The organism is Bradyrhizobium sp. B025 (assembly GCF_042257955.1).
Taxonomy (GTDB): domain Bacteria; phylum Pseudomonadota; class Alphaproteobacteria; order Rhizobiales; family Xanthobacteraceae; genus Bradyrhizobium; species Bradyrhizobium diazoefficiens.
The window spans coordinates 7,069,394-7,124,235 of the sequence record NZ_CP170150.1; the positions used below are offsets into that span (position 1 = coordinate 7,069,394).

The 54,842-nt window shown below is 65.3% G+C and carries 57 protein-coding genes (1 of these 57 cut by a window edge); 11 read left to right on the plus strand and 46 right to left on the minus strand.

Going from position 1 to position 54,842, the window contains the following annotated elements:
- Positions 1-146 precede the first annotated feature (146 nt).
- The 4 genes from tolB to tolQ are packed head-to-tail and all read right to left on the minus strand — an operon-like array spanning position 147 to position 3,707.
- Entirely contained in the window at positions 147-1,511 is a 1,365-nt protein-coding gene (gene tolB / locus ACE10W_RS33300) for a Tol-Pal system beta propeller repeat protein TolB (RefSeq protein ID WP_028173006.1), read from the minus strand.
- Between the two features lie 23 nt (positions 1,512-1,534).
- Positions 1,535-2,494 (minus strand): cell envelope integrity protein TolA, encoded by a 960-nt coding sequence (locus ACE10W_RS33305; protein ID WP_011089888.1) that lies wholly within the window; start codon positions 2,492-2,494, stop codon positions 1,535-1,537.
- Positions 2,495-2,497: 3 nt separating this feature from the next.
- Positions 2,498-2,947 (minus strand): protein TolR, encoded by a 450-nt coding sequence (gene tolR / locus ACE10W_RS33310; protein WP_028173005.1) that lies wholly within the window; start codon positions 2,945-2,947, stop codon positions 2,498-2,500.
- Positions 2,948-2,990: 43 nt separating this feature from the next.
- The gene (gene tolQ, locus ACE10W_RS33315; RefSeq protein ID WP_018641591.1) at positions 2,991-3,707 is read right to left on the minus strand and encodes a protein TolQ; all 717 of its coding nucleotides are present in this window, start codon (positions 3,705-3,707) and stop codon (positions 2,991-2,993) included.
- A gap of 654 nt (positions 3,708-4,361) precedes the next feature.
- On the opposite strand from tolQ, the gene ggt reads away from it, so the two are divergent.
- Positions 4,362-6,068, plus strand: coding sequence for a gamma-glutamyltransferase (gene ggt / locus ACE10W_RS33320; protein WP_039186997.1), 1,707 nt, complete (start codon positions 4,362-4,364; stop codon positions 6,066-6,068).
- Positions 6,069-6,138: 70 nt separating this feature from the next.
- On the opposite strand, the gene ACE10W_RS33325 is transcribed toward ggt, so the two are convergent.
- From ACE10W_RS33325 to ACE10W_RS33365, 9 genes are all read right to left on the minus strand, one after another.
- Positions 6,139-6,849, minus strand: a complete 711-nt coding sequence (locus ACE10W_RS33325) for an SDR family NAD(P)-dependent oxidoreductase (RefSeq protein WP_011089892.1) — start codon at positions 6,847-6,849, stop codon at positions 6,139-6,141.
- Positions 6,850-6,874: 25 nt separating this feature from the next.
- Positions 6,875-7,642 carry a serine acetyltransferase gene (locus ACE10W_RS33330; RefSeq protein WP_011089893.1) on the minus strand — a complete coding sequence of 256 codons (768 nt, stop codon included), beginning with the start codon at positions 7,640-7,642 and terminating at the stop codon, positions 6,875-6,877.
- A gap of 198 nt (positions 7,643-7,840) precedes the next feature.
- Entirely contained in the window at positions 7,841-8,095 is a 255-nt protein-coding gene (locus ACE10W_RS33335) for a hypothetical protein (protein WP_231166635.1), read from the minus strand.
- A 70-nt stretch (positions 8,096-8,165) separates the two neighbouring features.
- Complete coding sequence (locus ACE10W_RS33340; RefSeq protein WP_011089894.1) at positions 8,166-8,351, minus strand: hypothetical protein; 186 nt, start codon at positions 8,349-8,351, stop codon at positions 8,166-8,168.
- A gap of 236 nt (positions 8,352-8,587) precedes the next feature.
- On the minus strand, positions 8,588-9,073 hold the full coding sequence (locus tag ACE10W_RS33345) for a DUF2852 domain-containing protein (protein ID WP_028173002.1): 486 nt from the start codon (positions 9,071-9,073) through the stop codon (positions 8,588-8,590).
- 121 nt (positions 9,074-9,194) lie between these two features.
- Positions 9,195-9,935 carry a TetR/AcrR family transcriptional regulator gene (locus ACE10W_RS33350; protein ID WP_011089896.1) on the minus strand — a complete coding sequence of 247 codons (741 nt, stop codon included), beginning with the start codon at positions 9,933-9,935 and terminating at the stop codon, positions 9,195-9,197.
- A 165-nt stretch (positions 9,936-10,100) separates the two neighbouring features.
- Positions 10,101-10,463, minus strand: coding sequence for a hypothetical protein (locus ACE10W_RS33355; protein ID WP_011089897.1), 363 nt, complete (start codon positions 10,461-10,463; stop codon positions 10,101-10,103).
- A gap of 65 nt (positions 10,464-10,528) precedes the next feature.
- Complete coding sequence (locus tag ACE10W_RS33360) at positions 10,529-10,933, minus strand: YciI family protein (RefSeq protein WP_011089898.1); 405 nt, start codon at positions 10,931-10,933, stop codon at positions 10,529-10,531.
- Between the two features lie 177 nt (positions 10,934-11,110).
- Positions 11,111-11,476, minus strand: coding sequence for a nuclear transport factor 2 family protein (locus tag ACE10W_RS33365; protein ID WP_028173001.1), 366 nt, complete (start codon positions 11,474-11,476; stop codon positions 11,111-11,113).
- Positions 11,477-11,695: 219 nt separating this feature from the next.
- Here ACE10W_RS33365 and ACE10W_RS33370 point away from each other — a divergent pair, with 219 nt between their 5' ends.
- The 4 genes from ACE10W_RS33370 to ACE10W_RS33385 all read left to right on the plus strand — a co-directional run bounded on the left by ACE10W_RS33370 (position 11,696) and on the right by ACE10W_RS33385 (position 14,467).
- The gene (locus ACE10W_RS33370) at positions 11,696-12,484 is read left to right on the plus strand and encodes an SDR family NAD(P)-dependent oxidoreductase (protein WP_304548251.1); all 789 of its coding nucleotides are present in this window, start codon (positions 11,696-11,698) and stop codon (positions 12,482-12,484) included.
- A gap of 126 nt (positions 12,485-12,610) precedes the next feature.
- Positions 12,611-13,048 carry a hypothetical protein gene (locus ACE10W_RS33375; protein WP_011089901.1) on the plus strand — a complete coding sequence of 146 codons (438 nt, stop codon included), beginning with the start codon at positions 12,611-12,613 and terminating at the stop codon, positions 13,046-13,048.
- Between the two features lie 274 nt (positions 13,049-13,322).
- The gene (locus ACE10W_RS33380) at positions 13,323-13,667 is read left to right on the plus strand and encodes a hypothetical protein (RefSeq protein WP_028172999.1); all 345 of its coding nucleotides are present in this window, start codon (positions 13,323-13,325) and stop codon (positions 13,665-13,667) included.
- A gap of 449 nt (positions 13,668-14,116) precedes the next feature.
- Positions 14,117-14,467: a hypothetical protein gene (locus tag ACE10W_RS33385; RefSeq protein WP_028172998.1), complete on the plus strand. Its 351-nt coding sequence runs from the start codon at positions 14,117-14,119 to the stop codon at positions 14,465-14,467.
- Positions 14,468-14,568: 101 nt separating this feature from the next.
- Here ACE10W_RS33385 and ACE10W_RS33390 read toward each other — a convergent pair whose 3' ends face one another.
- The 4 genes from ACE10W_RS33390 to ACE10W_RS33405 all read right to left on the minus strand — a co-directional run bounded on the left by ACE10W_RS33390 (position 14,569) and on the right by ACE10W_RS33405 (position 17,390).
- On the minus strand, positions 14,569-14,982 hold the full coding sequence (locus ACE10W_RS33390; protein WP_011089903.1) for a VOC family protein: 414 nt from the start codon (positions 14,980-14,982) through the stop codon (positions 14,569-14,571).
- 35 nt (positions 14,983-15,017) lie between these two features.
- The gene (locus ACE10W_RS33395) at positions 15,018-15,557 is read right to left on the minus strand and encodes an SRPBCC family protein (protein ID WP_304548252.1); all 540 of its coding nucleotides are present in this window, start codon (positions 15,555-15,557) and stop codon (positions 15,018-15,020) included.
- Positions 15,558-15,723: 166 nt separating this feature from the next.
- The gene (locus tag ACE10W_RS33400; RefSeq protein ID WP_375762441.1) at positions 15,724-17,025 is read right to left on the minus strand and encodes an RNA polymerase sigma factor; all 1,302 of its coding nucleotides are present in this window, start codon (positions 17,023-17,025) and stop codon (positions 15,724-15,726) included.
- A complete protein-coding gene (locus tag ACE10W_RS33405) occupies positions 17,022-17,390 on the minus strand; it encodes a YciI family protein (protein ID WP_011089906.1) in 369 nt (122 codons plus the stop codon). Before ACE10W_RS33405 ends, ACE10W_RS33400 begins: the two co-directional genes overlap by 4 nt.
- A gap of 144 nt (positions 17,391-17,534) precedes the next feature.
- On the opposite strand from ACE10W_RS33405, the gene ACE10W_RS33410 reads away from it, so the two are divergent.
- On the plus strand, positions 17,535-18,500 hold the full coding sequence (locus tag ACE10W_RS33410; protein ID WP_304548254.1) for a glyoxylate/hydroxypyruvate reductase A: 966 nt from the start codon (positions 17,535-17,537) through the stop codon (positions 18,498-18,500).
- A gap of 284 nt (positions 18,501-18,784) precedes the next feature.
- Positions 18,785-20,752: a methyl-accepting chemotaxis protein gene (locus ACE10W_RS33415; protein ID WP_304548255.1), complete on the plus strand. Its 1,968-nt coding sequence runs from the start codon at positions 18,785-18,787 to the stop codon at positions 20,750-20,752.
- 184 nt (positions 20,753-20,936) lie between these two features.
- On the opposite strand, the gene ACE10W_RS33420 is transcribed toward ACE10W_RS33415, so the two are convergent.
- The gene (locus ACE10W_RS33420) at positions 20,937-21,605 is read right to left on the minus strand and encodes a TetR/AcrR family transcriptional regulator (protein WP_271552351.1); all 669 of its coding nucleotides are present in this window, start codon (positions 21,603-21,605) and stop codon (positions 20,937-20,939) included.
- A gap of 107 nt (positions 21,606-21,712) precedes the next feature.
- On the opposite strand from ACE10W_RS33420, the gene ACE10W_RS33425 reads away from it, so the two are divergent.
- Positions 21,713-22,357, plus strand: coding sequence for a glutathione binding-like protein (locus ACE10W_RS33425; RefSeq protein WP_271552349.1), 645 nt, complete (start codon positions 21,713-21,715; stop codon positions 22,355-22,357).
- 51 nt (positions 22,358-22,408) lie between these two features.
- On the opposite strand, the gene ACE10W_RS33430 is transcribed toward ACE10W_RS33425, so the two are convergent.
- From ACE10W_RS33430 to ACE10W_RS33465, 8 genes are all read right to left on the minus strand, one after another.
- Positions 22,409-23,713, minus strand: coding sequence for a TRAP transporter large permease (locus ACE10W_RS33430; protein WP_011089911.1), 1,305 nt, complete (start codon positions 23,711-23,713; stop codon positions 22,409-22,411).
- Between the two features lie 31 nt (positions 23,714-23,744).
- Positions 23,745-24,338, minus strand: a complete 594-nt coding sequence (locus ACE10W_RS33435) for a TRAP transporter small permease subunit (protein ID WP_028172992.1) — start codon at positions 24,336-24,338, stop codon at positions 23,745-23,747.
- Between the two features lie 8 nt (positions 24,339-24,346).
- Complete coding sequence (locus ACE10W_RS33440) at positions 24,347-25,345, minus strand: TRAP transporter substrate-binding protein (protein WP_271552346.1); 999 nt, start codon at positions 25,343-25,345, stop codon at positions 24,347-24,349.
- Positions 25,346-25,375: 30 nt separating this feature from the next.
- Positions 25,376-27,034: a hydantoinase B/oxoprolinase family protein gene (locus tag ACE10W_RS33445; RefSeq protein ID WP_271552344.1), complete on the minus strand. Its 1,659-nt coding sequence runs from the start codon at positions 27,032-27,034 to the stop codon at positions 25,376-25,378.
- Between the two features lie 2 nt (positions 27,035-27,036).
- Entirely contained in the window at positions 27,037-29,121 is a 2,085-nt protein-coding gene (locus tag ACE10W_RS33450) for a hydantoinase/oxoprolinase family protein (RefSeq protein ID WP_304548256.1), read from the minus strand.
- A 141-nt stretch (positions 29,122-29,262) separates the two neighbouring features.
- Positions 29,263-30,084, minus strand: coding sequence for an NAD-dependent protein deacetylase (locus tag ACE10W_RS33455; protein WP_304548257.1), 822 nt, complete (start codon positions 30,082-30,084; stop codon positions 29,263-29,265).
- Between the two features lie 146 nt (positions 30,085-30,230).
- Positions 30,231-30,635, minus strand: coding sequence for a hypothetical protein (locus ACE10W_RS33460; protein ID WP_011089917.1), 405 nt, complete (start codon positions 30,633-30,635; stop codon positions 30,231-30,233).
- A gap of 45 nt (positions 30,636-30,680) precedes the next feature.
- Positions 30,681-31,460: a sensor histidine kinase gene (locus ACE10W_RS33465; protein ID WP_060910231.1), complete on the minus strand. Its 780-nt coding sequence runs from the start codon at positions 31,458-31,460 to the stop codon at positions 30,681-30,683.
- Positions 31,461-32,205: 745 nt separating this feature from the next.
- Here ACE10W_RS33465 and ACE10W_RS33470 point away from each other — a divergent pair.
- Positions 32,206-32,466, plus strand: a complete 261-nt coding sequence (locus ACE10W_RS33470; protein WP_011089919.1) for a DUF1488 domain-containing protein — start codon at positions 32,206-32,208, stop codon at positions 32,464-32,466.
- A gap of 53 nt (positions 32,467-32,519) precedes the next feature.
- On the opposite strand, the gene ACE10W_RS33475 is transcribed toward ACE10W_RS33470, so the two are convergent.
- Together ACE10W_RS33475 and ACE10W_RS33480 are read right to left on the minus strand one after the other, a co-directional pair.
- Positions 32,520-33,356, minus strand: a complete 837-nt coding sequence (locus ACE10W_RS33475) for an SDR family oxidoreductase (RefSeq protein ID WP_011089920.1) — start codon at positions 33,354-33,356, stop codon at positions 32,520-32,522.
- Positions 33,357-33,429: 73 nt separating this feature from the next.
- Positions 33,430-34,749 (minus strand): solute carrier family 23 protein, encoded by a 1,320-nt coding sequence (locus ACE10W_RS33480; RefSeq protein ID WP_304548258.1) that lies wholly within the window; start codon positions 34,747-34,749, stop codon positions 33,430-33,432.
- A gap of 139 nt (positions 34,750-34,888) precedes the next feature.
- On the opposite strand from ACE10W_RS33480, the gene ACE10W_RS33485 reads away from it, so the two are divergent.
- The gene (locus ACE10W_RS33485) at positions 34,889-36,217 is read left to right on the plus strand and encodes a dicarboxylate/amino acid:cation symporter (protein WP_271552339.1); all 1,329 of its coding nucleotides are present in this window, start codon (positions 34,889-34,891) and stop codon (positions 36,215-36,217) included.
- Between the two features lie 192 nt (positions 36,218-36,409).
- Here ACE10W_RS33485 and ACE10W_RS33490 read toward each other — a convergent pair whose 3' ends face one another.
- The 10 genes from ACE10W_RS33490 to ACE10W_RS33535 all read right to left on the minus strand — a co-directional run bounded on the left by ACE10W_RS33490 (position 36,410) and on the right by ACE10W_RS33535 (position 46,346).
- Positions 36,410-38,023 (minus strand): ABC-F family ATP-binding cassette domain-containing protein, encoded by a 1,614-nt coding sequence (locus ACE10W_RS33490; RefSeq protein WP_304548260.1) that lies wholly within the window; start codon positions 38,021-38,023, stop codon positions 36,410-36,412.
- A gap of 163 nt (positions 38,024-38,186) precedes the next feature.
- Entirely contained in the window at positions 38,187-38,534 is a 348-nt protein-coding gene (locus ACE10W_RS33495; protein ID WP_027545617.1) for a RidA family protein, read from the minus strand.
- A 15-nt stretch (positions 38,535-38,549) separates the two neighbouring features.
- Positions 38,550-39,671, minus strand: a complete 1,122-nt coding sequence (locus ACE10W_RS33500; RefSeq protein ID WP_304548261.1) for an FAD-binding oxidoreductase — start codon at positions 39,669-39,671, stop codon at positions 38,550-38,552.
- Entirely contained in the window at positions 39,668-41,086 is a 1,419-nt protein-coding gene (locus ACE10W_RS33505; RefSeq protein WP_304548262.1) for an NAD(P)/FAD-dependent oxidoreductase, read from the minus strand. The genes ACE10W_RS33500 and ACE10W_RS33505 overlap by 4 nt, the downstream gene beginning before the upstream one ends.
- On the minus strand, positions 41,083-41,379 hold the full coding sequence (locus ACE10W_RS33510) for a (2Fe-2S)-binding protein (protein WP_011089927.1): 297 nt from the start codon (positions 41,377-41,379) through the stop codon (positions 41,083-41,085). Before ACE10W_RS33510 ends, ACE10W_RS33505 begins: the two co-directional genes overlap by 4 nt.
- Positions 41,380-41,406: 27 nt before the next feature.
- A complete protein-coding gene (locus ACE10W_RS33515; protein WP_304548263.1) occupies positions 41,407-42,543 on the minus strand; it encodes an FAD-binding oxidoreductase in 1,137 nt (378 codons plus the stop codon).
- An 8-nt stretch (positions 42,544-42,551) separates the two neighbouring features.
- Complete coding sequence (locus tag ACE10W_RS33520; RefSeq protein ID WP_011089929.1) at positions 42,552-43,358, minus strand: ABC transporter permease; 807 nt, start codon at positions 43,356-43,358, stop codon at positions 42,552-42,554.
- Positions 43,355-44,254 carry an ABC transporter permease gene (locus tag ACE10W_RS33525; RefSeq protein WP_011089930.1) on the minus strand — a complete coding sequence of 300 codons (900 nt, stop codon included), beginning with the start codon at positions 44,252-44,254 and terminating at the stop codon, positions 43,355-43,357. The genes ACE10W_RS33520 and ACE10W_RS33525 overlap by 4 nt, the downstream gene beginning before the upstream one ends.
- Entirely contained in the window at positions 44,251-45,288 is a 1,038-nt protein-coding gene (locus tag ACE10W_RS33530; protein WP_060910221.1) for an ABC transporter ATP-binding protein, read from the minus strand. Before ACE10W_RS33530 ends, ACE10W_RS33525 begins: the two co-directional genes overlap by 4 nt.
- Before the next feature lie 23 nt (positions 45,289-45,311).
- The gene (locus ACE10W_RS33535) at positions 45,312-46,346 is read right to left on the minus strand and encodes an ABC transporter substrate-binding protein (RefSeq protein WP_304548264.1); all 1,035 of its coding nucleotides are present in this window, start codon (positions 46,344-46,346) and stop codon (positions 45,312-45,314) included.
- 276 nt (positions 46,347-46,622) lie between these two features.
- Between ACE10W_RS33535 and ACE10W_RS33540 the strand changes: the two genes are divergently transcribed.
- On the plus strand, positions 46,623-47,522 hold the full coding sequence (locus tag ACE10W_RS33540; RefSeq protein ID WP_011089933.1) for a LysR substrate-binding domain-containing protein: 900 nt from the start codon (positions 46,623-46,625) through the stop codon (positions 47,520-47,522).
- A 193-nt stretch (positions 47,523-47,715) separates the two neighbouring features.
- On the opposite strand, the gene ACE10W_RS33545 is transcribed toward ACE10W_RS33540, so the two are convergent.
- The 8 genes in view from ACE10W_RS33545 to ACE10W_RS33580 are tightly spaced (at most 40 nt apart) and all read right to left on the minus strand, a layout consistent with a single transcriptional unit that may run on beyond the window.
- Complete coding sequence (locus ACE10W_RS33545; RefSeq protein WP_304548265.1) at positions 47,716-49,089, minus strand: amidohydrolase family protein; 1,374 nt, start codon at positions 49,087-49,089, stop codon at positions 47,716-47,718.
- A complete protein-coding gene (locus ACE10W_RS33550) occupies positions 49,086-50,669 on the minus strand; it encodes an ABC transporter substrate-binding protein (protein WP_304548266.1) in 1,584 nt (527 codons plus the stop codon). The genes ACE10W_RS33545 and ACE10W_RS33550 overlap by 4 nt, the downstream gene beginning before the upstream one ends.
- Before the next feature lie 40 nt (positions 50,670-50,709).
- Positions 50,710-51,366, minus strand: coding sequence for an aspartate/glutamate racemase family protein (locus tag ACE10W_RS33555; RefSeq protein ID WP_304548267.1), 657 nt, complete (start codon positions 51,364-51,366; stop codon positions 50,710-50,712).
- Positions 51,367-51,374: 8 nt separating this feature from the next.
- Positions 51,375-52,259, minus strand: a complete 885-nt coding sequence (locus tag ACE10W_RS33560; RefSeq protein ID WP_304548268.1) for a polysaccharide deacetylase — start codon at positions 52,257-52,259, stop codon at positions 51,375-51,377.
- Positions 52,246-53,061 (minus strand): ABC transporter substrate-binding protein, encoded by an 816-nt coding sequence (locus ACE10W_RS33565; RefSeq protein ID WP_304548269.1) that lies wholly within the window; start codon positions 53,059-53,061, stop codon positions 52,246-52,248. Before ACE10W_RS33565 ends, ACE10W_RS33560 begins: the two co-directional genes overlap by 14 nt.
- A gap of 16 nt (positions 53,062-53,077) precedes the next feature.
- Complete coding sequence (locus ACE10W_RS33570) at positions 53,078-53,842, minus strand: amino acid ABC transporter ATP-binding protein (protein WP_304548270.1); 765 nt, start codon at positions 53,840-53,842, stop codon at positions 53,078-53,080.
- Positions 53,839-54,696, minus strand: coding sequence for an amino acid ABC transporter permease (locus ACE10W_RS33575; RefSeq protein ID WP_028172971.1), 858 nt, complete (start codon positions 54,694-54,696; stop codon positions 53,839-53,841). The genes ACE10W_RS33570 and ACE10W_RS33575 overlap by 4 nt, the downstream gene beginning before the upstream one ends.
- Positions 54,693-54,842: the end of an ABC transporter substrate-binding protein gene (locus ACE10W_RS33580; RefSeq protein ID WP_028172970.1), read on the minus strand. The gene runs 678 nt beyond the window's last position; the window shows 150 of its 828 coding nt (coding positions 679-828); the start codon falls outside the window, past its right edge — the gene reads right to left on this strand; its stop codon occupies positions 54,693-54,695. Before ACE10W_RS33580 ends, ACE10W_RS33575 begins: the two co-directional genes overlap by 4 nt.

Here is a 54,842-nt window from a genome sequence, read left to right on the forward strand (position 1 = left end):
CGGCAATAGCGAACCGATTTCCGCTGAAATATCAAGCAACTAGGCAAGCGTTGCCGAGCGCAAGGTGAAGGAAAGCTTGCCGCGCGCGCAGAACCCGAAAAAATCGGCGTGATTTTTCGAAAAGATCGCGCGTCCAAACGCGCGATCTATTGACCAGCCGTCGACGACAACAGCGGCGACCATGCCGGGTCGGAGGCGAAGCCCGGCGTCGGCACCTTCAGCTCGTTGCGGCCGGAAATGTCGACGCTGTACAGCGACGGTCCGCCGCTGCCGCCGGGATCGCGGAAGAACATCAGCACGCGGCCGTTCGGCGAGAAGGTCGGGCCCTCGTTGTGGAAGCCGGAGGTGAGCAACCGCTCGCCGCTGCCGTCCGGCTTCATGACGCCGATCGAGAACTGTCCGCCGCCCTGCCTGGTGAAGGCGATGTAGTCGCCGCGCGGCGACCACACCGGCGTCGAATAGGTGGCGTTGGTGTCGTCCTTGGAGAAGGAGATGCGCTGCGCAGCTCCCCCGCCCGCGGCCATGACGTAGATCTGCGACCGGCCACCGCGATCGGACTCGAAGCAGATGCGGGTGCCGTCCGGCGAGTAAGACGGAGACGTGTCGATCGCCGGCGTGTCGGTGAGACGCGTGGTCGAGCGCGAACGCAGATCCATCACGAACAGGTTGGAGTTGCCGCCCTGTTGCAGGCTCATGATGACGCGCTGGCCGTCCGGCGAGAAGCGCGGCGCAAAGGTCATGCCGGGGAAGTTCCCGACGATCTCGCGCTGGCCGGTCTCGATGTTGAAGAGATAGACCTTCGGATCGCCCTGGCCGAACTCCATGTAGGTGATCTCTTGCGAGTTCGGCGAGAAGCGCGGCGTCAGCACGAGGTCGGAGCCGCGGGTCAGATAGCGCACATTGGCGCCGTCCTGGTCCATCATGGCGAGCCGCTTGACGCGGCGCTCCTTCGGCCCGGTCTCGTCCACGAAAACCACGCGGCTGTCGAAATAGCCCTTCTCGCCGGTCATCCGCTCGTAGATCTGGTCGGAGATGATATGGGCGATGCGGCGCCAGTATTCCGGCGAGGTGAAGTATTGCTGGCCGGCAAGCTGCTGGCCGGAGACCACGTCCCAGAGGCGGAATTCGGCCTTCAGCCTTCCGTCCGGCTGCCGCGTCATGCGGCCGGTGACCAGCGCCTGGGCGTTGATGGTCTTCCAGTTCTGGAATTGCGGCGCGACGTCGATGTTGCTGATGCGCTCGATGAACGCGGCCTGGTCGATCGGCGCGAACAGGCCAGAGCGCTTCAGATTGTTGGTGATGACCTGCGTGACACCGTTGCCGACGTCGCCGTCCGACGGTGAGCCCGGCAGGAAGTTGGTGATCGCGATCGGGACCGGCTGGAATTCGGTGGGATCGATGCGGAGCCGCGGCTGGCCCTGAGCGAACGCATGTCCGCCCCCAAGCATCGCAAGTCCCGACCCGGTCAGGGTCATGAAGCGGCGGCGGGTGATCGATCGAGCGTCATTCATTGCAAAATTCTTTTGTTCGGATGTCACAACATGTCTTTCAGGCCGAAAGTCATCGGGATGAGCTTCCAGCTCTCGTACTGCTGCTTCGGCATGAACGAATAGACCTGACATTGCACGATGGCGCGCTTGGCGCTCTCGGCCACCGCCTGGGCAATCGACCGCGACGGTCCTCTCACCGCAACCACGATGGGCTCGGACGCCAGCGATCCGTCGATCTTCATGGGAATGTCGATGTCGGCTTCGTATTGATCGGCGTCCTGCCCGTTATAGGTGGGCGTGAAGCAGCGCTTGACTGCGCCCTGGAACGCACCTCGCCAGGTCGCAACGTTGTTGGCGGCAGTCCCGGTCGTCGATCCCAGCGACGCCGACGCATTCAGCGCCGTTCCAGCGAGTTCATGCCGGGTCGCAGCGCGCTTGTCGAGGTCGCGCTGGATCTGCGCGGGATCGAAGCTGCGCTCCTTGGGCTTCGGCTGCTGCTGCGGCTGCACCGCCGCGACCTTCTGCTCCACGGGCTTGGGCGGCGGCTTCTTCGTTTCCAGCTTCTTCTGCAGCTCGGCGATCGGATCTTCCTTGGCCGGATCGGGCTTCTTTTCCTGCGGCTTCGGTTCTTCCTTCGGCTTCGCCTCGGCGACGGGCTTGGGCGGCTCGGGCTTCTTCTCGACCGGTTTCTCGACGGGCTTCGGCGGCGGCTCGGGCGTCGCGTTGGTCTTGATCAGCTCTTTCTTCTCGGTGACCTTCCCGACGGCGTCCTCTTCGGGCTTGGGCTCGGCGATCTTCTCGACCTTGGGCTTCGGCTTGTCCTTCTCGCCGGTCTTCTGCCCCGACATCATCTTCGCGAGCTGATCGGAGGAGATGATGTCGATCGGGAGCGACTCTTCCGGCGCGACGTAGGCCCTGCTGCTAAAGGTGACCAGCCCCCATCCAAGCACGAGGACATGGAGGGCAATCGACGCAACGAGTGTCTTGTCGACGTTCACCTTCACGGCTTACCCCTGGTCCGCTTCCGTGACGAGCGCCAGCTTCTTGAACCCCGCACCGGACAACAGGCCCATCACCCTGGCCACCGTGCCGTAATCCGCCTTCTTGTCGGCGCGCAGATAGATGCGTTCCTCGAGACCGCCGCGCGCGTCCGTGATCGCCTTCAGCTTCGGCACCAGCTCGTTGATCGCGATCTCGGCGTCGTTGATGAACACCTTGCCCTTGATGTCGACCGACATCTGGATCGGCTTCTGATCGTTCTGCTCGAGGCTCTTGGCCTGGGTCTGCGGCAGGTCGAGCGGCACGCCGACCGTGAGCAGCGGCGCCGACACCATGAAAATGATGAGCAGCACCAGCATCACGTCGACCATCGGCGTGACGTTGATCTCGGCCATGACCGGCTTGCGCCGGCTGCGGCGGCCGCCGCCTCCGGACGAACTCGCGACGTTCATGCCCATGGTCTGGTGCCCAAATTGCCCTTCACACTATACATGCCGTCCGTCAGCCCCGCTCGTCGATCTGACGCGACAGAATGGCTGAAAATTCATCGGCGAAGCCTTCGAGCCGCTGGGCCTGCCGGTTCACCTCGGAGGTGAACTTATTGTAGAAAATAGTGGCAGGAATGGCGGCGATAAGGCCGACGGCGGTCGCAAACAGCGCCTCGGCGATACCGGGGGCGACCACCGCCAGGGAGGTATTTTTCGACGCCGCGATCGACTGGAAGCTCGACATGATGCCCCAGACCGTGCCGAACAGGCCGACGAAGGGGCCGGCGGAGCCGACGGTGGCGAGCACCAGCAGCCGGCGCTCCAGGCGCTCGACCTCGCGTGCGATCGAGACGTTCATCACCTTGTCGATGCGCATCTGAAGGCCCGCCACCGAGCGGGCGTGGCTCTCGAACGAGCGCTTCCACTCGCGCATCGCCGCCACGAAGCAGGCCGCCATCGAATGCGTCGGCTTGGCCGAGAGGGTGCGATAGAGCTCCTCGATCGACTCGCCGGACCAGAAGGCCTGCTCGAAACGGTCCATCGAGCGGCGGGTACGGGCAAACAGGAAGATCTTGTCGATGGCGATCGCCCAGACCCAGACCGAGCAGGACAAAAGTCCCAGCATCACCGCTTTCACGATCCAGTGAGCCTGCCAGAACAGCGCGATCAGCGACACGTCCGCGGAAGCGGCAACCGGAAGGGCTGACTGAGCCACGTCGGCCGGATTCATAAGCTGTATCCTCTCAAGGCGATCGTTACCCGATGTTCCGTGGCAGCAAATGACCGCCGGTTCCCCAACTGCCGCGCTAGAACCGGCGCGGCCGGCAAGCCCGCTCAAAGCCTTGTCTTTCTGGGGTGCAGGGGGCTCGTCCAAAGCCGGCCGCCTGCATTCCCTGCCAAGATGTCAAAACTATGGGCCTCGACGACGGCTATGGGCGCGATTGTCCACCCTTACCAGAGCCCGGCGATAGTTAATGCGGGGTTACCGGAGCTGAATTTGGCTGCCGGAAAGGCAGGCGGCACAGACGGTTGGCCGTTTTGCTGCGGGACATGGCGGTACATGGCGGCCGACGGACCGGAGCCAGGTGCCACTGGCGAGGCCGGTTCCCCCCCCAAGGCGATCCCAAGGCGGGAGGGAGCGCAATGGGACTCTTGGCGCTACGACACTGCACAGCGGACGCCCCTTCTGGAACCTCCTCCCCTGCCCAGCCCGAAATCGCAGAAGGCATAGCGTGCGCCACAGCTACACCACGTCCACATGCTCCATCTCGCATCTCACGGCGGGCACGAGCTGACAGGCTGAGTTCGCTGACAATAATATGCCGGCATCACCGGCCAGCCCGAGGAGCGTCCCTTGCCAAAACCACAATCCAATGTGCGGTGGATGGCCGCAGCGATCGTATCGGTCAGCCTCGTCACATTCGGCGCCGTGCGTGCGGCGTCGGTCGCGCCGGTCGCCGCGCAAAACGGCATGGTGGTGTCCGCGCAGCATCTGGCGACCCAGGTGGGTGTCGATGTGCTCAGGCGCGGCGGCAATGCCGTCGATGCCGCCGTGGCCGTCGGCTATGCCCTGGCCGTCGTCTATCCGGCCGCCGGCAATCTCGGTGGTGGCGGCTTCATGACGATCCAGCTCGCCGACGGCCGCAAGACCTTCCTCGATTTCCGCGAGACGGCGCCCAAGGGCGCAACTGCGAACATGTATCTCGACAAGGACGGCAACGTCATCAAGGGCCTTTCGACCAAGGGGCATCTGGCTGTCGGCGTGCCAGGATCCGTCTCGGGGATGGAATATGCGCGCGAAAAATACGGCACCATGAAGCGCGCCGACCTGCTCGCCCCCGCGATCCAGCTCGCCGAGCAGGGCTTTGCGCTGGACCAGGGCGATATCGACCTGTTGCGTACCGCCACCGCGGATTTTCGAGACGATCCCGCAACGGCCGCCATCTTCCTCAACAACAGTCAGCCGTTCCAGGTGGGTGAGAGGCTGATGCAGCCGGAGCTCGCCAAGACATTGCGCGAGATCAGCAGCAAGGGCACCGACGGTTTCTACAAGGGATGGGTCGGCAGCGCCATCGTGGCATCGAGCCAGGCCGGCAAGGGCCTGCTGACGCAGGACGACCTCGACGGCTACAAGACGCGCGAGCTCGCACCTGTCGAATGCGACTATCGCGGCTATCACGTGATTTCCGCGCCGCCACCAAGCTCGGGCGGCGTCGTCATCTGCGAGATCCTGAATATCCTGGAGGGCTATCCTCTGAAGGAGCTGGGCTACCATTCCGCGCAGGCCGTGCACGTGCAGATCGAGGCCATGCGGCATGCTTACGTGGACCGCAACAGCTATCTCGGCGATCCGGATTTCGTGAAGAATCCGCTCGATCGCCTCCTCGACAAGAATTACGCAGCCAATATCCGCGCCGTGATCGATCCGAACAAGGCCGGGATATCCAAGGACATCAAGCCGGGCGTCGCGCCGCACGAGGGCAGCAACACCACGCATTATTCAATCGCGGACAAGGACGGCAACGCGGTATCGGTCACGTACACGCTGAACGATTGGTTCGGCGCCAAGGTGACGGCGGCCAAGACCGGCGTGCTCCTGAACGACGAAATGGACGACTTCACCGCCAAGGTCGGGGTGCCGAACCTTTATGGCCTGGTGCAGGGCGAGGCGAATGCCATCGCTCCGGGCAAGCGGCCGCTGTCCTCGATGAGCCCGACCATCGTCACCAAGGACGGCAAGACCGTCATGGTGGTGGGCACGCCCGGCGGCAGCCGCATCATCACGGCCGTGCTGCAGACCATGATCAACGCGATCGATTACGGCATGAACGCACAGGAAGCCGTCGACATGCCGCGCATCCACCAGCAATGGCTGCCGGACCTGACCAATGTCGAGGACTATGCGCTGTCGCCGGACACGCGCAAGATTCTCGAGGTCATGGGCCACAAATTCGGGCCGCCGCAACCGGCGAACCACCTCGCGGTGATCATCGTCGGCGCGCCGTCGCTTAACGGCGAGCAAGTCGGCAACAATCGCTACTACGGGGCGAACGATCCACGCCGCAACAGTGGACTGGCGGACGGGTATTGATCGTCTACGCCGCCCCTACGACGGTCATACCCGGGCACTGACGGGGTAGAAATGGTCGAGGGCCGCCCCCTCACCACTTCTCCTTCGAGGTCCGCACATCGAGTTCGAACGACCAGGCGCGTTCGGGCTGGCGGTAGAGGAACGCGAAGCCATCGACGATGCCTTCAATGTCGATCAGGCTGTCTTCGCGGCTCGCCGCATCGGGAAAGCGCGAAAAGATCTTGTCGCCAGCGATCGCACCGTCGACCACGACATGGCCGACATGGATGCCGTCGCCCGCATATTCCTTCGCCATGGCCTGGGCCAGCGTGCGCAGGCCGGCCTTGGACGCGTTGAAGGCGCCGTAGCCGGCGCGGCCGCGCAGCGAGGCGCTGGCGCCGGTGAAGAGCAGCGTGCCCGCCTTCTTCGGCACCATGCGACGCACCGCCTCGCGGCCGAACAGAAAGCCGCCGAAGCACACGACGCGCCAGGCCTGCTCGAAATAGTCGGCGTCCATCTCGATGATCTTGCCGGGCGTATTGTTGCCGGCGTTGTAGATGGCGAGATCGAGGTCTTCGCCGGCGGCATCAAACAGAGCGACAACGTCGCTCTCGCTGGTCGCGTCCGCGACGATGGGCACGGCCGCTCCGCCCGCCTTGATGATGTCGTCTGCAACCGCCTGCAACGCGGACAACGTGCGGCCCGCGACGATCACCTTGAGCCCATCGGCCGCAAAGCGCTTGCAGAGCCGGGCCCCGAGCCCGCGGTCCGGGCCGACACCGATCACGATTGCGGTCTTCATGGGGTCGCTCCGTACAATGATGGGATCAGGCCGCCGAGGCAGGTTCGGGGCAGTTGGTCAGCCGCGCGGGATTGCCGACGGCCGTGCAGCCAGCAGGAACGTCTGACGTCACGAGCGCGTCGGCGCCGATCTTGGCGAAATCGCCGACCCTGATGTCGCCGAGGATGGTCGCACCGCCGCCGATATAGATGCCGCGGCCGATCCGCGGCGAGCGCGTCGGCAGTTCACTGCCGCGGCCGATGCTGACGTTCTGGAGGATGGTGACCTCGTCGCCGATCACGACGTTGGCGCCGATCACGATGCCGGTGGCGTGGTCGAGATAGACTGACGATCCGATGCTGGCGGCCGGATGAATGCTGACCTGCAGCGCATTCGACGCTTCGTTCTGGAACAGCAGCGCCGCATCGCGATGGTCATGGTGCCAGAGCCAGTTCGAGACGCGCCAGGCTTGCAGCGCGACATAGCCCTTGAAATGCAGCAGCGGCGGCAACAGGTCGGCGATGGCGGGATCGTGGATCGCGATCGCCTGCAAGTCACGGCCGGCCACCTCGATCAGATCTGGCGAGCCGCGAAAGGCATCGAAGGAAAAGGCCGAGAAGCGCGCGCGCTCGGCTGCGCTGCCGCCGAGCCGGCGTCCGATCAGATCGGACAAGGCCGCGGCGAAATCATCATGAGCGAGAATGGTGCCGGCAAGCGCCTTGCCGAAGACGGGATCGGCATCCGCCGCGCGCTGCGCCTCGCCGCGGACCCGTTGCCAGAGGCCGTCGCTCGCCATGATCGCAGCCTCCGCCATCGCCGCCTCCGGTGCGCCCTTCGTTTGTGCAGGCGAATATAGGCGGTCCGGATCAAGGCGCCAGTGATGCCGGGGGGACGTAACGCCGCTCGGGGGCGCGGCCCGACCGCGCCCGCTTGCGCAGGCACAGTGCATACAGCCAGCCGCCGCCTGCGACGAGGGCCGGCAGGACGTAAAGCGCGAAATCGCGGAGCAGGATCATGGGGCAAGGTCCGCTGTCGCAAACTTGACGGCGCGCCGCAGCGCGAACGCGGCAAGCTCGTAGAGGGCGCAGCTGAGAAAGATCTTCCAGGCATCGGTGGTCACGAGGTCCTGATAGGACTTGATCTCCGTCGGCCAGTGGTTGAGGAACGCGATCGCGAGCGGCACTGAGACGCCGAATCGATCGAACAGCGCAGACGCGCGCTCGAGAAGCGCGAGCCGCTGTCTGATCTCCTTACGTTCGGCGTTCATCATGGTCGGCCCTGTTGGCGCGCGGCAAGTGCGCTGTCAGGGCTTGGTCGGGCCGGGCGCGAGTCGGGTTCTACCGGTCCTGCACATGTGCGTGATCAACGCCACATAGCGAATGCCGGCCGGGACACAGGCGGAAATGGCAGTCGGGATCGGCCGCGCAGCCGCCATAGACGACGCCGATGTAACCCAGCACCGCGAAGGCGGTCACGCCGAGGAGCAGGCGGGTCCAGAGGTCCATGATGCTGTCGTCCAACATGAGTAGCGCCGCCCGGTGAGACGGGACGCGCAAGTCTTGGTGTCGGATGAACAGGTCTGGGTTCTGGCGGCTCGTAGCCAAGCAGTGGCTCGGTCTACTCCCTCTCCCCGCAAGCGAGGCGAGGCAAAGCGGCCCCCCAAAAACCAAACCGCCCGCCTGCGGGATGCGCAGGCGGGCGGCTCGGGGCCATCAGGACTTTGGGGGCATGCGCCTGAAGGCTTTGAGAGGTGTCCAGATCAACCCTGCTGCTGGTCGGTCGGCGGCGGGGTCGGACGCGTCTTGTGCTGGGCCATGAACTGGTCGAACTCTTCCTTGTCCTTGGCGTGACGCAGACGGTCGAGGAAGTTCTTGAATTCGACCTGCTCCTCTTCGAGCCGCTGCAGCGTCTCGGTGCGGTATTCGTCGAAGGCGCGGTTGCCGCTCGAGGGCGGGCCGAAGCCAAAGCCGAAGCCGCGGCGCTCCATACGGCCGCGCATGCGGTCCATCTTGTACTGCATCCGCTCCATCTTGTTCTGCCAGCGATCCTGGTGGCTCCAGCAACCCATTTTTCTGCTCCCGAGTGTGAAAAAGAGAAGGGCAAGTCCGATCGGCCACCAGATGATGAAGCCGAGGATGGTCACGGCGATCCAGCCGGGATGCCAAGGCGTGTCGAGCATATGGGGGCGCTCATAGTGTTGGTCCGAGGGGCCGCGCCATCGATTGACATCAGCGGTGTAGGCCATTTCCCATCTCCATGACGGCATCTGCGCCGTTGTGAATGTAAATAACATTTACATAGCTAGACCATCCCGCGATTTTGTCAAGCCGGCCACCCGACAGGCCTGGCGAATTATTTGCGCAATTTTATTTCGGCTTGCCCCAGGGGCCGCCCGGCGGCACGCCAGAACCGGAGGATGCCTCCGGAGGCACCGGCGGCGGCTCGGCGCCTTTGGCGGGCGGACGGCGGTCGGTCGGGAAGCCGAGACCGCGCAGATAGATCAGCACCTCGGCCTCTAACAGCTCGTCCGGCGACATCGGCAGTTTTCGTCGCGCAGCATCGCCGCGCGAGAACAGCGAGGCCACGCCATGCGCCATCGACCAGATGTGCAGCGCCATCATCATCGCCGGCGGCCGCGGCGTGCCGGGCGGTGCAAGTGCCGCAAGGCGCTCCGCGGCGGCGCGAATGATGTTGAAAGCACGCTCGCTCGCGGCCTGGAGCGCCGGGTTGGCATCGACCGGCAGGCCGGACTCGAACATCGCGTTGTAGAACGCCGGCTCCTCGCGGGCGAAGGCAAGATAGGCCCTGCCGACCCGCTCGAACGCCGTGACCGTATCGGGCCGCCCGTCGTCCCAGGCCGCGGTCAAGCGCGCCTCGAACTGCTCGAAGCCGCGCTGGGCGATCGAGGACAACAGTTCGTCACGGTCGCGGAAATGCCGGTAGGGCGCCGCTGCGCTGACGCCGGCCATGCGCGCCGCATCGGCGAAGGTGAAGCCGGCCGCGCCCTTCTCGGCAATCAACCCGAGGGCCGCCTGCAACAGGGCTTCCTTCAGATTGCCGTGGTGATAGCCGCGCTCGGCGCGGCGCGTCTCCTTGCGCCAGCTCATGTGAACGAGCTTTACATGAGCCGGGCGTGAAGGTCACTAGCGCAAGCTGGATTTGGTGAACCCGTATTTCCACCGTCATTCCGGGGCGGCTCGAAAGAGCCGAACCCGGAATCTCGAGATTCCGGGTTCGCGCGCTCGCGCGCGCCCCGGAATGACGGCGGGGCCCTAACCGCCCGGGATCGGCAGCACCGGCATGATCTCGACGCGCTCGCCGGGGAAGATCGCGAAGTGCGGGTGGTTCTCGAACATCTTCGCGGCCGCTTCGTGGGACGCAGCGCGGACCACGGTGAAGGCGCCCATCTCGTTGGCGATGTCGGCGATGCCCTTGTCATCGACCCGCTTGGTCTTGCCGAGCGGACCGCCCATCGCCTGGATCGCGCCTTGATGCTTCTCGGCCCAACCCTTCCAGGCCGCGATGCCCTCCAGTTCCTTCGCCTTGCGCTCGGCGTCTGACATCGCGTTCCATGCAGCCCATTTCGGGCTGGTCTTGCTGCCGAGGAAGACGGCGAGATAGGTGTCGGTGCTCATTGGTTCTCTCCTCTGTTGATGACTTTGTTGATGACGGCCGCGAATTCCAATCGCGCCCGCTCTGGCTAGTTCTTCAGACCGCCGAAGCCGGCGGCCGCGGCCTGCACGTCCGGCGGAAAGTCGGTCATCTCCTGCACCTGCCGGATCTCAATGACTTCATTGACCGCGGCCGGGCACTTCTTCGCCCACCCGATCGCCTCGGCACGCGAGGCGACCTCGATCATCCAGTAGCCGCCCAGCACTTCCTTGGCTTCAGTGAAGGGGCCGTCGGTCACAACAGGCTCGCCAGTCGCAAACGACACGCGCGCGCCCATCGCGGGCGGATGCAGGCCGTCGAGCGTGATCAGGACGCCGGCGTCATTCAGCGCCTCGTTGTAACGCATCATCGCGGCGACGCGCTCGGGATCGAGTTGCACGTCCGGCGGCGCGGTCTCGTAGCCGAGCGGGATCATCAGCATCATGAATCGCATGGGCAGTTCCTTGCTTACCTGGTCCTTCCGGGATGCGCCGCGAGGCGCAGCCCCGGAATCCGGGGGAGATCAGCGGGCCGAACCAGCCCGCGCTTCCCTGTAAGACGAATGCCTTGCTATGGAATCGACACCGTGGCGGAAAATGATTCCGGAGGTCATGCCTCGGAAGTTCCTGCCTCAGCGCGGCTGCGGCAGGAACCGGCCGTCCTGGAAGGCGGCGCCGAAATAGACCTCGACGCGGCGGATCCGGCCGCCGGCGAAGCTGAGGAACTCGGTGTTGCGAAAGCTCCTGCCATCGGTCGCCAGGCAGCGATAGGTGACGAAAGCCTCGTCGCCGACGACGAAGATGCGCTCGATCTCGTGGCGCGCGATCCAGCCGGTGTCCCGCCAGCAGCGTTCGAAATAGGTCGCCTTGTCGAGGTCGTCGTCGAACGGGCTGGTGAAGCGGAAGTCGTCGGCGAGCGCCTCGCTCACCCGTTGCCGGTCATTGGCGAGATAGGCGGCGAAGAGGTCTCGGATCAGGCGGGCGTGGTCGTCAGGCATGGATCGGTCTCCTCGGCAGACGTCGCTTAGAAGACGATGCAGCGGCGGCCGCGCCGACATCGCGCCAGGCGTTCCGCCGGCAGAACGCAAGAATATGTCGAGTGGTTCTCGTCCGGATCGATGGGCATCGCCAGGGCCTTTCTCGTCGGGACCAAAGCGAAGTAAAAGGGACCGGCCCTCGCGTGGGAACAGCCTTTCGAACACAGGACAGATTAGCAAATGCCGCAGGCCCCGCAAAAAGTCGCCCTCGTCACCGGAGCCGCGCGCGGCATCGGGCTTGCGACCGCGAAGAAGTTCCTTGGCGAGGGCTGGCGCGTGGCGCTGCTCGACATCGAGGGGGAGCTGCTCGGCCGCGCCGTCGCCGAGATTGGCCAAGGCGAGGCGACGCTCGCGCTGACCTGCGATGTCTCCGACGCGGCGGCGGTCGGCGCCGCGATGACGACGATCGAGCGGCGGTTCGGCCGGCTCGACGCGCTCGTCAACAATGCCGGGATCGCCGTGTTCGCGCCGCTGATGGAGACGCCGGATGCCGACTGGCGCCGCGTGCTCGAGGTCAACCTCACCGGCCCGTTCCTCTGCACTAAGGCCGCGGTGCCCTTGATGCGCGACAGCGACGGCGGCGCCATCGTCAACATCACCTCGATCTCGGCGGTGCGTGCCTCGACCTTGCGCTCGGCCTACGGCACCAGCAAGGCGGGGCTCGCGCACCTGACCAAGCAGCTCGCGGTCGAGCTCGCCTCGCTCAACATCCGCGTCAACGCGGTCGCGCCGGGGCCGGTCGACACCGCGATGGCCAAGCAGGTGCACACCAAGGAGATCCGCGCCGACTATCACGACGCCATTCCGCTCAACCGCTACGGCCTCGAGGAGGAACTCGCGGAAGCGATCTATTTCCTGTGCTCGGAACGCGCGAGCTACATCACCGGTCAAATTTTGGCCGTTGATGGCGGCTTCGATGCAGCGGGTATCGGCCTGCCCACGTTGCGCGGCCAGCGCCGCAACGGGTAGGCACAGGATTTGTAGGGTGGACAAAGGCGCGACGCGCCGTGCCCATCACCGTCTCCGGATTTGGGTGCCATTGTTGGGCGCGCGACGCTTTGCCCGCCCGACGACGTCGAATGTGCGGAGAGTACGATGCAACGTGCCGTTTTGGTCAAAGCCCTAATGCTCGCGACCGCCCTGCTCGCCTCCGCACCGGTTGCCGCCGAAATCCGCATCATCCAATCACCCGGCGGACGGGTCGGGCCGTTCCTCGACCTATTCGAGAAGGTGCGCGAGAGCGGCGAGCGCGTGGTGATCGACGGTCCCTGCCTGTCCGCCTGCACGCTGGTGCTGAGCATCGTGCCGGGCGAGCGCATCTGTGTCACCAAACGCGCCGTGCTCGGCTTCCATGCCGCGCGTTCGGTCGACCGGCGCGGGCGCTTCTATGCCGAGCCGGAAGCCTCCGACGCGGTGCTCCAAGCCTATCCGGGGCCGGTGCGCGACTGGATCAGCCACCGCGGCGGCCTCACCTCACGGTTGCTGCTGTTGAAGGGGCGCGACCTCGCCGCGATCTATCCGCGCTGCCGGTGAGGACTTGGCGGTCACCAGCCCGCGTGACCAGGTTGCGTCCGCCGCTGTCCGACGATTGAGCAGTTTTGCAGAATTTCGACTTTCCGGACGCCGAATCCGCTCAACCGCTTCGCAATGCCTGCACAATTTACGCGGTTTCCAGCCTTTCCCTGCAGTCTATGATGGTCGCGGCTCAGACTGAGACCGCGGCGGCGTCACGATCTCAGCAGTGGTCACGGACGAGGATGGTGCCGTTTTTTTCAAGATTGCTCATTTTTAAAAGGGGTCGCACGCTATGCAGCCCATCGATTTTCGCTACCGCCTGTCGGACCGGGGACGGATCGTCCTTGGCCAACTGAGCGCCGAGGAAACCGTCGAATTCGAACTGCTGACGCGGCGCGACCGCGAGGGCCTGATGGACCTGCCGTCCGAACTGCGGCTGCTCGAGCTCTACGTGAAGTATATCGGCTCGGGCGCAGAAGCCGCACTCGCGCCGACGGAACCCGCCCGGCACGACATCGCGCCGCTACGACCGAGGAGACCGCCGCCCTCGCGGACGGCGCGGCCGCGCAACTACGTCGTTTCGATGATTGTGATCGCAAGCGTCAGCTTCACGCTCATCGCATTGCTTGTGAGCTAATGGCGCTCGTGAGCTAGCACGCAAGCGCGCCGGCGAAATTACGCCGGTCATGCGGTCGCCGGGTTCTAGAAGAACCTCTGGATCATCTGCGCCAATTCCATGCTCGCGCAGATAAGCATACCCCAAAGTGCAAAATTGATCTGTAGCGCCGCTGCCATCGGTCGCTCCCCTTGTAAGTACGCCCATCCCAGTTTGTAGAATTTATGAAGGAATGATTAGCGATTTTGACAGGCAGTTCACAGCCTATTATTGCGCCAGTTGTTGTGCGATGCGGTCCCGATCATTTCACGAAGCGGCCCCACTGCTCTCGCAAAGTCATGCGAATCGAGACTCCATATTCCTATCCGGCCATGCCGGCCACTTCGTTTCCCTTAGGTTCCATTTAACCGACGCGATGCAAAATCCCTCACGCGGATTTTGTGTGTCGCGTACCGCACTGAGGGTTCGGCATGATGCGACACGGCTTCGTCTTGCTTACTTTTTGCGCAGCGCTCATGGGCTGCGCGGCGGCGCCGGCGCAGGAGCGTCGTCCGATCGCATGGGACGGCCTCGGACAGAACCCGAACCGGCCACCCGTCACAAAGCGGCGCGCAGCGAACCCCGCACCCACGCAGGAAAATCCCAATCAGGAACGGGAAAGAGTGCTCGGCACCTTGCGCCCCTACTCCGAAGCGTGGTGGGCGGTCCATGACGAAATCGAAGCGGAGAATGACAGGCAGCTCGGCACGAAGCTCGTGATCTGCCCTCGCTGCGTCCAGTCGCCGTCCCCCGGTGAGGACGTGACCGGATCGGTCCGTTGAAACAGCAAACGGCCGATCCGGCTATGACGTGACCACCTTGGGCGTGCCCCTTACCCGCAACGATCGAGGGAGGGGCGCCGCGTGCCAGGCGGTCGCGTCCGTCACATTCCCTCCGCCGGGCAGTTCACCATCCAGGGGATGCCGAACTTGTCGACGCACATGCCAAACCCCTTGGCCCAGAACGTCTTGCTGAACGGCATGGTGACGGTGCCACCGTCGGCGAGCGCGTTAAACTTACGCTCGGCGTCCGCGACGTCGGCGATCGTCAGCGAGATCGAGAAGCCCTGCGGCTTCTGGACATGCTCGGGCGGCGCGTCGGAGGCCATCAGCACGCTGCCGCCGGGCAACGACATCCGCGCATGCATGATCGTCTTCTCGCGGCCGGGGGCGGCCGGCATGTCCGGCGGCGCGTCCGAGACGCGCATCATCGCGTCAATCTTGCCGCCGAGAACCTTGGCGTAGAAGTTGAACGCCGCTTCGCAAGTGTCCTGATAGAACAGATATGGATTGAGCATCGCTTCTCTCCTTTTCTTTCCCTGGGCTGTGAGGCTCATTGTTTCTCGGTGAGCTTCTTCAGGCTGACGAGGCCGGCCTCGAAATCCTTGCCGATCATGCTGTCCATGTTGATGAAGACCTGCATCACCTTGGACATGAAGGGCGCCGGACCGTACATCGCCCATGTGACCAGTGTAGCATCGCCTTGCGGCACAAAGGTGAACTCGGCGGTGTTGTGGCCTTCGAAGGGACGCTCGAAATCGAGCTTGATGCGGAGCTTCGACGGCGTGCTCGCCTCGAGGATCTCCATGTGGCCGGCGCCGACATTGTTGTTCCCGTCCCAGGCATAGGTCGCGCCCTTGCCCCGCGCTGTTCCGCCGAACGTCCGCTTCATGGCGGGATCGCGGTTCTCATAGGGCGACCAGCTGGTCCAGAAGTGGAAGTCGGCGACCACCGGATAGATGGCATCGGCCGGCGCCTTCACGGCGAGCGAACGCTCGACGCGAAAGGTGTCAGGCTTGGTGTGGGCGAAGACGAGGACGCCCGCTAGTCCGACCGCGAGCACGATGGCGATGATGGCAATGGCTTTCAGCATAAGTAGCTCCCTGGATACGGGATTAAGACGAAGGGAGGAGGCTGAGGCCGACAATTCGAAATGAGATTTTTTGGATCGTCATTCCGGGGCGGTCCGCAGGACCGAACCCGGAATCTCGAGATTCCGGGTTCGATGCTTCGCATCGCCCCGGAATGACGGCAAGCCGTCATTTCGCCTTCGCACCCTGCCTGGCGCTCCCGTTGCTGCTCTTCGGCTGGCTGTCCCGGATCAGGCGATCGATGTGCATGCGGATATGGGCGGCTTCCGCCGAAGTGTTGGCGAGCGCGATGGCGCGGTCGAAGGCGATGCGGGCTTCGTCATTGCGGCCGAGCTGCATCAGGAAGGCACCGCGCACGCCGTGGAAATGGAAGTAGTTGCCAAGCTTTGGTGCCAGCGGCTCGATCAGGTCGAGCGCGGCTTGCGGCCCGCGCACCTTGGACACCGCGACCGCGCGATTGAGCGTCACCACCGGCGACGGCTGCGCCAGTTCCAGCGCGCCATAGAGCAGGTCGATCTGGGCCCAGTCGGTCTCCTCCGGCGTCGCCGCACGGGCATGCAACGCGGCGATTGCGGCCTTAATCTGGTAGGGCCCGCTGCGGCGATGGCGCATCGCCTTGTCGATCAGCGCCAGCCCTTCCGCGATCATGGCGCCGTTCCACAAGGAGCGATCCTGGTCCTCCAGCAAGATCAGCGAACCGTCGTCAGCAAACCGCGCGGCGCTGCGCGCATGTTGCAACAGCAGCAACGCCGCCAGCCCCATGATCTCCGGCTCGCTCTGGAACAGCCGCAGGAGCAGCCGCGCCAGCCGGATCGCCTCCTCGCAGAGCGGCTTTCTGATCTCGGCGGTGTCGCCGCTCGCCGAATAACCCTCGTTGAAGATCAGGTAGATCATCGCCGCGACGCCCGCGAGCCGCTCGGAGCGTTCGATCGGGCCGGGCGCTTCGAAAGGCGTCCCGGCCTCCGCGACCTTCGCCTTGGCGCGCGTGATGCGCTGCTCCATCGCCGCATCCGAGACCAGGAAAGCGCGCGCGATCTGCTTCACCGTGAGACCGGAGACGATGCGCAAGGCGAGCGCGATCTGCTGCGTCGCCGGCAATTGCGGGTGGCAGCAGATGAACATCAGCCGCAAAATGTCGTCGCGATAATGCGAGCCGTCGAGCCGCTCGGCGAGCGCGCCCTCGGCATCGTCGAGATCGGAGATCGCCTGATCGTCCTCGGGCAGCGGCTGCTGCTTGCGGGCGCGCCGCACCTCGTCGATGGCGACATTGCGGCCGACCATGATCAACCAGGCCGCGGGATCGCGCGGCGGCCCGTTCTGCGGCCAGGTCTTGAGCGCGCGCAGGCAGGCGTTCTGGAAAGCCTCCTCGGCGGTGTCGAGATCGCGGAAATAGCGCAGCAGCGCGCCGACCGCCTGGGGTCGCGCCGAAGTCAGCGCGGTCTCGATCCAGGCGGTATCAGTCTCGCTCACGTCAAATTTCCTCCGGGCCTGAACACGCCGACGGGACGCACCTCATAGGCGCCGCCGGGATTGGCGGCGCCGAGGTCGCGCGCGACGTCGAGCGCATCGTCGAGGTTCTTGCAGTCGACGATGTAGAAGCCGAGCAACTGCTCCTTGGTCTCGGCATAGGGGCCGTCGAGCACCAGCGGCGGGTCCTCTTTACGCAGCGTCGCCGCCGCGGTGGTCGGCAACAGCCGCGCCACCGGACCGAGCCGGCCTTGGCTCGTGAGCTTCTCCTGCACCACGGCGAGCTTCTTCATCACCGCCTCGTCCTGGTCCTTGCTCCAGGAGCCGACGAAGTCCTCGTCATGATAGCAAAGGATCGCATAAAGCATGGGCAGCACCTTCCCTGACCTCTTGTTGTGAAGACGATCCACTATGCCCCGCCCCGACAGGGCTGCGGAAAAAATTTGCAAGAAAAATCCGGCAGATCGTGCCAAGGAGAGCCCTCAAAATCGGAACACGACGAGGCACTTCGAATGACCAAAGGCACACTGGCCGTCCTGATCAACAGCACGCAGCAGAACTGGCTGCCGGAGCGCTGGAAGGCCCGGTTCGATTCGGTCTGCGGCGGCCGCCGCGTGGTGCTGCTGCCGGATACGGCGCTCGATCCGGCCGAGGTGCACTATGCCGCGGTGTGGAAGCCGGTGCCCGGAGACCTCGGCTCGTTCCCCAATCTGCGCGCGATCTTCAATCTCGGTGCCGGCGTCGATGCCCTGATGGCGGACAAGAGCCTGCCCGACGTGCCGCTGGTTCGCGTCGCCGTGCCCGACCTGACCAATCGCATGACCGAATATGTCGTGCTGCACGTGCTGATGCACCACCGCCAGGAGCTGTATTTGCGGCAGTCGCAGCGCGAGAAGCGCTGGGAGCCGAAATATCAGTGGCCGGCGAGCGCCGTCACGGTCGGCGTCATGGGACTGGGCACGCTGGGTGCGGACGCGGCCGACGTGCTGCGGCGGCTCGGCTTCCGCGTCGCCGGCTGGAGCCGCAGCCCGCGCACCATCGAGGGCGCCGAGTGCTTCCATGGCACCGCCGGAATCGATGCGTTCCTGCGCGCGACCGACATCCTGGTCTCGCTGTTGCCGCTGACACCGGACACGCACGGCATCCTCAACCGCGACGTCTTCACAAAGCTCAACCGCAAGAGCCCGCTCGGCGCCCCCGTGCTGATCAATGCCGGCCGCGGCGGCTTGCAGAACGAAGCCGACATCCTGGCCTGTCTCGACGACGGCACGCTGGGCGCCGCCTCGCTCGACGTCTTCGTGCAGGAGCCGCAGCCGAAAGACAGCCGCTTCTGGACCCATCCCAAGGTGCTGCTGACCCCGCACAACGCCGCGGACACCGACGCAGAAGCGATCTCGGCCTATGTCGCCGAGCAGATCGCACGGTTCGAGGCGGGCGGCGCGCTGGAGAACGTGGTGGACCGGACGCGGGGGTATTAGGGCCGCACGCGGCCGCCCCACCCTCGGCGTCGTCCTGGCGAAAGCCAGGAACCCAATACCCCAGGAAGCAGTCGTGGCGCGAAGTGGCAACCACGAATCTTCGTCAAACTACGTCCGGTGGTTATGGGTCCTGGCTTTCGCCAGGACGACATCGGAGTTTTTGGCACGCGCCCACCGTTTCACTCGCCCCCCACAACCACCCCGCTCAGCCGGTATTCCGTTCACCCTCTCTTAGCGAGAAGTTGATAAGCGTTGTTAACCAACGCTCAAAGAACGAGTCGGACATGCGGACGAGCCTCGGCCTCAGGATGCGGATCACGGTTGCGCTGGCGGTGACGGCGGCGGCGACCGCGCTGTTTGCCGTGCTGGGCGCGATGTGGATCATCGCCGGCATCATCGACCGAGCCGACCAGCGCGAACTGCGCAGCCATTACGACGCCCTGCAATCGCGCATCGCCGAGGAATCGCACCGCGCCGCCGCGATGAGCGCCGTGGTGGCCGCGATGCCGGCGACGCAGGAGGCGATGGCGAAGCAGGACCGCGAGGCGCTGGTGCGCCTGTTCGGACCGGTGTTCACTGCGATCAAATCCGACTACGGCGTCGACCAGTTCCAGTTCCACGTGCCGCCGGCGACGTCTTACCTACGCGTGCACCAGCCGGCCAAGTTCGGCGACGACCTCTCCGGCTTCCGCAAGACCGTCGTCGTCGCCAACCAGGACCGCAAGGTCGTGGTCGGGCTCGAAGGCGGCGTGGCCGGGCTCGGCATCCGCGGCGTGGTGCCGATCGCGCAAGGGGCTAAGCATCTCGGCACGGTCGAATTCGGCCTGACCTTCGGCCAGCCTTTCCTCGACGATTTCAAGACCAACCGCCATGTCGACATCGCCTTCCATCTCGCCGACGGTTCGGGCTTCAAGCTGTTCGGGGGCACGCTGAAGGGCAAGAGCTTCTTCGATACGGCCGATTACGGCCGCGCCGCCGAGGGCGGCTTCACGGTGCGACAAGCCAGGCTCGACACCACGCCGGTCGCCGCGCTGCTCGGACCGATCAGGGACTTTTCCGGCAAGCCGCTCGGCGCGGTCGAGCTTGTGATGGACAATGCCGATTACGAGGCTTCCGCCGATCGCGCCTGGCTGCTGGCGATCGGGATCGCCGCGCTCGGGCTCGTGCTCGCGGCGATCGTCGGCTATCTCATCGCCCGCAGCATCTCGCGCCCGATCCTGTCGATCACGAACGTGATGCGCGAGCTCGCGGACGGACGTCTCGATGTCGCCGTGCCCACCAGCAAGGCGAATGACGAGGTGGGCGCGATGGTGAAGGCGGTCGCGGTGTTCCGCGACAATGCGGTGAATTTTGACAAGCTCCAGGCCGAGCAGCTCGAGGCCAAGGCGCAGTCCGAGGCGGAGAAGCGGCGCGCCTTCGCCGCGCTCGCCGACAATTTCGAGGCCAGCATCCGCGAGGTCGTCACCACGGTGTCCGCGGCCGCGGTCGAGATGGAGCACACCGCGCGCTCGATGTCCGCCATCGTCGAACAGTCGCGCGAGCAGACCCGCACGGTGTCGTCGGCCTCGGCGCTGGCCTCCGAGAACGTGCAGACGGTCGCGGCTGCCGCAGAAGAATTGTCCTCGTCGATGACCGAGATCAGCCGGCGGCTCGCGCACGCGACCGAGGTGGTCGGCAAGGCCGCGAGCGACGGACGGCAATCGAATGCGCGCGTGCAGAGCCTGGCGGATGCCGCGCAGAAAATCGGCGACGTGGTCTCCTTCATCAATGGCATTGCGGGCCAGACCAATCTGCTGGCGCTCAATGCGACGATCGAAGCGGCGCGCGCGGGCGAAGCCGGTCGCGGCTTTGCCGTCGTCGCCTCCGAAGTGAAGGCGCTGGCGACCCAGACCGCGAAAGCAACCGAAGAGATCGGCGCGCAGGTCACCGCGGTACAAGGAGAGACCACCGGCGCGGTCGACGGCATCCAGTCGATCTGTGCGACGATCCAGCAGGTCGACGAAATCTCGGCCGCGATTGCCGCCGCCGTCGGGCAACAGGGCACCGCGACGCAGGAGATCGCACAGAACGTCCAGCAGGCCGCCGCCCGCACCGGCGAAGTCTCGCAGAACATCTCCGGCGTCACCGCCGGCATCGCGGCGACCGGAACGGCGGCCGAGGAAGTGCTGGGCTCCGCGATCGAGCTGTCGAAGCAGTCGCAACGGCTGCGCGACGAGGTCGATCGTTTCCTGGCGCATATCCGGGCGGCGTAGCTCACACTACAGATCAGGTGGTCGTCCTGGCGAAAGCCAGGACCCATTACCGCAGGGGCGAGTTGCCGCGCGAAGTTCTAACCCCGAATCTTCGCCAAACGACATTCGGTGGCTATGGGTCCTGGCTTTCGCCAGGACGACACCGGGGAGATAGCTCGCGCCACATACTCACTGTCGTCCCGGCCTAGCTCTTCGCGCCAGCTCCCACCATCACATCGATCGCGCCCTTCACGATTGCTTCCAGATCTTTCCGCGAGACACGCGCGCGCGAGCGGATGGCGATCGAGTGTACCGTCGCTGATGCAAGCTGGGCCAGCACGGCCGGGTCGGCGCTCTCCGGCAGTTCGCCCTTCTCCTTGGCGCGGCGGAAGCAATTCGCAAACGCCTTGTCGAGCTCGGCGAGACCGTCGAGCACCATGGCGCGGATGTCGGGATCACCGACCGCTTCGGACGCCGCCGTCACCACCGTGAAGCAGCCGCGCGGGCCCGTTTCGCCGGACAGATAGATGTTCAGCGCGGAGGCGAAGATGCGCTCCAGCCGCTGGCGCAGCGGCATCTCCTCGCGAAAGATCGCGGCCATGGATGCCCGCGCGTCCTCGCGGTAGCGCTGGTAGCTCTTGATGTAGAGCTCGCGCTTGTCGCCGAAGGCCCCGTAGAGACTCGGCCGGTTCATGCCGGTGGCCTCGCTGAGATCGTCGAGCGAAGTCGCGGCAAAGCCCTGCCTGCGGAACAGGTCGAGCGCCTTGCCGAGCGCGACATCGGGCTCATAGGCCCGCGGACGGCCGCGGCGCTTAGGTTCGCCGCGGCGCTCGGGCTCATTGGCAGCAGTTGGCGGCTTCGATTTTTGTACCATTTCGCAAATTAATCCTTGACCGCCGATATATTATGCAACACAGTACAAAAATCAATCTGGCCAGGTTGAGCGATACCCGAAAGAGGAACTGCCCAAGGAGGCTACAGATGGATCTCTATTTCTCGCCGCTCGCCTGCTCGATGGCGACCCGCGTCGCGCTGTACGAAGCCGGCGCCGAGGCGAATTACCTCGAAGTCGATCCGCCGACCAAGAGGGTGCTGAAGGACGGCACCGATTTCCGCACCGTCAACCCGATCGGCCTCGTGCCGACGCTGCGCACCGACGAGGGCGTGGTGCTGACCGAGAACGCGGCGATCCTGCAATATGTCGCGGACCGCTTCCCGCAATCCTGCCTCGGCGCGAGCGCGGGCATCGAGCGTACGCGGCTGCACCAATGGCTCTGCTTCATCGGCACCGAACTGCACAAGGGCCTCTTCATCCCCGTGCTCGACCGCAAGGCGCCGCAGGAGACGAAGGCCTACGCGCTTGAGAAGAACTTGTCGCGGCTCGACTATCTCGACAACTACCTTGAGGGACGCGACTTCCTGCTCGACCATTTCAGCGTGGCCGACGCCTATCTCGTCACGGTCATCAACTGGACTATGGCGACGCCGCCGATCGAGCTCGCCAAATGGCCGAACGTGAAGGCGTATTACGAACGCCTGCGCCAGCGGCCGTCGGTGGCGAAGGCGATCGCCGAGGAGTTCGAGCTGTACAAGGCCGAGCAGGCGCGGAAGAAGGCGGCGGCGTAAGCTTCGTGAATCAAGGCGCCGTCCCGGCTATGTCGCCGGGGCGGCGCAAATCTATCCGTACAGCACCCGCGGCAGGATCGTGACGATCCCGGGCCACAGCGTCAGCAGCAGCACGAAGCCGACCATGATCATGAGATACGGCATCGTGACGCGCGCGATGTAGCCGAGGCCGTCTTCGGTCAGGCCCTGGATCACGAACAGGTTGAAGCCGACCGGCGGGGTGATCTGCGCCATCTCGACGGCGAGCACCAGGAAGATGCCGAACCAGATCTCGTCGAAACCTGCGCCCTTCACGATCGGCAGCACGATCGGCAGCGTCATCACGATCATCGAGAAGCCGTCGAGGAAGCAGCCGAGGATCAGGTAGAAGATGATCAGCACCACGATCAGCATGAAGGGCGACAGGCCGAGCCCCTTGACGAAGGCGGCGACCGCCTGAGGAATGCCGAGGAAGGCTGCGGCATTGCCGAGGATCGAGGCGCCGAGCACGATCAGCGCGATCATCGAGCAGGTCACGACCGAGCCGATCAGCACGTCGCGCATCACCTGCTGCGACATCGAGCCTTGCGCCCAGGCCACCAGCCCCGCTCCGAGCACCCCGACGGCGGCGGCCTCCGAGGGCGTGGCGAGCCCGCCATACATCGAGCCGAGCACGCAGGCGATCAGGAACAGCGCCGGCGCGAGATCCTTGAGCGCCGCAAAACGCTCGCCCCACGGCACCTGCGAGAGCTTTGCCTCCGTCTCCGGCACCATCGAGGGCTTGAGCGTCGTGTGCAGCATCACCCAGCCCATGAAGGTGGCCGCCAGCAGCAGGCCGGGCAGCACGCCGGCCGTAAAGAGCTTGAGAATGGAGACGTCGCCGAGCACGCCGTAGATGATCATGATGTTGGACGGCGGGATCAGGAAGCCGAGCGTGCCGGCGCCTGCGAGCGAGCCGATCGCGATGTCGCGCGAATAGCCGCGGCGCAAGAGCTCGTTGAGCGACATGCGGCCGATCACCTGCGTGGTCGCCGCGGACGAGCCGGAGATCGCCGCGAAGATGGTGCAGCCGATCACGTTCACATGCAGCAGCCGGCCCGGCAGCAGACCGGCCCAGGGCGCAAGTCCCTGGAACAGCGAGCGCGACAGGCGGGTGCGGAACAACAATTCGCCCATCAGGATGAACAGCGGCAGCGCCAGCAGCTCCTGCGTGGTCAGAATGTTCCAGGCGTATTGCGGCAGCAGCTTGTCGAGCGGAATCGAGCGGAACATCGCCAGCAGCAGCGTGGCGGTGAGCGCGAGCGTGAGACCGATCCAGACACCGCCTGCCAGCAGCGCGAACAGGATCCCAAACAGGGCGACGACTTCGATGGTCATGCGATCTTGAATCCGGGTGCGGGCAAAACGATCATTCGACGGGCGAGGCCTTCATGCGGTGATCCTCGAGCGGCAGGCCGAGGATGGCCTGGATCGCGCGCGCCAGGAACTGGAGCGTAAGCAGCAGCATGCCGAAGGTGACGACGGCTTCCGGAAACCACAGCGGCGTGTCGCTCGAGGTCGAGACCTGGCCGCGCACATAGGCGCCGTAGGCGAACTTCGCCATCGCGGAGGTCAGGAACGCCATGAAGGCGAAGCCGGCGGCGGCCGAGAGAATTTCGATCGCACGTTGAAATGGTGCGGGGACGTTCTTCAGCAGCAGCACCACGCGGATGTGGCCGCCGACGCGCAGGGTCATGGCGGCGCCGAAGGTGAAGGACGCCGCCATCAGATAGGAGGAATATTCCCACGCGATCGAGATGGTCGGCGGGAAGAACGGCAGAAAGTTCGAGAGGAAGCGGGTTGCGACCTCGCACAGCATCAACAGCGTCAGCGTCAGCAGACAACCGCCGCCGATCCAGCCGTCGAGCCGGCCGAGACGGTCGATGCCGTCGAGCAGGATGCGCAGCGGCGCGGGCGCCGCTGCATTGAGGCTTTGCGGTGCTGCGGGCGAAACGCTGACCATGGCTTGGCTCAGCGCTTCATTTCAGCGAGATAGGCCCGCACCGGCTTGTCGGCCGCCGGCACACGCTTGAGGAAGGCGTCGAGCTGCGGCGCGGTCTTGGCCCGGATGTCCGTCATCATCGCCTCCGAGACCGGGATCACCTCCATGCCGCCTTCCTTGAGGCGGTTGAGACTGTCGACGTCGGCCTTGAGCGAGTTCGCCCAGAAACCCGGCTCCATCTTCGCGGCGGTATCCGCGACGAGCTTCTGCTGATCCGCGCTGAGCGCCTTCCACGAGTCGAGATTGACCGTGAGCATCTGCGACGACCAGACGTGGTTGGTCGGGTAGATGTACTTCAGAAACTCCCAGAACTTGCCGTCGACGCCCGACACCGCCGAGGTGGAGACGCCCGAGACCGCCCCCGACGCCAGCGCGGGGATCGTCTCGCCCCAGGGGATCATCACCGGCGCCATGCCGACCACCGCCAGCATGTCGACGGCGTTCTTGTCGGGCACGCGGATCTTGATGTTCTTCAGGCCCTCGAGGTCGGCGACCTTGACCTTGAGATGCAGGTACTGCGTCGGCCACGGCACGATGTAGAGGATCTTCTGGTTATTACGCGCGGCGACCTTCTCGTATTCGGGCCGCACATATTTGTGCAGCACCTTGAGCTCGTCCATCGAGCTGCACAGGAAGGGGATGCTCTCGACGCCCATGAAGGGCTCATCGCCGACCTGCTGGATGTTGAGAACGTCGGCGAGCGGCACGAGGCCATCGCGCACGGCGCGCAAGTGCTCGGGGCCCTTGAAGCCGAGCTGGCCGCCGGCCTTCACGGTAATCGCGACCGAGCCGCCGGTCTGCTTCTTCACCTCCTCGGCGAACGCCATCGCATTCTGGGTGTGGAAATTGCCGTCGGGCCAGACCGTCGACATGTCCCAGCTTGTCGTCGCGGCCCGCGCGCGGGTCGAGATGTGGCCGGCGGCGAGCAGCGTCGCTGCGCCCGCAGTGAAGTTCCGTCGCGTGATCATTGAGCCCCTCCGTTCACGACGCCTGACGCGTCACCGCGTGTACCCATAAACCGCAACCGCGTTGTCCGCAGACACGAGGCCGCTTTCGATGTCGTCGTTGACGGCCGCGCGCGGCCGCTCAGCCGGATCGCCGATGCCGGCGCCGCCGGGCGTCAGCACCACCAGCCGATCGTCCGGCGGCACCTGCTGAAAGCCCTTGCCACGCAGCTTCTTGCCGGATTTCAGGCCGACATAGCCGGCCTCGCCGTTCCGGCCGCCGTCGCGGCCGCGCGGCGGATGATCGATACGGTCGAACGCCGCCAGAATGTCGAACGGCGCGTCGACGCCGCTGCCGACCTCGATGATCTGGCCGAGGCCGCCGCGGGTGCGCCCTGCTCCGCCGGAATCCGGGCGCAGCTCCTTGCGCCAGAAGATCAGCGGCGTCTGTGTTTCCGCGATCTCGACCGGCGTGCCGCGCACGCCGCTGGGATAGGCGGTGGCCGACAGGCCGTCCTTGCCGAAGCGCGCACCAGTGCCGCCATTGCTGGTGACCGCCATCGAGAACCCGTAATTGCCGCCGACGCCCGAACGAGTCTGTCCGCGCACATTGAGATTCCACAGGCACGAGGTGCCTTCCGCTGGCACGCGCTCGGGAATGATCTGGCGCAGGCAGCCGAACACGACGTCGGGCAGCATCTGGCCGATGATGTGGCGCGAGGCGACCGGCGCAGGCTTCGGCGCATTGAGGATCGCGCCAGGGGGAGCCGACACCGTCAGCGGCGAGAGCGAGCCGGCATTGTTCGGAATCTGCGAAGCGACGACGCAGCCGAGGCCGAACACGGTGTAGGCCGTGGTGTAGGACAGAGGCACATTGATGCCGAACTTCGAGGCGGCCGAGGTGCCGTCGAAATCGACGTGAATGCCCGCGTCCGAGATCGTCAGCGTTGCGGCCAGCGTCACCGGCGCGTCATAGCCGTCGACGACCATGGTGTTGCGCCAGCTTCCCTTCGGCAGCTTGGCGATCTCGGCCAGCACGGCCTCGCGCGAGCGGTCGCAGATGTAGTCGCCGAGCTCGTCCAGCGTATCGATGCCGAACTCGGTCATCATCTCGACCAGGCGCTCGCAGCCGACGTCGTTGCAGCCCGCGAGCGAATACGTATCGCCTTCGGTGTCGATCGGCAGCCGCGTGTTGGTGCGGATCATCGCCATCAGCGTCTCGTTGACGACGCCCTGGTCGATCAACTTCAGCATGGGGATGTAGAGCCCCTCCATGAACACGTCGGTGGCGTCAGGGCCGAAGCCGATGCCGCCGATGTCCATGAGATGGCTGGTGCAGGAGAACAGCGCGACCGGCTTGCCGTCCTTGAAGCAGGGCGTGGTGACGACGAAGTCGTTGAGGTGGCCGGTGCCCATCCAGGGATCGTTGGTGATGTAGGCGTCGCCCTCCTTCATCGTCTCGATCGGGAAGCGGTCGATGAAGTGCTTGACCGATTCCGCCATCGAGTTGACGTGACCGGGCGTGCCGGTGACCGCCTGCGCCAACATCCGCCCCTTGAGGTCGAACACGCCGGCGGAGAGATCGCCGCATTCGCGCACGATCGGGCTGAACGCGGTGCGGAGCAGCACCTGCGCCTGCTCCTCGACCACGGCGATCAGCCGGTGCCACATGATCTGAAGGTCGATCAGGCTCGCGCCATTTGCCTTGCTCATGATCAGGCCGCCTTCCGTTCCATGACGATGCTGCCGGCACCGTCGATATGGGCATCAAAACTGTTGGAGACGAAGGTCGAGGTCTCGTCCTCCGCGATCACCGCGGGGCCGGCAATCGTCGCCCCCGGCGCCATGTCCTCACGGCGATAGAGCGGGATCTCGATCACCTCTCCGGCCCGGCCATCGAAGAATTTCCGGCTGCCGGACGCCTTGCCTGCGGGCTTGCGCGCGACGGAAGCGACGACGGACGGATTGCGCGCATCGGTGGTCGCGAGCACCGACCAGCTCAGGACCTCGATCGCAGCGCCCGGAATAGACCGCTCGAACATGGAGGAATAATCCGCCTCGAACTTCTGGCGCAGGCCGGCGAGATCGGCTGAATTCAGCGGCCGGTTCGGCAGCTCGACGCTGATCTCGTGGCCCTGGCCGACATAACGCATGAAGGCCGCGCGGCGTTCGCGCACCGGTTCACCGGCAGCACCAGGCTCGACCAGCGCACGCGCCTCGGTCGCCATCTCCTGCAAGAGGTCGGAGACCGCCTTGGTGTCGAAATCGTCGAGCCGGACGTGACGGCTGCGCACCAGTTCGTAAGCGATGGGCGCCGCCAAAAATCCGACCGCGGAGCCGACGCCGGCATTCGACGGCACGATCACCCGGGAGACGCCGATCTTCTCGGCGACACGCGCCGCATGCAGCGGTGCGGCACCGCCGAAGGCGATCAGCGTATGCTGGCCGACCACGGCGCCACGCTCGACCGCGTGTACGCGTGCCGCACTCGCCATGTTCTCGCAGACGACCTCATGCACGGCATAGGCCGCGGTTTCCGCCGACAGGCCCAGCGGCTCGCCGACGCTGCGGAGCAGCGCCTGCTTCGAGAGTTCGGGGTCGAGCTTGATCGTGCCACCCGCGAAGGCGTCGGGATCGATCATGCCAAGGGCGACGTCCGCATCGGTTACGGCCGGACGCTGGCCGCCGCGGCCGTAGCAGGCGGGCCCAGGCTCCGACGACGCGCTCTCGGGGCCGACGGTGACGCGCTTCATCGCGTCGACATGGGCGATCGAACCGCCACCGGCGCCGATCTCGACCATCTCGATCACGGGGATGCGAACCGGCAGGCCGGAGCCTTTCAGGAAGCGCGCAGCGCGATCGACCTCGAACACGCGCGAGGTCTCGGGCTGGTATTTCTCGATCAGGCAGATCTTGGCCGTGGTGCCGCCCATGTCGAAGGAGAGCACCTTGCTCTCGCCGAGACGCGCAGCGATCTGCGCCGCGAAGATCGCGCCGCCGGCGGGACCGGATTCGACGAGGCGCACCGGAAAGCGCCGCGCCGTCTCGATCGAGGTGACGCCGCCGCCGGACGTGACGAGATAGATGGCGCCGCGGAACTGCTCGACCTGCAGGGCATCAGCCATGCGGGCGAGATAGCCGTCGATCAGCGGTTGCACATAGGCGTTCGCGACCGCGGTGGACGTGCGCTCATATTCGCGGATCTCCGGACACACGGCCGATGACACCGTCACGGAAACGCCGGGCATCTCCTCGCTTAGGATCGCGGCTGCGCGGCGCTCATGCTCGGGATTGGCGTAGGAGTGCAGGAAGGCGATTGCGACGCTCTCGACCTTCAATTCACGCAATTTTAGCGCGAGTGCGCGCACCGACGCTTCGTCGAGCGGGAGGCGGATGGCGCCGTGCGCGTCGATGCGCTCGGGCACAGTGAAGCGCAGACTGCGCGGCGCCAGCGGCCTCGGCTTGTCGATGGTGAGGTCGTATTGGTCGTAGCGGCTCTCGGTGCCGATATCGAGCACGTCGCGAAAGCCGTCGGTCGCGATCAGCGCCGTCTTGGCGCCGCGGCGCTCGATGATGGCGTTGGTCGCGAGTGTGGTGCCGTGAATGAAGACGTCGATGTCGCTGATATGGGCGCGCGCATCGGCGAGAATGAGACGCATCCCGTCCAGCACCGCCTGTTCGGGCCGCTGCGGCGTCGTCAGCACCTTGCGCGTCTTGCGCACCTCGCCCATGTCCAGAACGATGTCGGTGAACGTGCCACCGATATCGACGGCAAGCCGCACCTCGGCTCCCTCATGCATTCCAAAATTCTCCGGCTGATCGTCAAGACTGGGGACAAAAACGCAGCAATTTCCGTGCCATCAGGCATGCCGGCAACGCCGCGCCCGGCTATTCTGCTTGGCACCCATGCAATAGGCAAGGCGTGTTCGCCCCGCACGCGATCAGAGCAGGAATGCAAGCGCCGCTTCGCAGCGCTCCTCGACCTTGAGCGTCAGGAGATCGTCGGCGCGGGTACGCCCGAGATTGACCGCGGCGATCGGGATCTGCCGCTGCGCGGCAGCCTGCACGAAGCGGAAACCGGAATAGACCATCAGCGAGGAGCCGACGATCAGCATCGCGTCAGCCTGCGACAGATGGTCCTGCGCGGTGGCGACGACGTCGCGCGGCACGTTCTCGCCGAAGAACACGACGTCGGGCTTGAGGATGCCGCCGCAGGCTTCGCAGGCGGGCACCTTGAACGACGAAAAATCCGCGTGCTCCAGATCGGCATCGCCATCAGGCGCATCCGAGGCATCGAGCGCGAGCCATTCTGCGTTGGCGCGGCCAAGCGTATCCTGGAATTCGCTCCGCGGCGTCTTCGCCCCGCAGCCCATGCAGCGGACCAGATCGAGCCGACCATGCAGGTCGATCACCTGCCTGTGGCCGGCGGATTGATGCAGCCGGTCGACATTCTGGGTCAGCAGCATCCCGCACCGCCCGTTCGCCTCGAGCCGGGCCAGCGCATGGTGCGCATCGTTCGGCCTCGCCTGACCGAACCGCCGCCAGCCGATCAGGCTGCGTGCCCAATAGCGCCGGCGCGTGTGCTCCTCCGATATGAAGGCCTGGAAATTGACCGGCTGGGTCCGCTTCCAGTTGCCATGGCTGTCGCGATAATCGGGAATGCCCGAATTGGTGCTGCAGCCGGCGCCGGTCAGCACGAACAGACGTTGGTGCCGGGCGACGAAATCCTGGAGCGATTGGTTTGCCAGCGGAGCATTTGACATGGCGCAGATGTAGTCCGCGCCGCGACATTTTGCCAGATCACTCCCGGACCGGCGGATCGAAGCCGGCGACGGCTTGATCCGCGCCGGAGAAATGCCGGCGGCGAATGCTCGCGCACCCGTTTGTTCTGCCCCGAACACATCACCCGTCAGATCTTGCTGGGATCGGTGTCATGCCTGTGCTTGTGAAGAAACCGGGCTATCTGCCCACGGAGCGCCGCCGTGTCCAACAATGTTCCGACCGATCCGGCGGTGTCGAAGATCTCCCGCTGAAGCGTCGTCGGCAGGGAATTCCATTGCATGATGACGGCCGCGCCGAGACACCGCAAGACACGCTCTTCCTCCGCCGCCAGGGCTGCGCCGCGCAGTCGCTCCGTCCCCCCGGCGTTCACTGCATCCACGTATTGGTCCGCGAGGACCTGCTCGTTGTCCGCGCGCGATGCAAGGCTGTCCTGCAGTTTCTCGAATTTGCGGGTATCATCCTTGCCGGGCGAACTCCTGGCCAGTTCGCCGTACGCGGCCGCTCTTGCACGATACTGTAGAAATTTGAACATGCCGCCTCCTTTCGTTGAAAGTCTCGGCGTATTTCAGCCTGCCGGCTAGGCCGGCATCGGGACACTCAGAGAAGCCAATGGAGCGTCGAACGTGTACGCGAAGCCCCTCTCCGCGTAGGTCAATTGCACGTCGCCCTGGAGTTCGCGACCCAGCGTCTCGATCAATCGCGTTCCGAAGCTGCGCTTTGCGCGTGACTGGATCACCGGACCATTCTTCTCGATCCAGGTCAGGCGCAAGCGTTGCGTCTGCGGATCGATCGTCCAGTGGAGATCGACGCACCCCTTTGGAGCGGAAAAGGCTCCATACTTCGTGGCGTTCGTGCAAAGCTCATTGAGCGTCATCGCGACCGCGACCACGGCACCCGAATTGATCCGGAGATCGGGCCCCGAAATCGAGAACTTCGATTCAGCAGGATCGTCGAAAGCTTCGACGGCGCTGCGGACGACCGCCCCGAGGTCGGCGCTCGACCAGCTCGCCCGCACGAGAAGATCGTGCGCCCGGCCAAGCGCAAGCAGCCGCCCCGCGATGGCCTGCTGTGCGTGCGCCAAGCCTTGCTCGCCGCGCAAGCTCTGGGAGACAATGGCGGAGACGGTCGCGAGCGTGTTCTTGATGCGGTGGTGCAGCTCTTCAAGGATCAGCTTTTGCAGCTTCTCGGACGTCTCTCGCTCCCTGGCGTCGATGCCCGCCCTGGCAAGCAGGCCCCTCGTGTTGATCTCGGCCTGGGCAAGGAGAAGCCGCAGGCTGACATTCTCTGCCGCCAGAGCATCCTCATGCGATTCTCCGCCGCCGAGGTGCTGGCCCGTGCGGAGATCGATCTCGAGCATTGGCGACTGTGTCACGAGGGTTGCTGCCGGACCTGGTTTCAGTGGAACGTTCCGTCACGAAGGCGGGATTTCAGCGGCGTCGTGATCTTGCTTGGGCGCCTTCGCTGGCGAGAAATAGGCGTGGATTTCAGCGGCATTTCCAAGAATTGCTGCCCTGCGCATTGCCGCCATGCGCTTGTCTCCCGACGGCATCTCGCGAGCTCGACGGAGGGCGTCGATCGCCCTCGCGTTCAGCTCGCAACCCAACGACGGCTGAATTGAATCCGATGAGGTACTTGCCTGATCCGACGGCGAAGGCGCGCCGAAGCCGACTACCATTGAATCAACATCGAAACGGCGATCACAAGCACGAAGAAGATGGGCAGCAAGACCGGAGGTACGAGCCACTCGCGAAGGATGAATCCGGGGGAAACCGACATATTGACCGCCTCTTGGTCGCGGCGGGAGCGCAATGCTCTCAGTCACCGATAACGGCCGAGGGGCGAGCGGTGATCGACGGGATATAGTCACCTTTCGCCGAATAGCGAGGCTTGCGACGAACTATTTGTCGCGAGCAGCATCGAACCGGGTTGTATCCCTGTCGCCAGATCATCATTTGAAAGAGGCGCAACCGGTTCGCTCTTGTCAGGTCTCGACGAAACGTCCGTGTACCTGACGTACGCAAGCCGAGCGTCGGCCACCTAGCGTGCCCCCGGCTCAAACGGCGTGAAGGCGCACGGCACCTGCAACCTGATCGGCCCGAACCATGATTGATTTCCCAAATCACAGTCGCTCATATGACCAGACACGGCGTGCCGTGCGGTTCTGGGGACACGACAGCGCCATCGAGGCCTCGTTCTTCATCGATGAAGGCGCGTTGATGCGGATTCAACCGGGCGTCCATGCGACCGAATCGGGACTCCTGAACGCGTTCGATTGCAATCGCGACTTGATATGTGCCACCGCGGCCAGGAAGTATGTGCGCGGCAGCAGAGGCTCCTACGACCTGCTCGCAGGAGATTTCTGAAGCGATCGGCACGAGGGTGAAGAGTTCGTGGCTTCGTCCGTGAGCCTACGTGTCTAGCTTGCCCAGTTCTCGCGAAACTCGGGGAACATGGTCAGGCCCCCGCAGGCATAGATCGTCTGCCCGGTGATGTAGCTCGCATCGTCTGAAGCAAGGAAGGCGAACACGGCGGCGATCTCTTCCGGCGTGCCGACGCGGCCGAGCGGAATATGGCTGGTGACGACGCCGCGCTTTTCCGGGTCGCCCGTCCAGGCCGCGTTGATCGGCGTGTCGATCGCGCCCGGACCTACCGCATTGACACGGATGCCGTGCCTCGCGAATTCGAGCGCCAGCGTGCGCGTGAGGTTGGCCAGGCCGCCCTTGCTGATCGAATAAGCGAGATAGCCGGGCTTCGGAATGATCTGGTGGACGCTGGAGCAATTGATGATGCTGCCGCCTCCGCCGCGCGCGACGAAATGCGCCAGCGCCTTCTGCGCGCAGAGCACGGCACCGTTGAGATTGACGTCGATGATGCGGCGATAGGTTTCGACGTCGAGCGCATCGCTCGGCGATTCCCGCTGGAAGCCGGCATTGTTGACGAGACAGTCGAGGCGCTTCCAGCGCGCCAGGATGGTCTCGAACATCGCGGCGATGTCCTGCTCGCTGCCGATGTCAGCCTGGACGATGACATGATCGAGCCTGCCGTGGCCGCGGTCGCCCGATGCCGTCCGCGCGAGCGCGAGCGTCTCTTCGGCCTTCCCAGGGTGATCGAAATAGTTGATGGCGACGGTCGCGCCTTCCTGGGCGAGCCGGACGGCAACGGCACGGCCGATGCCTTGCGAGGCGCCGGTCACCAGCGCGTATTGGCCAACGAGGCGCGTGGGAAAGGGGATCGAGCGGTCGGTCTGTGGCATGAGCTTTCTCCGGAGTGCCTCATCATCGACGGAAACGACGTTTTGTTCCATCACACCAGCGCAGCCCTGGGATTCATTCCGCGTGTTGCGCGAGGGAAGAGGTGAGGATCTGATAGAGGATGATGGCGCCGAAAGTCGCGGTTCCGATCCCGCCGATCGTGAACGCGCCGAATTTGAGCGTGAGGTCGCCCGCGCCCGCGGTCAGCGCCACGGCGACGGTAATCAGGTTCGCGGGATTGGCGAAGTCGACCTTGTTCTCGACCCAGATCCGCCCGGCCATCGCCGCGATCAATCCGAACAGCACGATGGAGAGGCCGCCGATGACGGGACCCGGGATCGACAGGATCAGCGCGCCGAATTTCGGCGAGAAGCCGAGCAGGATCGACACCGTGGCCGCCAAGGCAAACAGCAGCGTCGAATAGACCTTCGTCGCCGCCATGACGCCGATGTTCTCGGCATAGGTGGTGACGCCGGTGCCTCCGCCGCAGGCTGCGACGATCGTGGCCAGGCTGTCGGCGAACAGGGCGCGGCCGAGATAGGCATCGAGGCTGCGGCCTGTCATGGCACCGACGGCCTTGATGTGCCCGAGGTTCTCGGCGACGAGGATGACCGCAACCGGCGCGATCAGGAAGATCGCATCGGCCTGGAAGGTCGGAGTGGTGAATTTCGGCAGGCCGAGCCACGACGCGGCCGAGAGCTGTGCGAAGTCGATCGGCTTGCCGAAGCCGAGGCCGTTCGCGAACAGAAAATACAAGAGATATCCGCCGATCGCCCCGAGGATGATCGGCAGGCGGCGCCACAGGCCTGGAGCTGCAACGGCGACCACGCCGATGATGAGAACGGTCGCAAGCCCGATCCAGGTGTCGAACGCATTGGCGCTCACCGCCTTGACCGCGACCGGCGCGAGGTTGAGACCGATTGCGGCGACCACGGCGCCGGTGACGGCCGGCGGCATCAGGCGCTCGACCCAGCCGACGCCCGACCACATCACGATCAGCGCAATCGCGCCGTAGAGCACCCCGGCTCCGACGATGCCGCCGAGCGCAACGGAGATGTTCGGGTTCGGCCCCTGCCCGGCATAGCCCGTGGCGGCGAGGGCAACGGCGATGAAGGCGAAGCTCGATCCGAGATAGCTCGGCACGCGTCCGGCGACGATGACGAAGAAGATCAACGTGCCGACGCCGGAGAACAGGACCGCAACATTGGGATCGAACCCCATCAGCAGCGGCGCGATGATCGTCGAGCCCGACATCGCCACGCAATGCTGCAGACCGGAGACGATGGTCTGGCCCCATGACAGCCGCTCCTCCGGCATGATCACGCCCGAGGTCTTGAGTTTCCAGCGCGGAAAATAGCCCTGCGTCTGCTCGTCCGAGCCTGTCGTGGTTGTCATGCTCCCCCCGTTGCGGTGCAGCGATTGATCTTCGTGCGATCCGACAAAAATGTGATTGTCGCTTCTGCGGCGGCCATCACATGATGCGAGTCATGCAAGATTCAAATCTTGCAAAATCAATGCGTTCCGGGCTCATCATATGACACAGATCGCGATCCAGCCAGCCATCCGTCGCCGGCATCAGCCCTGGTACAAGATCCTCTACATCCAGGTGCTGATCGCGATCGTGCTCGGAGTGCTCATCGGCTATTTCTATCCCGATTTCGGCAAGGAGCTGAAGCCGCTCGGCGACGGCTTCATCGCGCTGATCAAGATGATGATCGCGCCGGTGATCTTCTGCACCGTGGTGCACGGCATCTCCTCGATGGGCGATCTCAAGCGTGTCGGCCGGGTCGGGCTGAAGTCGCTGATCTATTTCGAATCGGTCTCGACCGTCGCGCTCGCGGTCGGCCTTTTGGTCGGCGAGGTGCTCCAGCCCGGACACGGCTTCAACATCGATCCCGCCACGATCGACCCGAAATCGGTCGCGACCTACGTCACCAAGGCCAAGGAGGAAGGCATCGTCGCCCATCTGATGGCGATCATCCCCGACAGCTATGTGGGCGCCATCGCACGAGGCGATTTACTCCAGGTGCTGCTGATCTCGATCCTCTCGGGCTTCGCCATCGCCTTCCTCGGCAAGGCCGGCGAGCCGATCGCGGATGCGATCGACAAGGCCGCGAAGATGTTCTTCGGCATCATCCGCATCATCGTGCGCGTCGCTCCCGTTGGCGCCTTCGGCGCGATGGCGTTCACCGTCGGCGCCTACGGCCTCGGCTCGCTGCTCAACCTCGCCGCGCTGATCGGCACGTTCTACCTCACCAGCATGCTGTTCGTGCTGATCGTGCTGGGCGCGATCGCCCGGCTCGCCGGCTTTTCGATCCTGCGCTTCATCGCCTACATCAAGGACGAGCTGCTGATCGTGCTCGGCACGTCGTCGTCGGAGACCGTGCTGCCGCAGATGATCCAAAAGATGGAGCATCTCGGCGCCTCCCGCTCGGTGGTCGGCCTCGTCATCCCGACCGGCTACAGCTTCAACCTCGACGGCACCAACATCTACATGACGCTGGCAACGCTGTTTCTGGCGCAGGCGACCAACACGCATCTGACGATCTGGCAGGAGCTCGGCATCCTCGGCATCGCCATGATCACCTCGAAGGGCGCCTCGGGCGTGACCGGCGCCGGCTTCATCACGCTCGCCGCGACGCTCTCGATCGTGCCAGACATCCCGATCCAGTCGATCGCGATCCTGGTCGGCATCGACAAGTTCATGAGCGAGTGCCGCGCGCTGACCAATCTGATCGGCAACGGCGTCGCCTGCGTCGTCATCAGCATCTCCGAGGGCGAGCTCGACCGCGACGCGCTGCACGAGACCATGGCCCATCCGCTGGAGATCGGCGAGGCGCTGGAACCGGGCGGCGGCGCGTAAAGCGACACGGATCGACGGCAGGAGCAAACCGGTTCCGACGCGGTAGTTTCCCGGAGTGGATAATTGGTGAGATACGCGTCACAACAATGGCGTTGGGATTACCGATTGATAGTCAATCTTTCCGCCCGACGCGCTGGGGGCAGGGCGTCGGGCTTTTGAAAATCTCCGCGATATCCGGACGGCGAGGCGGGATCAGAGGATCCGGCCATCGGCGCCAGGCACCTCGGCGGCCAAATCGAGCCGCCGCGTAATCCTTATCGCCTGCAAGAATGCCTCGTCATGACTGACGACAAGCAACGCGCCATCATAGGCCCGCAAGCCCGCTTCGACGGCTTCGATGGACGCGATATCCAGATGGTTGGTCGGCTCGTCCAGGATCAGCAGTGAGGGCGGCGTCGCCCCGCCGAACACGCAAGCAAGACCGGCACGAAGCAGCTGTCCGCCGCTCAGGCTCCCGGCGATCTGCAAGGCAGCGTCGGCGCGAAACATGAAGCGCGCAAGGGCGGCATGGCACGCATTCATGCCCGCCTCTGGATTGAGGCGCCTGAAATTGTCCAGGATCGAGATCGCGGGATCGAGCAGGCTGACCGTCTGGTCGAACAGCGCGAACTCGGGCTTGACCCTCACCGTGCCCACGAGGGGGCACATCTCGCCGGCAATGAGCTTCAGTAGCGTCGTCTTGCCTGAACCATTTGGCCCGACCACCGCCACACGCTCCGGCCCGACGATCGTGAACGACAGATCCCGCAGGATCGCGCGCTCCGGACGATAGCCGGCGCTGACCCGATCGAGCCAAACCACCTCCCTCCCCGCCGGCAGGTTTGTCGACGGCAATCTCACGGACAACGGCTGGAGAATCTCGACGCGGCGGCGCGCCGTGTCGACGGCCTCGAGCGCTTCTGCGCGCCGCCGCTCGGCAACTTGCGCCGTCCTTCCGCCGGTATCCTCGCTGCGATCCTTGCGCGCGCCGGCCAGGATGCGCGGCATGTCGCCCTTGGCACGCTTCTTCCTGCCGCCGCTGTCCTTGCGCGCCTTCCTCTCCATGGACTCCTGCGCCTTGCCGTCGATCTCGGACAGCCGCTTCTCGGCATAAGCAAGGTCGTGCCTGACGGCAGCGAGCTCGACGGCCTTCTGCTCGCGGTACCTGCTCCAATTGCCGCCGTATCGCGTTGCTCCGAGCGACGTCAACTCGACGATCGCGTCCATGGTTTCGAGCAGGCCCCGATCGTGGCTGACGACGATCGCGCCGCCGCGCCAGGCGGCGAGGAGATCGATCACGGCCTTGCGCCCGTCCCGGTCGAGGTTGTTGGTGGGCTCATCCAGCAGCAGGAAGTCGGGCTCGGCGAACACCAGCGCGGCAAGACGAACCCGCGTCGTCTGGCCACCGGACAGGCAGGACAGCTCCGTATCGGGAGCAAGATCGAACCCGACGCGCGCCAGCGCGGTTTCGAGCCGCGCTTCGAGAGTCCAGTCGATCGCAGCGATGTCGTCGGCGGAGGCATCGCCCCGCGCCGCACGGCCAAGCAGCTTCAGCGCTTCCCGCACGCCGAACAGATCGGCCACGGTCGCACCCGCAAGCAGTTGAACGTCCTGGCGCAGCAGGCCGACGGTTCCGTTGGTCACAATGCGCCCCGACTGCGGAACATGTTCCCGGCAAATCGACGCCAGCAGCGTGGATTTCCCGACGCCGTTGCGGCCGACGAGACCGGTTCGCTCGGCCGCGAATGTCAGATCGATATTGGATAAAAGAGAACGGCCGTCAGGCGTGGACAGCGACAGGTTCGACAGGATGATGGAAGCAGGCATGAAATTCCCCGTGAGCAAGGCGGATCGGCGTTGCGGTCGGGGTGAAATCCATGGCTGCGAAGTTCCTGATTGAGATGCCTCTACCTAGTCCGGCAGAGGCGCAAGATCAAGCCAAGGGGACGTCAGCGCGTCACGCGCTGCCGTCCTCCGTCGAAGAATGCCGTCAGCCCTTGAGGGCGGTGACCACGACTTCGATCAACGCACTGCCGCCGAGATCGGCGACGCCGACGGTGGCGCGGGTCGGCAGATTGTCGCCGAAGAACTCGGTCCAGGCCGCGTCCATCTCTTTCTTCTTGGAAAGATCCGTGACGAAGATCGAGGCGCTGACGACGCGGCTCTTGTCGGTGCCGGCCTCTTTCAGATAGCCGGCGATCTTGCCGAGAATATTGCGGGTCTGATCGCCCATGGAAACCGACGTGTCGTCGGCGATGGTGCCGCCGAGGAAGACGAAGCCGTTGGCCTCGACGGCGCGGTGCATGATGGGCGTGCGGATGCTGCGGGTGATGCTCATGATGTCCTCTTGTTGCTAGAGCGTGGAAGGGTGGAAACGGTCGATGCCGAGATCACTGACGCGGGTCTGGGTGCCGCCATTGACGATCAGTTCCGCCATCACAGCGCCCGCGCCGGGACCGAGCTGGAAGCCGTGCAGCGAGAAGCCGAACTGGTGATAGAGACCCTTGTGCCGCGAACTCGGCCCGAACACGGGGATGTCGTCCTTCATCTTGGCTTCGATGCCGGCCCAGGCACGCACGATCGTCGCGCTGCGCATCACCGGAAACAGCTCGAACACGGTGCGCGCGCTGATCGCGAGGCTCTTCCAGTCCAGCACCGTTTCGTTGCGATCCTGATAGGGCGTCGCGAGATGCCCGCCGCCGATCAGCACGGTGCCGTTCGAGAACTGCTTGAAGGAGAGCTTGCGGCCACGCAGGATCACGACGGGATCGATGAAGTGCGGCACGCGCGAGGTGATCATCAGCATCGGGGCCACGGTCTCGACCGGCACCGGCTCGCCGAGCGCGGCGGCGATCTTTCCAGCCCAGGCGCCGGCTGCGTTGACCAGCACCGGCGCGGCATAGGTGTCGGAGCCGACATCGACATACCAGAGGCCGTCGCTGTAGCGGATGTTGCTGGCCGCCACGCCCTCGCGCACGGTCGCGCCGAGCTGTTCGGCCTTGCGCCGGAACGCGGTCGTCGTTTGCGCAGGATTGGCCGCGCCGTCACGGCGCGAGACCACGCCACCGGGACAGGTCTCGGCCACCGCAGGCACCAGCCGCCGCAGCTCAGTGGCGTCGATCAGCTCTTCATGGGTGAAGCCGAGCGCGTTGAGCTCGGCGACGCGCGTGCGGCAGACCGCAAGCTCGTCCTCGTTTTCCGCGACCAGCACCTGGCCGTGGCTCTCGAAGCTGCAATCGTCGTCGAGGAGGTCGCTGATCTTCTCCCAGATACCCATCGAGCGGATCGAGAGCGGAATCTCCGGGATGTGCCGCGCAAGCTGGCGCACGCCGCCGGCATTGACGCCGGAAGCATGTCGGCCCGCATAATCCTTCTCGATCAGCACCGGCTTCAGGCCGGCGAGGCACAGATGCAGCGTGGTCGAGCATCCGTGGATGCCGCCGCCAATGACGATCGCATCCACGTTTCCAGTCATCCGCGCACCACGGCCTTGACGTCGTCCTCGGTCTTGGGAACGGCGGCAAGCTCGGCGAGCGTGATCGGCTTCACTGGCGCACGCAGCCGGTAATAGCCGATCTCCTGCGGGCTCTTGGCCCGGGCCTGCGCCATCAGCTCGGTGACGGTGAGGCCGCAGAGCCGGCCCTGGCACGGGCCCATGCCGGTGCGGCGATAGGCCTTGAGCTGGTTCGGCCCGGTCGCGCCGATCGCGACGGAATCGAGAACATCCTTCGCGGTCACCTCCTCGCAGCGGCAGACGATGGTATCGCCCGAGGGAATGCGGAACTGCGGCGCCGGGCGGAACAGCGTGTCGAGGAAAGCGCGGCCGCGCTCGGCCTTGGCGAGAGCGGCGCGGAGCGTTGCCATCGATGCGAGCTTCGCGGCAGCCGCGGGTGCCAACGCTTCCACCGCCGCGCGCGCTGCGATGCGGCCGCGGACCACGGCGGCGTTGGCACCGCCGATGCCGGCGCCGTCGCCGGCGATCGCGATGCCGGCGACCGACGATGAGCCGTTCGCATCGAGCACCGGCGACCAGCACAATTGCAGTTCGTCCCAGCGATGCTCGACACCGGCCGCCATCGCCAGATTGACGTTGGGTACGACGCCCTGATGCAGCAGCAGAAGATCGACCGGAAGCGTCTCGCGCTTGCCCCCGGCGACATAGCTCACATTGGCAAGCTGGCCGTCACCCGACGCGGTGAGCTCCGTGACGCCGGAGACGACCTGCACCTTCGCCTTCACCTCGCGCATCATCGACAGGCCCTTGGCGAAATAGGGCGAAGTCAGGAAGGCGAAGGCATGCGGGAGCGCCGCGAAATAATTGCCGCGCTCGGTGGTGTCGAGGATGCGGTCGATGCGGCCGCCCAGCCGCAAAATCTGCGCGGCGAGCAGCCAGAGCAGCGGCCCCTGCCCCGCGATCACGGTGCGGCCATCCGGCACCAGCGCCGATGATTTCAGCATGGTCTGCGCAGCGCCCGCGGTCATCACGCCTGGCAGCGTCCAGCCCGGAATCGGGAACGGCCGCTCCAGCGCGCCGGTCGCCAGGATCACGCGCTTTGCCTTGACGAAGGCCGAAGCACCGCCGACGGAGACGGCGATGTCGAGATTGCGGTCGAGGCTCCAGACCGTCGCACGCTGAATCACTTCCGCATTGCTCGCGCGCAGTGACTGCACGAGATCGGCTCCGACCCAATAATCGGCGCCGAGCTGGTTGCGGTCGGTCACGGGTGTCGAGGAGATCGCACGAAATACCTGACCGCCGGGGCCGATATTCTCGTCGAGCAGCAGCGTCGACAGGCCGGCCTCGGCCGATGTCGCGGCAGCGGCGAGGCCGGCGGGCCCGGCGCCAATCACCACGACGTCGTAATCTTCGCGCTTGGGAGCCACAGTCATCTTCCGATCTCCCGCTTGCCCTTCTGGATCTCGATCTGCATGCCCTCGGCAACGGGCACGATGCAGCCCTGCCGGTTGCCGACCCCGTCGATGGTGACGAGGCAGTCGAAGCACACGCCCATCATGCAGTAAGGCAGACGCGGCGCGCCGCTCACCGCGGTGGAACGCCGTGCATCCTGGCCGGAGGCCAATAGCGCGGCGGAGACGGTGTCGCCCTGGCGCGCCGCGACGGCAACGCCATCGACGAAGATCTGCACTTGCGGGCGTTTGTCCTGTTCGGATCGTCTAAACATGGGATGCCTCTTGGCTCCTTGATATCTCTAGTAGCCGCTGTTGTTCGCAGCGCCATCGCCGCCAAAACGGCTCGCGGAGAACGCGCCGACCAGCTCCGGCTCGAGCGCGCCCTGCGCCACCATGCGCGCGATCTCGAAGGCGTGGTTGGAGGCGAGTGTCACGCCGGAATGGCAGCAGGCGACGAAGGCGCCGGGATGCGTTTCCGACTGGTCGTAGATCGGAAAGCCGTCCTGCGGCATGACGCGGATGCCGGCCCAGCTTCTGATAACGTTGAGCCGCGACAGATGCGGGAACATGCGCTGCGCGCGATCGGTCATCACCGCGCTGATCGAATGCTTCAGCATGCGATCGTCCAGCTCGTCCTCCTTGCTGTCGCCGATCATCACCGTGCCCTCGTCGGTCTGGCGGATCGTGGTCAGCGGATGCGGCAGGAACGGCATGGTGCGTTCGGTCACCACGATCTGGCCGCGGGTCGGGCCCATCGGCGCGTAGAGGCCGACCATCGGCGCGAGCGTCTGGTTGGCATTGCCCGCGGCAAGCACGACCTTGGCGGCACGAAGCTCGCCCTTCGGCGTGGTCAGGCGGAATTCGCCGCCGCTCTTGCTGATCGCCGAAACCGGTCGCTCCGGAAGATAATCGATGCCGAACGCCCCAAAGCCGGTGTGGAAGGCTCGGAACGTGCGCAGCGAATTGACGTGGCCGTCGAGCGGACAATAGCTGCCACCGGAAACCTCCGGCCCGATCAGCGGCAGCGCCTTCTTCACCTCGGACGCCGGCAGCATCTCCATCTTGTAGTCGGCGGCGCCGACCTGGTTGTGCATGCGCTTGACGAGCTCGGTGCGCTGGCCGAATTCGTCCTCGCCGAGGGTGAGATGGAAGCCGCCATTTTGTTGCAGCGAGACATCGAGGCCGGTCTGCTGCTTCAGCTCGGAGGCAAGCCTGCCCCATGCCTGCGACGCCTGCACGGTCCACACCGTATAGGCCGGCATGCCCAGGCCCTTGCTCTGCACCCAGACCAGCGCAAAATTGGCGCGCGAGGCGCGCTTGGTGATGTCGCCTTCGTCGAGCACGGCGACCTTCTTGCCGAGCCGGCCGAGGCCCCAGGCAATGGCGGAGCCGAGCAATCCGCCGCCGACGACGGCGACGTCGTATTCTCCTGACATGAGTTCTCCTATCGTCCCGTATCGCCCTTGCCGGCGAGCACACGGTCGAGCCCGTAGAAGCGGTCGAGCAGAATGAGGGCGGTCATGGTGATCGCGATCACGCAGGCCGAGACCGACGTCACCAGCGGATCGATGTTGTCCTGGATATAAAGGAACATGCGCACCGGCAACGTCTCGGTGCCGGGCGCCGCGAGGAAGACGGTCATGGTGAGATCGTCAAAGGACTGGATGAAGGCCAGCGCCCAGCCGCTGATGACGCCGGGCAGGATCAGCGGCAAGGTCACGCGGCGGAACAGCGTCCAGCCGCCGGCGCCGAGCGAGACCGCCGCCATCTCGACCGAAAGGTCCATGCCGGTCGCGGCCGCAAGCGTCAGCCGCAGCGCGAACGGAAACACGATGATGACATGCGCGATGATCAGCGCCGCGAAGCTGCCGCCGAGGCCAGCCGAGGTGAAGAAGCGGAGGAAGGCGATGCCGAGCACGACATGCGGGATCATCAGCGGCGACAGGAACAGCGCTGCCAGCGCATCGCGGCCGCGGAAGCGATAGCGCGCGATCGCGAGCGCCGCGGGCACCGCGAACAAGAGCGCCACGAGGGACGAGAGCGCACCGAGGCCGAGGCTGACCCAGAAGGCGTGGATGAATTCAGGATAGTTCGCGATGGTCCTGAACCAGCGCAGCGAAAAGCCGTTGGTCGGCAGCGACAGGAAGCCTTCGGGCGTGAAGGCGACGAGGCAGACCACCAGGATCGGCGCCACCATGACGATGACGAAGACGGTGTGGAAGATCAGCGCCAGCGGGCCGTTCCGTCTCATCGGAACACCTCCGCGTAACGCCGCTCGATCAGGGCGTTGCTGCCGACGACGATCAAGACCAGCGCAACCAGCAGCAGCGTCGCGACAGCCGCGCCGAGCGGCCAGTTCAGCGTGTTCAGGAACTCGTCATAGGCCAGCGTCGCCGCAACCTTGAGCCGGCGGCCGCCGATAATCGCGGGCGTCGCAAAGGCGCTGGCCGAGAGCGAGAACACGATGATCGCGCCCGACAGCACGCCCGGCATGATCTGCGGCATGATGATGCGGCGAATAGTGGTGATCGGACCTGCACCAAGCGACATCGCGGCGTTCTCGATCTGCGGATCGAGCCGCTGAAGCGCGGCCCACACCGACAGCACCATGAACGGCATCATCACATGCGCCAGCGCGATCACCATGCCGGTCTCGGTGAACATGAAGGGAATCGGTGCACGGATCAGCCCGGCCGACATCAGGAGCTTGTTGACGAGCCCGTTGTTGCCGCCGAACAGCAGCGCCCAGCCGAGCGTCCTCGCCACCACGGAGATCAGCAGCGGTCCGAGGATGACGAGCAGGAAGAAGCTCTTCCAGCGTCCGCTCATGCGGTTGAGGATGTAGGCTTCGGGCGCACCTAGCAGGGCAGTGAGGAGAGTCGTCAGGATCGCGATGCGAAACGTCCGCCAGAACATTTCGGCGTAGTAGGGATCGGTCGCGATCTCGTGCCAGTTCTTCAGGATGAAGACCGGCTCAATGCCCTTGTACTGGCCCCAATCGTGGAACGACAGCATCACGGTCATCGCGAGCGGAATCAGCAGCACGCCGACGAACAGCATCAAGGCGGGCGCGGAGAGTACCCATGGCGCGCGTGCGATGCGCGCATCGGCGGCCCCCGGCGGAGCCGTGTCTGCGACCGCACTCATGCGGCAGCTCCGCGCACGCTCATGTCCTCAGGTCGCCAGGCAAGACGAACGGTCTCGCCTTCGGCCGGCTGTGACTGGCCGTCATTCTGGCGGATCACGATCGCAGGACCGCATTCGCTGTCGCACTGGAACAGCCAGTGATTGCCCTGGAAAATGCGCGTGACGATCTTTGCGCTGAGGCCCGCATCGCCAAAACCGATCCGCTCGGGCCGAATGCTGACGGTGACGGGACCGCTGAGGCCAACTGGTGCCGGCGCGCTCCAGGAGCCCGCCACCAGCTTCGCGGGCGCCGTGGCCCGATCGATCGTCGCGGCAAAGTCGTTGGTCTTGCCGAGAAACTGCGAGACGAAGGCCGAGGCCGGCTTCTCATAGGTCTCCTGCGGCGTGCCGATCTGCTCGATCTTGCCCTGGCTCATCACCACGATGCGGTCGGACAGCGACATCGCCTCGTTCTGGTCGTGCGTGACCAGGATCGTGGTGGTGCCGATGGTGCGCTGGATCTGGCGCAGCTCGATCTGCATCTCCTCGCGCAGCTTGGCATCGAGGTTCGACAGCGGCTCGTCGAGCAGCAGCACGCTCGGCTTGATCACCAGCGCACGCGCCAGCGCCACGCGCTGCTGCTGGCCGCCGGACATGCGGCGCGGATGGCGATCCTCGTAGCCGGCGAGGCCGACCATCGCGAGCGCGGCGCGAACGCGCTCGGCCCTTTCGGCGCGCGGCACCTTGCGCATCTCGAGGCCGAAGGCGACGTTCTCCGCCGCGGTCATGTGCGGAAACAGCGCGTAGCTCTGGAACACGATGCCGAGGCCACGCCTGGCCGGATGGATCGCGGTCAGGTCCTTGCCCTCGAGGCGAATCGCGCCGCGCGTGGGATCGAGGAAGCCCGCGATCATCTGCAGGGTCGTGGTCTTGCCGCAGCCGGACGGGCCGAGGAAGGAGATGAACTCCCCCTTCCCCACCGACAGACTGAAGTCATCGACCACAGTCTGTGCTCCGAACTGCTTGGCGACCCGATCGAGCTCGAGATAGGCCATGACGCTGTCTCCGCCGCGAACGATTAGCGTTCGACTTCGCGATTCCAGCGCTTGGTCCACTCCTCGCGCTTCTCGTTGATGACCGTCCAGTCCGGATTATAGAGCTTTGCCGCGCGCTCGCCGATCGGCGCCATCTTGCCGAGCTCCGGCGGGATCGCCAGCGATTTCAGCACCGGGCCATAGCCGTAATCCTTGAGCATCACGAGCTGGATTTTTGGATCGAGCAACATCTTGACGAAGCTGGACGCGAGCGGCGAAGCGTTCGGCTTGGTGATCGGACAGGCCGTCGTCAGCAGCGTCGCCGCGCCTTCCTTGGGATAGACGAAGTCGACGGGGAAGCCGGTGTTGGCGAAGCTCTGCACACGGCCGGTGCCCCACACCGCGATCACGGCCTGGCCGGACTGGAACAGCTCGGTCATCTTGCCCGGCGACGGCTCATAGGCGAGCACGTTCGGATTGATCTGCTCCTTGAAGATCTTGAAGCCGGAATCGACGTTGGACTCGCCGCCGCCGTTCATCTTCGACAGCATCACCAGCGCTTCGAGGCCGTAGGTGTTGTTGATCGGCGGAATGACGAGCTGCTTGGCGTACTTCGTATCCTTCAGGTCGTTCCACGAGGTCGGCGGGGCCCAGCCTTTCTCGGCAAACACCTTGGTGTTGTACATCAGCCCGGTCGCGACGATGCCGATCGCCACCGCACGATCGTCCTTGAAGCGGGCAGTGTCGTAGAGATCGGTGGGCAGGCCCTCGAGCTTGCCGCAGAAGCCGAGCTGGATCGCCTGGTACATCGGGCCGTCATCGACGATGGCGACGTCGATCTGCTGGTTGCCCTTCTGCGCCTGAAGCTTGGCCAGCGTGTCGGTGGAGTTGCCGGCGACGTATTCGACCTTGACGCCGTTCTCCTTCTCGAAGGCCGGGATCACCTCGTCGCGAATGGTCTTCTCGAACGAGCCGCCATAGCCGGCGACATAGAGCGTTTTCTGCTGGGCCGAGGCGGCCGAAGAGGCGACAACGAGAGCCGCGATGCTGACCGCTGTCAGAAGGCGAAAAGTCTTCATGTGGACCGATCTCCAATACCGGAATGAGGTGACGCGCCGACGTGTCTCGCTGACTGAAGCGCCTTCCGCATCTCCTTCCGCGCAAATTCCTCCCCGATCAGGGCTCCGGCCCCCGTTCGGCGGGTTTTGGCGCGATCTGGAGGTCCAAACCCCTCCAATCTGCCGAAAAAGCGGGCTGTCTCCAGTCCTGATGAAAAAGATCGCAAACCTATACTTCCATCGTCCAATGAATAATGGCACCCTCTGCATGCCTAAATGTTATGAATGGAATTTGGTATGGCGCGGATCAATTCGCGGCAGGTGGAGGCCTTCCGCGCGACGATGCTGACCGGCAGCGTGACCGAGGCGGCGGCGCTGATGACCGTGACGCAACCGGCGGTCAGCCGGTTGCTGCGCGACCTCCAGGCGCTGTTGAAAATGGAGCTGTTCGAGCGGCGCGGTACCGGCCTGGTGCCGACTGCCGCGGCGATGGCGCTTTACACCGAGGTGGAGCGCTCCTTCGTCGGACTCGAACGCATCACTGCCGCGGCCGAAGAAATCCGCGGCCGCCGCACCGGGTCGTTGCGGATCGCCGCGCTGCCGGCGCTCTCGAACGGCTATCTGCCGCGGCTCGCCGGGCATTTCCTGAAGGAGCGCCCCAACCTCAACCTCGCCTTCTTCGGGGTGATCTCGCCGATCGTGGTCGACTGGGTGCTGAACAATCAATGCGACATCGGCTTTGCCGAGGTGCCGATCGCCCATTCCGGCCTGCCGAGTCTGCGGCTGCCGGCGCTGGCGCGCGTCGCAGTGCTACCGACCGGTCATCGCCTCGCGGAGAAAGAGGTGCTGGAGCCGCGCGATTTCGAGGGCGAGACGTTCATCTCGCTGTCGGCGGGATCGTCGAGCCGGCACCTCGTCGACCAGGTCTTCCATCGCCATGATGTCCGCCGCGTGCTGCGGGTGGAGACCACGCTGTCGGAGATCATGTGCGGCATGGTGTCGTCAGGACTTGGCGTCGCGATCTGCGATCCCTTCACCGCGCAGGAATTCTCCACCCGCGGCGTCGTGGTGCGCCGCTTCCTGCCGCGCATCGACTTCGAATTCTCCGCGGTCTTTCCGGCGCAGCGCAGCCCCTCGCCGGTGGCGCTGGATCTGGTCGAGACCATGCGCAAGTCGCTCGCGGAGTTCGAGGATTAGAATGCCCTTGGATTGAAACGATTTGGCTACAGGCTCGCTGCAACCTCTCCCGCTTGCGGGGGAGGTCGGCGCGAAGCGCCGGGTGGGGGCTCTCTCCGCATCGGGAGTGTCCCCGGTTGGAGAGAACCCTCTCCCCTGCCCTCTCCCGCAAGCGGGAGAGGGAGCGCACCGTCTTCGTAGCACCGGCAGCCTCTCAGCCGTTGAACGCCGCCTGAGCCTCCGGCAGGTCCCAGATCTTGCCGATCGCAGCGCTGCCGGCGGCGGTGATCGCCGCTTCGTCGGCGCCGAGATAGCGGCCGCCATCAACTAGCACGCGGCCGTCGACCATGACCTGATCGATATTGGCGCGGTTGGCGAGCGCGATCAGCGCGCGACGCGGATCGAACAGCGGCTGGAGATGCGGATGGGTGAGATCGACCACCGTGAGGTCGGCGGTCGCGCCCGGCTCGATCCGGCCGAGGTCCGGCCGCTTGACGACGTCGGCGGCGACCGCCGTGTTCGCTTCGATCAACTCCGGTGAATTGGCGACATCGGCGCGCTGGGACGTGATCTTGGAGATCAGCGAGGCCGCATTGAGTTCGCCGAGCAGATCCATGTTGTAGCCGTCGGTGCCGACCACGGTGCGCACGCCGTGCTCGGCGAAGCGGCTGAAGGCGGCGGTGACGCCGGCACGCGCGAACACGCGCGGGCAATTCAGCACGGTCATGCCGCGCGCGGCCATCAGCTTGAGATCGTCGTCGGTGCTGAACATGCAATGCGCCGCCATCAGGTCGGGCGCGAGCAGGCCGAGCCAGTCCAGATACTCCGCCGGCGTGCGGCCGCCATAGCGCTTGCCGATGGTCTCGACCTCGCCGCGGCTCTGCGCCATGTGCGTCGTGATCGGCACGCCGAGCTCGCGCGCCCGCGCCGCGCAGGCCTTGAGCAGATCGGGGCCGCAGGTGTCGGTGGCGTGCGGGCTCATCGCGAGGCTGATGCGGCCGTCGCCGCGATTGTTCCAGCGCTGATAAAGCGCATCCCACGTCGCCATGTCGGCGGCACCGTCATCGCCGGAGTACTGAACCACACCATCCGAACCCGCCTTGGCGTCGGAGGTGGAGAACAGGTAGGGCGCGCCGTAGAAGCGGATGCCCATCTCTTCCGCCGCGTCGAACATCTCGGGGATCGAATTGCGGAACGGCTCCATCACCGTGGTGGCGCCGCCCTTGAGGAGCTGGAGGATGCCGAGCCGTGCGACCGCCATGCGCTCTTCCGCCGACAGGATATCCGCACCGCGCTTGGTGAGCGGCAGCAGCACCGTGTAGACGATGCTTTGATTGTTCTTGCGACCGTTGCCGTCCTCGCTGTGGCTGCGCGCCACGGCTTCAGAGAAGCAGTGATTGTGCAGGTTCAACAGGCCCGGCAGCACGAAGCGGCCGGGCCTGTCGTAGACCTCGTCCGCGCTCGGCTTGTCGCGCGTGACCGCGGCGATCTTCTTGCCTTCGACCAGGACCCAATGGTCGCGCAGCACATCCTGCGCGCCGTCTTTCCGTGACAGCACATAGCTGCCGAAGATTGCGATCGTGCTCATGCGGGGCGTACGTTCCAGAAGACGGCGGTGCCGTCGAGAATGCCGGTGATGGCCTTGCGATAGGCGGTCGGCTGCTTGTACAGGCCGATCGGAATATAGGGGATTTCCTCGAACGCCACCGCCTGGATCTCGCGGCAGATGCGCTGCTGCTCGGCGAGCTCGGAGGCCGCCAGCCACTGGCTGCGCAAGGCCCCCATCTTCTCGCTCGCGTACCAGCCGGCGACTTTGCCTTCGCCGCGGATGTTGGTGTTGCCGGCCGGATTGAGCCAGTCGATGCCCTGCCAGTTGCCGACCGCCGCGCTCCAGCCACCCTGCGGAAGCGGGTCCTTCTTGAGCTGGCGCTGCAACACGACGGCGAAATCAAGCCCGGCATATTCGACGTTCATGCCGGCCTTGCGCAAGGAGTCCACGGCGATCTCGCCGAGCGGCTTCTGCGCCAGCGAGTTGGTGGGGACGAGCAGGACGATCTTCTCGCCATTGTAGCCGGCGGCCTTCAGATCCGCCTTCACCTTGGCGTAGTCGCGCGGGCCGCGGAAGACGTCGAGACCGACCTCGCTCGCCATCGGCGTGCCCGGAGCGAAATAGCCGATGGGCGACACCTGGAAGGCCGGATCGGTGCCGGCGACCGCCGTCATGAAGGCAGACTGGTCGATCGCGCCCAGCAGCGCGCGGCGGACGGCGGGATTGTCGAACGGCGGCTGGAGATGATTGAGGCGCAGCATGCAGGCATAGCCGCGGGGATCGAGGATGCGCGTGTCGATATCGCCGGCGGCCTTGATGATCGGCAACAGGTCGTGCGGCGTGGTCTCCTGCCAGTCCTGCTCGCCGGTCTGGAGCGCGGCGACGCCGGTGCCGGCATCGGGCGTCGTGGTCCAGACCACGCGGTCGTAATGCACGATCTTCGGGCCGGCCGTCCAATCCGGCTTGCCGTCGGTGCGCGGTTGGTAGCGCTCGAACTTGGCATAGGCATTGCGGGCGCCCTGCACGCGCTCGTCGGCGAGGTAGCGGAACGGGCCACTGCCGATGACCTCGGTGAGCGGCTTGAACGGGTCCTGACTCGCCAGCCGCTCCGGCATCATGAAGCAGGCGTTGATCGCGGCCTTGCCGAGCGCCTGCGGCAGCAGCGGGAACGGACGCTTGAGGCGGAAGCGGATGGTGCGGTCATCAGTGGCCGAGAGCTCGGCGGTCGCCTCCATCAGCTCGCCGCCAAAGCCGTCGCGCGCCGCCCAGCGGCGGATGCTGGCGACGCAGTCGCGGGCGAGCACACGCTCGCCGTCATGCCAGAACAGGCCGTCGCGCAAGCTGAGGTCCCACTGCAGCCCGTCGGCGGAGATGGTGTGGCCCGACAGCATCTGCGGCGAGACCTGGAGCGAGGAGCTCATGCCGTAGAGCGTGTCGTAGACCATGAAGCCGTGGTTTCGGGACACTTGCGCGGTCGAATAGATGGGGTCGACAAAGGCGAGGTCGATGACGGGAATGAAGCGCAGCGTGCTCTGGGATTCGGCGCGGACGATGCCGGGCAGCGAGAGCGCCGGCACTGTGGCGGCAGCCTTGAGGAGCGAGCGGCGAGAGATGGGCATTACGGGAGGCTCCTCAAGAGATCGAACTTCATCATTCGTATTACGTGTTCAACAAAACCGCGCCGATCGCAGCGGCCACCGCCTGCTGCGCCGGCTCGACCACGGGCACGCCGATCGCATCCGCGATGGCCGCGCGGTGGGAGGCCATGCCGGCGCAGCCCATCACCACGACATCGGCGCGGCACTGCGTAACCAGCGCACGGCCGGCGTCGATCAACCGGCCGCGGATGTCGGCGCTCGCCGTCTCCGCCGCGCTCGCGCCGACCGACCAGCTTCCGGCGTAGCGGCTGTCGACGCCCATCACCCGCGCCATGCGCTGCTGGCGGCGGATGCTCGACGGCGACAGGGCGATGACACCGAAACGTTCGCCCAGCATCAGCGCGCGAAAGATGCCGCATTCGGCGATACCCAGCACCGGGCGGCCACCGGCCGCCTCACGCACCGCATGCAGGCCGGGATCGCTGAAGCAGGCGAGCACGAAGGCATCCGCATCGTCGCGCGTGACGCGATTGACCAGCGGCATGACCACGCTGTCGGCATCGCGCTGCGAGCTGATGCCGGGCGGGCCCTCGGCAAGGCCGACCACCTCGATGTCAGGCCCGCCAACGATCCGCAGCGGCGCGACCGCGTCGTCGATCGCCGCCGTCACCGATGCCGAGGAGTTGGGGTTGATGACGAGGATACGGCGACGGGTCATGGCGTGGCTCAGCGGCTGCCGGCTTCGTGGCGCAGGAAGTTTTCCGCGATCTTCTCACCGGTGGTGATCCAGACGTCGGGGCAGGACTTTGCGTAGGTCAGGAACTCGCGCAGCAGGCGCAGTCGCATCGGACGGCCGCTGCATTGCGGATGCAGCACGGTCGTCACCATCGCGCCCCAGTCGCGGACCTCATCCAGCTCGTCCTTCCAGAGCGAGAGCACATGCTCCTTGGGGAAGATCGAGCGCGGGCTGAAGCGCGCGGACAGGCCGTGCATCCAGTCGTCATAGCTCGCGGTCACCGGCAGCTCGATCGTGCCCGGCTTGCCGTCGGCGAGACGATGACGATAGGGCCTGACGTCGTCTCGGAACGAGGACGTATAGACGATGCCATGACGCACCAGCGCGACGCGCAGCTCCTCGGTGAACTCGCCGTAAGGCGCGCGATAGCCGGTCGGCCTGACGCCGAGCCGGCGCTTCAGCGCCTCGAAGCCACGCTCCAGCTCCTCCTCGATCCAGGGATCGCCGGGATCGGGCAACAGATGATGATAGCCGTGATGGCCGATCTCGTGGCCGGCCTTGAGGATGGATTCGGCCATCGCCGGATGCGCATCGACCGACCATCCCGTGACGAAGAAAGTCGCCTTGAGATCGAGCTGGTCGAGCAGCTCCAGAAGTTTCGGCGTGCCGACGCGCGCCTCATAGCCGCCATAGCTCATGGTGATGAGCCGCTGGGCGTGCACGGCGTCCTTGCTGGTCCAGGCGCTCTCCGCGTCCACGTCGAACGACAGGAACATCGCCGACTTGTATGGCTTCGGCCAGGGATAGTCCGGTGCGGGATCCGCGGTGTTGGCCGGAACGAGCGGGATGCTCTTGAGTGCCTTACTGTCCAGCATTGATGGTCGCCTTCTCTATTGCGTTGTCGCTCAATTTCCACTTCGCCAGCAGCGTACGATAGGTGCCGTCGGCGATCAGCGCATCTAGTGCCTCGACCATCGCCTGCTGCAACGCCTTTTCCTTGACCGGCAGCGCGATGCCCGTGAACTGCGTCGCGAAGGGATCGCCGACCGGCGCATAGGTGCCCGGCTCGAGATCCATCAGATAGGGCAGCGTCTCGTTGCCCTGCACGGCGGCATCGATACGGCCCTGCCTGAGCTGCGTGCGCGCATCGGCCGAGCCGTCCGTACCGACGAACTGGACCGGATTGCTGCCGCAGTTCTTCTGGCTCCACTTGTCGATCTCTGCGGGAAACATGGTCCGGCGGCTGGCGCCGACCTTCTTGCCGCAGAGCGCAGCCATGTCCTTGAACTCGGACGCGCGGGACTGCTGCACGAAGAATTTCGGGCCGCTGCGCAAATAATCGACGAAGGACGCGATCTCGTGCCGGCTCGCATAGTCGGTGAAACCGGACAGGATGGCATCCACCCGCCCCGTCGAAATCGACGGCATGAATTCGGCGAAGCTGGTCTCGGTCCATTCGATCTTCACACCGAGCTTGCGCCCGAGCGCCTCGCCAAGATCGATGTCGAAGCCCGTGAGCGCGCTGGTGGCGGGATCGCGGAATTCCATCGGCGGATAGTTCGGCACCAGCGCCACCTTGAGGCTGCCGCGCTTTGCGATGTCAGGCGGCAGCTCGATCGCCAACGCCGAAACAGTCATAGCGCCCAAGAACGCCGCCGTAGCCAAAAGCCTCTTCATCACCACACCCCCAATATCAGATCACTGCCGAAAGAAATGCCTTGGTGCGCTCCTCGCGCGGCGTACCCAGAACGTCCGAGGCGCGCCCCTGCTCGACGATCGCGCCCTGGTCCATATAGACGACGCGGTCGGCGACCTCGCGCGCGAAGCCGAGCTCGTGCGTCACCACCATCATGGTCATGCCGCTCTTCGCCAGTTCCTTCATGACCGCGAGCACCTCGCCGACGAGCTCGGGATCGAGCGCGCTGGTCGGCTCGTCGAACAACATCAGCATCGGCTTCATGGCGAGGGCGCGCGCAATCGCGACGCGCTGCTGCTGGCCGCCGGAGAGCTGCGCGGGATACGAGTCCGCCTTGGCCGCCAGCCCGACGCGACGGAGCAGCTCGAGCGCCTCGGCGCGCACCTCATCTAGTTCGCGGCCCTGCACCTGGAGCGGACCTTCGGTGATGTTCTCGAGCGCGGTCTTGTGCGGAAACAGGTTGAAGCGCTGGAACACCATGCCGGTCTTCAGCCGCTGCCGCCCGATCTCCCGTTCGGTGAGCCGATGGAGCCGCCCGCCCTGCTCGCGCACACCCAAAAGCTCGCCGTCGAGCCAGATGCCGCCGGCATCGATCGCGGCCAGCTGGTTGATGCAGCGGAGCAGCGTGGTCTTGCCCGAGCCTGAGGCGCCGATCAAGCACATCACCTCGCCGGGCCAGACGTCGAGCGAGACGTTTCTGAGAGCCTGGAACTCTCCAAAGTTCTTGCTGACGGAGCGGATCGCGACGAGGGGTTTTGTCATCGCGCCAGCCGCAATGTGCCGCGTGCAAAACGGCGTTCGAGCAGCATCTGAAGCGGGGTCAGGATCGAGACCACGAGCAGGTACCAGAGCCCGGCGACGATCAAGAGCTCGATGACGCGGGAATTCGCGTAGTAGATGTTCTCGGCGTTATGCAGCAGCTCCGGATACTGGATGACGCTCGCGAGCGAGGTCGCCTTCACCATGCCGATGAACTCGTTGCCGAGCGGCGGGATCACCACGCGCATCGCCTGCGGCAGCACGATCCGCCGCAGCGCGCGCAGCCGTCCCATGCCGATCGCCTGCGCTGCCTCATATTGTCCGATGTCGACCGACAGCATGCCGGCGCGCATCACTTCGGAGGTGTAGGCGCCCTGGTTGATGCCGAGCCCGAGCAGCGCGGCGAGAAACGGCGTCATGACGTCGACGGCGCGCGCGCTCCACAAGCCGGGAATGCCGATGGTCGGAAAGACCAGTGCGAGGTTGAACCAGAGCAGCAGTTGCAGGATCAGCGGCGTGCCGCGAAACAGCCAGGTGTAGCCGGCGGCCACCGTCTTCAGCACCGGGTTGGGCGACAGCCGCATGATCGCCACGACGATGCCGAGAAAGATGCCGAGCATCATCGCCAGCACCGCCATCACCATGGTGTTGACGATGCCTTCGAGGATAACCTTCACGGTCAGGAAGCGGCTGACATAGGACCATTCGATCTGACCGTTCGCAAACGCGCGCACGATCGCCGCCAGCACGAGGACGATCAGGGCCGCGCTGAGCCAGCGGAACCAGTGCGGCTCGCGCGCGATCCGCATCCCCGACAAATCAGGGAAACCCTCCGCGAGTGCCGGCGCCGGCTTCATTGCGGCGCCGCGTTCAGCATGGGCTGGGCGACTGCGTTCGCGCCAAGGCCCCATTTGTCGAGAACGGCCTTGTAGGCGCCGTCGGAGATCATCGCCGTGAGCTTCTCGGTCACCACCTCGCGCAGGGCCGCATCGTCCTTGCGGAA

Excerpts from the sequence above, each read along its gene's own strand:
- ACE10W_RS33550 (WP_304548266.1), bottom strand. The coding sequence starts at position 50,669 with ATGCCCATCTCTCGCCGCTCGCTCCTCAAGGCTGCCGCCACAGTGCCG.
- ACE10W_RS33350 (WP_011089896.1), bottom strand. The coding sequence starts at position 9,935 with ATGAGCTGGCGCAAGGAGACGCGCCGCGCCGAGCGCGGCTATCACCAC.
- ACE10W_RS33485 (WP_271552339.1), top strand. The coding sequence starts at position 34,889 with ATGACACAGATCGCGATCCAGCCAGCCATCCGTCGCCGGCATCAGCCC.
- ACE10W_RS33490 (WP_304548260.1), bottom strand. The coding sequence starts at position 38,023 with ATGCCTGCTTCCATCATCCTGTCGAACCTGTCGCTGTCCACGCCTGAC.
- ACE10W_RS33335 (WP_231166635.1), bottom strand. The coding sequence starts at position 8,095 with ATGAACGCCGAACGTAAGGAGATCAGACAGCGGCTCGCGCTTCTCGAG.
- ACE10W_RS33445 (WP_271552344.1), bottom strand. The coding sequence starts at position 27,034 with ATGAGCAAGGCAAATGGCGCGAGCCTGATCGACCTTCAGATCATGTGG.
- ACE10W_RS33430 (WP_011089911.1), bottom strand. The coding sequence starts at position 23,713 with ATGACCATCGAAGTCGTCGCCCTGTTTGGGATCCTGTTCGCGCTGCTG.
- ACE10W_RS33525 (WP_011089930.1), bottom strand. The coding sequence starts at position 44,254 with ATGAGTGCGGTCGCAGACACGGCTCCGCCGGGGGCCGCCGATGCGCGC.
- ACE10W_RS33560 (WP_304548268.1), bottom strand. The coding sequence starts at position 52,259 with ATGCTGGACAGTAAGGCACTCAAGAGCATCCCGCTCGTTCCGGCCAAC.
- ACE10W_RS33540 (WP_011089933.1), top strand. The coding sequence starts at position 46,623 with ATGGCGCGGATCAATTCGCGGCAGGTGGAGGCCTTCCGCGCGACGATG.
- ACE10W_RS33385 (WP_028172998.1), top strand. The coding sequence starts at position 14,117 with ATGATGCGACACGGCTTCGTCTTGCTTACTTTTTGCGCAGCGCTCATG.
- ACE10W_RS33460 (WP_011089917.1), bottom strand. The coding sequence starts at position 30,635 with ATGTTCAAATTTCTACAGTATCGTGCAAGAGCGGCCGCGTACGGCGAA.
- ACE10W_RS33510 (WP_011089927.1), bottom strand. The coding sequence starts at position 41,379 with ATGTTTAGACGATCCGAACAGGACAAACGCCCGCAAGTGCAGATCTTC.
- ACE10W_RS33370 (WP_304548251.1), top strand. The coding sequence starts at position 11,696 with ATGCCGCAGGCCCCGCAAAAAGTCGCCCTCGTCACCGGAGCCGCGCGC.
- ACE10W_RS33555 (WP_304548267.1), bottom strand. The coding sequence starts at position 51,366 with ATGACCCGTCGCCGTATCCTCGTCATCAACCCCAACTCCTCGGCATCG.
- ACE10W_RS33355 (WP_011089897.1), bottom strand. The coding sequence starts at position 10,463 with ATGAGCACCGACACCTATCTCGCCGTCTTCCTCGGCAGCAAGACCAGC.
- ACE10W_RS33390 (WP_011089903.1), bottom strand. The coding sequence starts at position 14,982 with ATGCTCAATCCATATCTGTTCTATCAGGACACTTGCGAAGCGGCGTTC.
- ACE10W_RS33500 (WP_304548261.1), bottom strand. The coding sequence starts at position 39,671 with ATGACTGGAAACGTGGATGCGATCGTCATTGGCGGCGGCATCCACGGA.
- ACE10W_RS33475 (WP_011089920.1), bottom strand. The coding sequence starts at position 33,356 with ATGCCACAGACCGACCGCTCGATCCCCTTTCCCACGCGCCTCGTTGGC.
- ACE10W_RS33365 (WP_028173001.1), bottom strand. The coding sequence starts at position 11,476 with ATGCCTGACGACCACGCCCGCCTGATCCGAGACCTCTTCGCCGCCTAT.
- ACE10W_RS33545 (WP_304548265.1), bottom strand. The coding sequence starts at position 49,089 with ATGAGCACGATCGCAATCTTCGGCAGCTATGTGCTGTCACGGAAAGAC.
- ACE10W_RS33530 (WP_060910221.1), bottom strand. The coding sequence starts at position 45,288 with ATGGCCTATCTCGAGCTCGATCGGGTCGCCAAGCAGTTCGGAGCACAG.
- ACE10W_RS33435 (WP_028172992.1), bottom strand. The coding sequence starts at position 24,338 with ATGGTCAGCGTTTCGCCCGCAGCACCGCAAAGCCTCAATGCAGCGGCG.
- ACE10W_RS33425 (WP_271552349.1), top strand. The coding sequence starts at position 21,713 with ATGGATCTCTATTTCTCGCCGCTCGCCTGCTCGATGGCGACCCGCGTC.
- ACE10W_RS33450 (WP_304548256.1), bottom strand. The coding sequence starts at position 29,121 with ATGCATGAGGGAGCCGAGGTGCGGCTTGCCGTCGATATCGGTGGCACG.
- ACE10W_RS33360 (WP_011089898.1), bottom strand. The coding sequence starts at position 10,933 with ATGCGATTCATGATGCTGATGATCCCGCTCGGCTACGAGACCGCGCCG.
- ACE10W_RS33520 (WP_011089929.1), bottom strand. The coding sequence starts at position 43,358 with ATGAGACGGAACGGCCCGCTGGCGCTGATCTTCCACACCGTCTTCGTC.
- ACE10W_RS33455 (WP_304548257.1), bottom strand. The coding sequence starts at position 30,084 with ATGTCAAATGCTCCGCTGGCAAACCAATCGCTCCAGGATTTCGTCGCC.
- ACE10W_RS33465 (WP_060910231.1), bottom strand. The coding sequence starts at position 31,460 with ATGCTCGAGATCGATCTCCGCACGGGCCAGCACCTCGGCGGCGGAGAA.
- ACE10W_RS33565 (WP_304548269.1), bottom strand. The coding sequence starts at position 53,061 with ATGAAGAGGCTTTTGGCTACGGCGGCGTTCTTGGGCGCTATGACTGTT.
- ACE10W_RS33345 (WP_028173002.1), bottom strand. The coding sequence starts at position 9,073 with ATGGCCTACACCGCTGATGTCAATCGATGGCGCGGCCCCTCGGACCAA.
- ACE10W_RS33575 (WP_028172971.1), bottom strand. The coding sequence starts at position 54,696 with ATGAAGCCGGCGCCGGCACTCGCGGAGGGTTTCCCTGATTTGTCGGGG.
- ACE10W_RS33405 (WP_011089906.1), bottom strand. The coding sequence starts at position 17,390 with ATGCTTTATGCGATCCTTTGCTATCATGACGAGGACTTCGTCGGCTCC.
- ACE10W_RS33495 (WP_027545617.1), bottom strand. The coding sequence starts at position 38,534 with ATGAGCATCACCCGCAGCATCCGCACGCCCATCATGCACCGCGCCGTC.
- ACE10W_RS33505 (WP_304548262.1), bottom strand. The coding sequence starts at position 41,086 with ATGACTGTGGCTCCCAAGCGCGAAGATTACGACGTCGTGGTGATTGGC.
- ACE10W_RS33570 (WP_304548270.1), bottom strand. The coding sequence starts at position 53,842 with ATGACAAAACCCCTCGTCGCGATCCGCTCCGTCAGCAAGAACTTTGGA.
- ACE10W_RS33395 (WP_304548252.1), bottom strand. The coding sequence starts at position 15,557 with ATGCTGAAAGCCATTGCCATCATCGCCATCGTGCTCGCGGTCGGACTA.
- ACE10W_RS33420 (WP_271552351.1), bottom strand. The coding sequence starts at position 21,605 with ATGGTACAAAAATCGAAGCCGCCAACTGCTGCCAATGAGCCCGAGCGC.
- ACE10W_RS33410 (WP_304548254.1), top strand. The coding sequence starts at position 17,535 with ATGACCAAAGGCACACTGGCCGTCCTGATCAACAGCACGCAGCAGAAC.
- ACE10W_RS33440 (WP_271552346.1), bottom strand. The coding sequence starts at position 25,345 with ATGATCACGCGACGGAACTTCACTGCGGGCGCAGCGACGCTGCTCGCC.
- ACE10W_RS33415 (WP_304548255.1), top strand. The coding sequence starts at position 18,785 with ATGCGGACGAGCCTCGGCCTCAGGATGCGGATCACGGTTGCGCTGGCG.
- tolQ (WP_018641591.1), bottom strand. The coding sequence starts at position 3,707 with ATGAATCCGGCCGACGTGGCTCAGTCAGCCCTTCCGGTTGCCGCTTCC.
- ggt (WP_039186997.1), top strand. The coding sequence starts at position 4,362 with ATGGCCGCAGCGATCGTATCGGTCAGCCTCGTCACATTCGGCGCCGTG.
- ACE10W_RS33380 (WP_028172999.1), top strand. The coding sequence starts at position 13,323 with ATGCAGCCCATCGATTTTCGCTACCGCCTGTCGGACCGGGGACGGATC.
- ACE10W_RS33375 (WP_011089901.1), top strand. The coding sequence starts at position 12,611 with ATGCAACGTGCCGTTTTGGTCAAAGCCCTAATGCTCGCGACCGCCCTG.
- ACE10W_RS33480 (WP_304548258.1), bottom strand. The coding sequence starts at position 34,749 with ATGACAACCACGACAGGCTCGGACGAGCAGACGCAGGGCTATTTTCCG.
- ACE10W_RS33340 (WP_011089894.1), bottom strand. The coding sequence starts at position 8,351 with ATGTTGGACGACAGCATCATGGACCTCTGGACCCGCCTGCTCCTCGGC.
- ACE10W_RS33330 (WP_011089893.1), bottom strand. The coding sequence starts at position 7,642 with ATGGCGGAGGCTGCGATCATGGCGAGCGACGGCCTCTGGCAACGGGTC.
- ACE10W_RS33515 (WP_304548263.1), bottom strand. The coding sequence starts at position 42,543 with ATGTCAGGAGAATACGACGTCGCCGTCGTCGGCGGCGGATTGCTCGGC.
- tolR (WP_028173005.1), bottom strand. The coding sequence starts at position 2,947 with ATGGGCATGAACGTCGCGAGTTCGTCCGGAGGCGGCGGCCGCCGCAGC.
- ACE10W_RS33535 (WP_304548264.1), bottom strand. The coding sequence starts at position 46,346 with ATGAAGACTTTTCGCCTTCTGACAGCGGTCAGCATCGCGGCTCTCGTT.
- ACE10W_RS33470 (WP_011089919.1), top strand. The coding sequence starts at position 32,206 with ATGATTGATTTCCCAAATCACAGTCGCTCATATGACCAGACACGGCGT.
- ACE10W_RS33325 (WP_011089892.1), bottom strand. The coding sequence starts at position 6,849 with ATGAAGACCGCAATCGTGATCGGTGTCGGCCCGGACCGCGGGCTCGGG.
- tolB (WP_028173006.1), bottom strand. The coding sequence starts at position 1,511 with ATGAATGACGCTCGATCGATCACCCGCCGCCGCTTCATGACCCTGACC.